Annotated in this window: 56 protein-coding genes and 1 pseudogene (1 of these 57 cut by a window edge); 37 read left to right on the top strand and 20 right to left on the bottom strand. The window is 64.9% G+C overall.

Annotation, left to right across the window (positions count from 1 at the left end; all coding sequences use genetic code 11):
• On the bottom strand, positions 1-254 hold the start of the coding sequence (locus tag AC0L3K_RS29395) for an MHYT domain-containing protein (protein ID WP_473367347.1). It extends 2041 nt beyond the left edge of the window; 254 of the gene's 2295 nt are visible here — the first part of the coding sequence; the start codon lies at positions 252-254; the stop codon falls past the left edge of the window.
• Between the two features lie 447 nt (positions 255-701).
• On the opposite strand from AC0L3K_RS29395, the gene AC0L3K_RS29390 reads away from it, so the two are divergent.
• Entirely contained in the window at positions 702-860 is a 159-nt protein-coding gene (locus AC0L3K_RS29390) for a hypothetical protein (RefSeq protein ID WP_354126950.1), read from the top strand.
• A gap of 30 nt (positions 861-890) precedes the next feature.
• Here AC0L3K_RS29390 and AC0L3K_RS29385 read toward each other — a convergent pair whose 3' ends face one another.
• Positions 891-1913 carry an LLM class flavin-dependent oxidoreductase gene (locus AC0L3K_RS29385; RefSeq protein WP_354200006.1) on the bottom strand — a complete coding sequence of 341 codons (1023 nt, stop codon included), beginning with the start codon at positions 1911-1913 and terminating at the stop codon, positions 891-893.
• Between the two features lie 275 nt (positions 1914-2188).
• On the opposite strand from AC0L3K_RS29385, the gene AC0L3K_RS29380 reads away from it, so the two are divergent.
• Complete coding sequence (locus tag AC0L3K_RS29380; protein ID WP_354200005.1) at positions 2189-2698, top strand: DUF2867 domain-containing protein; 510 nt, start codon at positions 2189-2191, stop codon at positions 2696-2698.
• A 765-nt stretch (positions 2699-3463) separates the two neighbouring features.
• On the opposite strand, the gene AC0L3K_RS29375 is transcribed toward AC0L3K_RS29380, so the two are convergent.
• Together AC0L3K_RS29375 and AC0L3K_RS29370 are read right to left on the bottom strand one after the other, a co-directional pair.
• Complete coding sequence (locus tag AC0L3K_RS29375; RefSeq protein WP_354200004.1) at positions 3464-4147, bottom strand: class I SAM-dependent methyltransferase; 684 nt, start codon at positions 4145-4147, stop codon at positions 3464-3466.
• Positions 4148-4174: 27 nt separating this feature from the next.
• Positions 4175-4633 (bottom strand): Rrf2 family transcriptional regulator, encoded by a 459-nt coding sequence (locus AC0L3K_RS29370; RefSeq protein ID WP_007597663.1) that lies wholly within the window; start codon positions 4631-4633, stop codon positions 4175-4177.
• A gap of 141 nt (positions 4634-4774) precedes the next feature.
• Between AC0L3K_RS29370 and AC0L3K_RS29365 the strand changes: the two genes are divergently transcribed.
• Entirely contained in the window at positions 4775-6025 is a 1251-nt protein-coding gene (locus AC0L3K_RS29365; protein WP_007597662.1) for an MFS transporter, read from the top strand.
• Between the two features lie 91 nt (positions 6026-6116).
• On the opposite strand, the gene AC0L3K_RS29360 is transcribed toward AC0L3K_RS29365, so the two are convergent.
• The 3 genes from AC0L3K_RS29360 to AC0L3K_RS29350 all read right to left on the bottom strand — a co-directional run bounded on the left by AC0L3K_RS29360 (position 6117) and on the right by AC0L3K_RS29350 (position 8808).
• Positions 6117-6497 carry a helix-turn-helix domain-containing protein gene (locus AC0L3K_RS29360; protein WP_007597661.1) on the bottom strand — a complete coding sequence of 127 codons (381 nt, stop codon included), beginning with the start codon at positions 6495-6497 and terminating at the stop codon, positions 6117-6119.
• On the bottom strand, positions 6484-6699 hold the full coding sequence (locus tag AC0L3K_RS29355) for a type II toxin-antitoxin system HigB family toxin (RefSeq protein ID WP_007597659.1): 216 nt from the start codon (positions 6697-6699) through the stop codon (positions 6484-6486). Before AC0L3K_RS29355 ends, AC0L3K_RS29360 begins: the two co-directional genes overlap by 14 nt.
• An 87-nt stretch (positions 6700-6786) precedes the next feature.
• Complete coding sequence (locus AC0L3K_RS29350; RefSeq protein ID WP_354200001.1) at positions 6787-8808, bottom strand: YgiQ family radical SAM protein; 2022 nt, start codon at positions 8806-8808, stop codon at positions 6787-6789.
• Positions 8809-9074: 266 nt separating this feature from the next.
• On the opposite strand from AC0L3K_RS29350, the gene AC0L3K_RS29345 reads away from it, so the two are divergent.
• Positions 9075-9239 carry a hypothetical protein gene (locus AC0L3K_RS29345; protein ID WP_473367346.1) on the top strand — a complete coding sequence of 55 codons (165 nt, stop codon included), beginning with the start codon at positions 9075-9077 and terminating at the stop codon, positions 9237-9239.
• A 6-nt stretch (positions 9240-9245) separates the two neighbouring features.
• Here the strand turns inward: AC0L3K_RS29345 and AC0L3K_RS29340 are convergent, their stop codons facing one another.
• Positions 9246-9911, bottom strand: coding sequence for a GntR family transcriptional regulator (locus tag AC0L3K_RS29340; protein WP_354200000.1), 666 nt, complete (start codon positions 9909-9911; stop codon positions 9246-9248).
• Positions 9912-9919: 8 nt separating this feature from the next.
• The gene (locus AC0L3K_RS29335; protein WP_354199999.1) at positions 9920-11332 is read right to left on the bottom strand and encodes an FAD-binding oxidoreductase; all 1413 of its coding nucleotides are present in this window, start codon (positions 11330-11332) and stop codon (positions 9920-9922) included.
• Between the two features lie 180 nt (positions 11333-11512).
• Here AC0L3K_RS29335 and AC0L3K_RS29330 point away from each other — a divergent pair, with 180 nt between their 5' ends.
• The 3 genes from AC0L3K_RS29330 to AC0L3K_RS29320 all read left to right on the top strand — a co-directional run bounded on the left by AC0L3K_RS29330 (position 11513) and on the right by AC0L3K_RS29320 (position 16185).
• A complete protein-coding gene (locus AC0L3K_RS29330; protein WP_007597644.1) occupies positions 11513-12397 on the top strand; it encodes a dihydrodipicolinate synthase family protein in 885 nt (294 codons plus the stop codon).
• Positions 12398-12603: 206 nt separating this feature from the next.
• Positions 12604-14928 (top strand): TonB-dependent siderophore receptor, encoded by a 2325-nt coding sequence (locus AC0L3K_RS29325; protein ID WP_473367345.1) that lies wholly within the window; start codon positions 12604-12606, stop codon positions 14926-14928.
• A 63-nt stretch (positions 14929-14991) separates the two neighbouring features.
• A complete protein-coding gene (locus AC0L3K_RS29320) occupies positions 14992-16185 on the top strand; it encodes a PepSY-associated TM helix domain-containing protein (protein WP_473367344.1) in 1194 nt (397 codons plus the stop codon).
• Between the two features lie 57 nt (positions 16186-16242).
• Here AC0L3K_RS29320 and AC0L3K_RS29315 read toward each other — a convergent pair whose 3' ends face one another.
• Complete coding sequence (locus tag AC0L3K_RS29315) at positions 16243-16911, bottom strand: hypothetical protein (protein ID WP_354199995.1); 669 nt, start codon at positions 16909-16911, stop codon at positions 16243-16245.
• Positions 16912-17093: 182 nt separating this feature from the next.
• On the opposite strand from AC0L3K_RS29315, the gene AC0L3K_RS29310 reads away from it, so the two are divergent.
• The 3 genes from AC0L3K_RS29310 (at position 17094) to AC0L3K_RS29300 (ending at position 21409) form a co-directional block, all read left to right on the top strand.
• Positions 17094-18326: a rhodanese-like domain-containing protein gene (locus AC0L3K_RS29310; RefSeq protein ID WP_354199994.1), complete on the top strand. Its 1233-nt coding sequence runs from the start codon at positions 17094-17096 to the stop codon at positions 18324-18326.
• Positions 18327-18425: 99 nt separating this feature from the next.
• Entirely contained in the window at positions 18426-19670 is a 1245-nt protein-coding gene (serA, locus tag AC0L3K_RS29305; protein ID WP_007597639.1) for a phosphoglycerate dehydrogenase, read from the top strand.
• 77 nt (positions 19671-19747) lie between these two features.
• Positions 19748-21409: a tannase/feruloyl esterase family alpha/beta hydrolase gene (locus tag AC0L3K_RS29300; protein ID WP_473367343.1), complete on the top strand. Its 1662-nt coding sequence runs from the start codon at positions 19748-19750 to the stop codon at positions 21407-21409.
• A gap of 25 nt (positions 21410-21434) precedes the next feature.
• Here AC0L3K_RS29300 and AC0L3K_RS29295 read toward each other — a convergent pair whose 3' ends face one another.
• The gene (locus AC0L3K_RS29295) at positions 21435-23153 is read right to left on the bottom strand and encodes an ATP-dependent Clp protease adaptor ClpS (protein ID WP_473367350.1); all 1719 of its coding nucleotides are present in this window, start codon (positions 23151-23153) and stop codon (positions 21435-21437) included.
• A 211-nt stretch (positions 23154-23364) separates the two neighbouring features.
• On the opposite strand from AC0L3K_RS29295, the gene AC0L3K_RS29290 reads away from it, so the two are divergent.
• The 6 genes from AC0L3K_RS29290 (at position 23365) to AC0L3K_RS29265 (ending at position 30276) form a co-directional block, all read left to right on the top strand.
• Positions 23365-23838 (top strand): MarR family winged helix-turn-helix transcriptional regulator, encoded by a 474-nt coding sequence (locus AC0L3K_RS29290; protein ID WP_473367342.1) that lies wholly within the window; start codon positions 23365-23367, stop codon positions 23836-23838.
• 11 nt (positions 23839-23849) lie between these two features.
• Entirely contained in the window at positions 23850-24620 is a 771-nt protein-coding gene (locus AC0L3K_RS29285) for an enoyl-CoA hydratase (protein WP_473367341.1), read from the top strand.
• 129 nt (positions 24621-24749) lie between these two features.
• Positions 24750-26831, top strand: coding sequence for a methyl-accepting chemotaxis protein (locus AC0L3K_RS29280; protein ID WP_007597630.1), 2082 nt, complete (start codon positions 24750-24752; stop codon positions 26829-26831).
• A 124-nt stretch (positions 26832-26955) separates the two neighbouring features.
• Positions 26956-27897, top strand: coding sequence for a dihydrodipicolinate synthase family protein (locus tag AC0L3K_RS29275; RefSeq protein WP_007597629.1), 942 nt, complete (start codon positions 26956-26958; stop codon positions 27895-27897).
• Between the two features lie 307 nt (positions 27898-28204).
• Positions 28205-29605 (top strand): selenium-binding protein SBP56-related protein, encoded by a 1401-nt coding sequence (locus AC0L3K_RS29270; protein WP_007597628.1) that lies wholly within the window; start codon positions 28205-28207, stop codon positions 29603-29605.
• Between the two features lie 77 nt (positions 29606-29682).
• Positions 29683-30276 carry a hypothetical protein gene (locus tag AC0L3K_RS29265; protein ID WP_473367349.1) on the top strand — a complete coding sequence of 198 codons (594 nt, stop codon included), beginning with the start codon at positions 29683-29685 and terminating at the stop codon, positions 30274-30276.
• Positions 30277-30279: 3 nt separating this feature from the next.
• Here the strand turns inward: AC0L3K_RS29265 and AC0L3K_RS29260 are convergent, their stop codons facing one another.
• Genes AC0L3K_RS29260 through AC0L3K_RS29250 form a run of 3 tightly spaced genes read right to left on the bottom strand, consistent with a single transcriptional unit; the run spans position 30280 to position 32846 of the window.
• Positions 30280-30978: a DUF1045 domain-containing protein gene (locus AC0L3K_RS29260; RefSeq protein WP_219682484.1), complete on the bottom strand. Its 699-nt coding sequence runs from the start codon at positions 30976-30978 to the stop codon at positions 30280-30282.
• Between the two features lie 18 nt (positions 30979-30996).
• Positions 30997-32190 carry an alpha-D-ribose 1-methylphosphonate 5-triphosphate diphosphatase gene (locus AC0L3K_RS29255; protein ID WP_473367340.1) on the bottom strand — a complete coding sequence of 398 codons (1194 nt, stop codon included), beginning with the start codon at positions 32188-32190 and terminating at the stop codon, positions 30997-30999.
• On the bottom strand, positions 32187-32846 hold the full coding sequence (locus AC0L3K_RS29250; RefSeq protein WP_007597624.1) for an LbetaH domain-containing protein: 660 nt from the start codon (positions 32844-32846) through the stop codon (positions 32187-32189). Before AC0L3K_RS29250 ends, AC0L3K_RS29255 begins: the two co-directional genes overlap by 4 nt.
• A 183-nt stretch (positions 32847-33029) precedes the next feature.
• Between AC0L3K_RS29250 and phnC the strand changes: the two genes are divergently transcribed.
• The 4 genes from phnC (at position 33030) to phnE (AC0L3K_RS29230) (ending at position 36644) form a co-directional block, all read left to right on the top strand.
• Positions 33030-33839, top strand: a complete 810-nt coding sequence (gene phnC / locus AC0L3K_RS29245; protein ID WP_007597623.1) for a phosphonate ABC transporter ATP-binding protein — start codon at positions 33030-33032, stop codon at positions 33837-33839.
• Positions 33840-33902: 63 nt separating this feature from the next.
• Entirely contained in the window at positions 33903-34838 is a 936-nt protein-coding gene (gene phnD / locus AC0L3K_RS29240) for a phosphonate ABC transporter substrate-binding protein (RefSeq protein ID WP_007597622.1), read from the top strand.
• A gap of 76 nt (positions 34839-34914) precedes the next feature.
• The gene (phnE, locus tag AC0L3K_RS29235) at positions 34915-35799 is read left to right on the top strand and encodes a phosphonate ABC transporter, permease protein PhnE (protein WP_473367339.1); all 885 of its coding nucleotides are present in this window, start codon (positions 34915-34917) and stop codon (positions 35797-35799) included.
• Positions 35796-36644 carry a phosphonate ABC transporter, permease protein PhnE gene (gene phnE, locus AC0L3K_RS29230; protein WP_473367338.1) on the top strand — a complete coding sequence of 283 codons (849 nt, stop codon included), beginning with the start codon at positions 35796-35798 and terminating at the stop codon, positions 36642-36644. The genes phnE (AC0L3K_RS29235) and phnE (AC0L3K_RS29230) overlap by 4 nt, the downstream gene beginning before the upstream one ends.
• A 109-nt stretch (positions 36645-36753) precedes the next feature.
• On the opposite strand, the gene phnF is transcribed toward phnE (AC0L3K_RS29230), so the two are convergent.
• Positions 36754-37437 carry a phosphonate metabolism transcriptional regulator PhnF gene (phnF, locus tag AC0L3K_RS29225; RefSeq protein ID WP_473367337.1) on the bottom strand — a complete coding sequence of 228 codons (684 nt, stop codon included), beginning with the start codon at positions 37435-37437 and terminating at the stop codon, positions 36754-36756.
• 125 nt (positions 37438-37562) lie between these two features.
• A pseudogene (locus AC0L3K_RS29220) lies at positions 37563-37661 on the bottom strand (phosphonate metabolism transcriptional regulator PhnF); the annotation flags it as partial.
• A gap of 170 nt (positions 37662-37831) precedes the next feature.
• Here AC0L3K_RS29220 and phnG point away from each other — a divergent pair.
• The 11 genes from phnG (at position 37832) to AC0L3K_RS29165 (ending at position 46438) form a co-directional block, all read left to right on the top strand.
• A complete protein-coding gene (gene phnG, locus AC0L3K_RS29215; RefSeq protein WP_007597616.1) occupies positions 37832-38245 on the top strand; it encodes a phosphonate C-P lyase system protein PhnG in 414 nt (137 codons plus the stop codon).
• A gap of 4 nt (positions 38246-38249) precedes the next feature.
• Positions 38250-38858 (top strand): phosphonate C-P lyase system protein PhnH, encoded by a 609-nt coding sequence (gene phnH / locus AC0L3K_RS29210; RefSeq protein ID WP_007597614.1) that lies wholly within the window; start codon positions 38250-38252, stop codon positions 38856-38858.
• A 2-nt stretch (positions 38859-38860) separates the two neighbouring features.
• Positions 38861-39964, top strand: a complete 1104-nt coding sequence (locus tag AC0L3K_RS29205) for a carbon-phosphorus lyase complex subunit (RefSeq protein ID WP_473367336.1) — start codon at positions 38861-38863, stop codon at positions 39962-39964.
• The gene (locus AC0L3K_RS29200) at positions 39961-40857 is read left to right on the top strand and encodes an alpha-D-ribose 1-methylphosphonate 5-phosphate C-P-lyase PhnJ (protein WP_473367335.1); all 897 of its coding nucleotides are present in this window, start codon (positions 39961-39963) and stop codon (positions 40855-40857) included. Before AC0L3K_RS29205 ends, AC0L3K_RS29200 begins: the two co-directional genes overlap by 4 nt.
• Positions 40850-41647, top strand: a complete 798-nt coding sequence (gene phnK, locus AC0L3K_RS29195) for a phosphonate C-P lyase system protein PhnK (protein WP_007597609.1) — start codon at positions 40850-40852, stop codon at positions 41645-41647. Before AC0L3K_RS29200 ends, phnK begins: the two co-directional genes overlap by 8 nt.
• A 22-nt stretch (positions 41648-41669) precedes the next feature.
• The gene (phnL, locus tag AC0L3K_RS29190; RefSeq protein ID WP_007597608.1) at positions 41670-42368 is read left to right on the top strand and encodes a phosphonate C-P lyase system protein PhnL; all 699 of its coding nucleotides are present in this window, start codon (positions 41670-41672) and stop codon (positions 42366-42368) included.
• 11 nt (positions 42369-42379) lie between these two features.
• On the top strand, positions 42380-43534 hold the full coding sequence (locus AC0L3K_RS29185; protein ID WP_007597607.1) for an alpha-D-ribose 1-methylphosphonate 5-triphosphate diphosphatase: 1155 nt from the start codon (positions 42380-42382) through the stop codon (positions 43532-43534).
• Positions 43531-44127, top strand: a complete 597-nt coding sequence (gene phnN, locus AC0L3K_RS29180; RefSeq protein ID WP_007597606.1) for a phosphonate metabolism protein/1,5-bisphosphokinase (PRPP-forming) PhnN — start codon at positions 43531-43533, stop codon at positions 44125-44127. The genes AC0L3K_RS29185 and phnN overlap by 4 nt, the downstream gene beginning before the upstream one ends.
• Before the next feature lie 22 nt (positions 44128-44149).
• Positions 44150-44761: a pyridoxamine 5'-phosphate oxidase family protein gene (locus AC0L3K_RS29175; RefSeq protein WP_473367334.1), complete on the top strand. Its 612-nt coding sequence runs from the start codon at positions 44150-44152 to the stop codon at positions 44759-44761.
• A gap of 480 nt (positions 44762-45241) precedes the next feature.
• The gene (locus tag AC0L3K_RS29170; RefSeq protein WP_007597604.1) at positions 45242-45463 is read left to right on the top strand and encodes a hypothetical protein; all 222 of its coding nucleotides are present in this window, start codon (positions 45242-45244) and stop codon (positions 45461-45463) included.
• 21 nt (positions 45464-45484) lie between these two features.
• The gene (locus AC0L3K_RS29165; RefSeq protein WP_007597603.1) at positions 45485-46438 is read left to right on the top strand and encodes an aliphatic sulfonate ABC transporter substrate-binding protein; all 954 of its coding nucleotides are present in this window, start codon (positions 45485-45487) and stop codon (positions 46436-46438) included.
• A gap of 11 nt (positions 46439-46449) precedes the next feature.
• Here AC0L3K_RS29165 and AC0L3K_RS29160 read toward each other — a convergent pair whose 3' ends face one another.
• The 4 genes from AC0L3K_RS29160 to AC0L3K_RS29145 form a co-directional block, all read right to left on the bottom strand.
• Positions 46450-46953, bottom strand: coding sequence for a DUF6496 domain-containing protein (locus AC0L3K_RS29160; protein WP_473367333.1), 504 nt, complete (start codon positions 46951-46953; stop codon positions 46450-46452).
• A 68-nt stretch (positions 46954-47021) separates the two neighbouring features.
• The gene (locus tag AC0L3K_RS29155; protein ID WP_473367332.1) at positions 47022-47804 is read right to left on the bottom strand and encodes an alpha/beta fold hydrolase; all 783 of its coding nucleotides are present in this window, start codon (positions 47802-47804) and stop codon (positions 47022-47024) included.
• A gap of 4 nt (positions 47805-47808) precedes the next feature.
• Positions 47809-49104, bottom strand: coding sequence for an O-acetylhomoserine aminocarboxypropyltransferase (locus tag AC0L3K_RS29150; RefSeq protein ID WP_473367331.1), 1296 nt, complete (start codon positions 49102-49104; stop codon positions 47809-47811).
• 82 nt (positions 49105-49186) lie between these two features.
• Positions 49187-49969, bottom strand: a complete 783-nt coding sequence (locus tag AC0L3K_RS29145; RefSeq protein WP_473367330.1) for an IclR family transcriptional regulator — start codon at positions 49967-49969, stop codon at positions 49187-49189.
• A gap of 131 nt (positions 49970-50100) precedes the next feature.
• On the opposite strand from AC0L3K_RS29145, the gene AC0L3K_RS29140 reads away from it, so the two are divergent.
• The 6 genes from AC0L3K_RS29140 to AC0L3K_RS29115 are packed head-to-tail and all read left to right on the top strand — an operon-like array spanning position 50101 to position 54703.
• On the top strand, positions 50101-51066 hold the full coding sequence (locus AC0L3K_RS29140) for a Bug family tripartite tricarboxylate transporter substrate binding protein (RefSeq protein WP_219682469.1): 966 nt from the start codon (positions 50101-50103) through the stop codon (positions 51064-51066).
• 3 nt (positions 51067-51069) lie between these two features.
• On the top strand, positions 51070-51687 hold the full coding sequence (locus AC0L3K_RS29135; protein ID WP_007597595.1) for a flavin reductase family protein: 618 nt from the start codon (positions 51070-51072) through the stop codon (positions 51685-51687).
• A 43-nt stretch (positions 51688-51730) separates the two neighbouring features.
• Positions 51731-52591, top strand: a complete 861-nt coding sequence (locus tag AC0L3K_RS29130; RefSeq protein WP_007597593.1) for a fumarylacetoacetate hydrolase family protein — start codon at positions 51731-51733, stop codon at positions 52589-52591.
• 3 nt (positions 52592-52594) lie between these two features.
• On the top strand, positions 52595-53398 hold the full coding sequence (gene hpaH / locus AC0L3K_RS29125) for a 2-oxo-hept-4-ene-1,7-dioate hydratase (RefSeq protein WP_007597591.1): 804 nt from the start codon (positions 52595-52597) through the stop codon (positions 53396-53398).
• A 24-nt stretch (positions 53399-53422) separates the two neighbouring features.
• The gene (locus tag AC0L3K_RS29120; RefSeq protein WP_473367329.1) at positions 53423-53815 is read left to right on the top strand and encodes a RidA family protein; all 393 of its coding nucleotides are present in this window, start codon (positions 53423-53425) and stop codon (positions 53813-53815) included.
• Between the two features lie 12 nt (positions 53816-53827).
• Positions 53828-54703 carry an amidohydrolase family protein gene (locus tag AC0L3K_RS29115; protein WP_473367328.1) on the top strand — a complete coding sequence of 292 codons (876 nt, stop codon included), beginning with the start codon at positions 53828-53830 and terminating at the stop codon, positions 54701-54703.
• The last annotated feature ends 93 nt before the right edge of the window (positions 54704-54796 follow it).

The following is a 54796-nucleotide window of genomic DNA, read 5'->3' as shown; positions in this document are numbered from 1 at the left end:
GAGAGGAGAGTCAGGAATGGGTCGTACGAGATCTCGATTCCAGGCAGGCTGAAGGCCAGCATACCGACGAAATGCATGGACCAGATGCCGCCGCCCATTGCGATCGCGGCGGCTACCAGCCAGGATCGGCGGGCCCTTCCCGAAGCAGCTCGCATTCGGGTCGCCAGGTCCAACGCCGTATAGGAGGCGAGTGCCGCGATCAGAATCGATAACGCAACCAGAACGGGATCGTGAAAAGCCGCATGATGATGCATTTCGGCCGACGCTAGCCGAACTTACGTTCGCGTTCGCGTTCCCGCAAATTGTCCTCCCCCGACGACGCCGAGTCATCCTCGGCACCAAGATCGTTTCCGCCTGACAGGACGGCGCCGATGACCGGCCGCGGCATCCGTACCTCGCCAGACGAGAATCAGTTGAGAATAGTACCGACGACGAGCCTGCACCGCAAAGGTGGCAGCAAGTCGGCCGGTTCCCGCAAAAGATGCATGACGAGCGGCCGCCCGCCATACGCGAGGGCAACGTCACGCGCTGCTACGCCGGCAAGGGCGTGGCGCGCTACCAATGGTAAGATCCAGGCAGGCTCGGCCGGCGGTGTGAGGTGCAGCACGCGAGATCACCTGTAATCTGCTTCACACGCAAACGCGCCCAATGACGCTAGATGGAACAGGCCGTGCCTCCGCGCGGCCTGTTCGGAGCTGGCGATGATGGCTGCACTGGCAAAGGCGATATCCCGCGCGACGAGAACCGACGTTGATGTCGAAACTCTGAAAGTCCTCGTGATCTTTTCGGGCGCGGGCTTGCTGCTCTCTCTCGTGGCCGCAATGATCTACGGACAGGCTGTCAGCGCCGCCTTGTTTTGAGAGCGCGCTTCGCCAAATCGACCATTCGCCTCACCGCCACCCGAGCGCCGGCGCCACGTGCGTGAGGATCGCCTCGATGGCGTGCGCGCAATAGTCGACGCCGAGCTGGTTCGGGATTGTCAGCAGCAACGTGTCGGCCTCGGCGATCGCCTCGTCCGCTCGGAGCTGCTCGATCAGCACATCCGGCTCCGCCGCATAGGAGCGGCCGAAGATCGCGCGGGTGCGCGGGTCGATGAAGCCGACCTGGTCCTCGCTCCCGCGCTCGCCGCCGAAATAGGCGCGGTCGCGATCGTCGATCAGCGCGAAGATGCTGCGGCTGACGGAGACGCGGGGCTCGCGGGCGTGGCCGGCTTCCTTCCACGCAGCGCGATAGTTACGAATCTGAGCGGCCTGCTGCACATGGAAGGCTTCGCCGGTCTCGTCGTTCTTCAGCGTCGAGCTCTGCAGATTCATGCCGTGCCTGGCGGCCCAGACCGCCGTGGCGTTCGAGCCGGCCCCCCACCAGATCCGTTCGCGCAGGCCTTCCGCATGCGGCTCGAGCCGCAACAGGCCCGGCGGATTTGGGAACATCGGCTGCGGGTTGGGTTTTGCAAAACCTTCGCCCCGCAAGATGTCGAGAAAGACCTCGGCATGACGCCGGCCCATGTCGGCGTCGCTCTCGCCCTCGGCCGGCTGGTAGCCGAAATAGCGCCAGCCATCGATCACCTGCTCGGGCGAGCCGCGGCTGATGCCGAGCTGGAGGCGCCCGCCGGCGATGAGATCGGCAGAGCCGGCGTCCTCCGCCATGTAGAGCGGATTCTCGTAGCGCATGTCGATCACGGCCGTGCCGATCTCGATCTTGCTGGTCTTGGCGCCGACCGCGGCGAGCAGCGGAAAGGGCGAGGCGAGCTGCCGCGCGAAATGGTGCACGCGAAAATAGGCGCCGTCGGCGCCGAGCTCTTCCGCCGCAACCGCAAGCTCGATCGATTGCAGCAGCGTGTCCGCGGCCGAGCGGGTCTGCGATTGCGGCGAGGGCGTCCAGTGCCCGAAGGAGAGGAATCCGATCTTTTTCATGGAGGCAACATATGGATGATGAGAACAGTTTGCGACACCTCGGATCGAGGAAAAAAATGGCAACATGGGCAGGCGTGTACGCGTAAGTGCCGTTCCTCGAGGGGGAAGCGGACCGAAGCAGGCAACGCTGCAAGCGCCCCTTTTCACCCAACTGAGACAGGTGCGCCGCAGGATTGTTGCGATGCAGAGCGCGGGGATGTAAAAGGACTGCGGCGGCAAGATCGTCTGAAACGCCAGCTGCGCTAAGCCCTCTCCAGCATGCGGTACCTGATCCCATGACAAAAGCGCGCGCCGTACCCATGCCCAGCAGCAGCGTGCTTGCGCCGCTTTACGCGGGCGCGGACCTTTTGGACGCCTTTGCAATTCAACTGCCGGCGGGCGCCAGCGATGACGTAGAGGTGCTGGCACGCGCCGCGCTTGAGCGACAGGCGTGGTGGATCCGTGCGCTCACGCGTGTCCGCGATGTGGTGATGGCGGCAGTCGCCGTCAAATCGTCGCGCGCCGTCGGTCTCGCCGCGGCGGCACGTGGGCCGGTTATCGGCTTCTTCCCGGTGCTGTCAAAGACTGCGACGGAGTTGGTCGTGGGCGCGGATGACCGGCATCTCGACTTCCGCGTCACCATTCAACTTCGCGCCGATGCAGCAAATGGGCGCGAGCTGGTCGCGGGGACCGTGGTGCATTGCCATAACCGACTGGGGCGCATCTATCTTGCGACGATAGCACCGTTTCATCGCGTGATTGTCCCGGCCAGTTTGGAGCAGGCGGCAAGAGCAACGAAGAATTGAGCATGCTTTGGTGGTCGTGACTGGCTGCGGTCGACGAACGAGCCGGCTTCTGGCCCATCAGCAAAATAGCGGCGCATCGCGTTGAGGTCCGCTTGGTGAGGCAAGGCGGACTGGATCTGCTCAGGTTCAATTCTTCGCATTTTGACCCAAGGCAGACATTCAGGATTCTTTAGTCGTCGTGCGCTCTCGGTGGCTGACCTATTCCTCGCAAATCGGGTGGTTGTCCGTAATTGCCCGATGAGCGTTGGTGCAAAGTAAAGCTGGGCCTAGTTCGATCTCGGCGGATTGAACTTTATCGCGGGGCCGATCTGAACGTTCTCTTCACGAACGAGAGCACCTCCAACATTCACCACGCACCCGGCCTGCCAGTCCCAATAAGCCTTCTGTTTCATCGGCTCCCATCGTTTTCTACATTGATCATCTGACACATAAGGAATGACGACAAATGTGAGAGCGGCGATAAGTCCGCATCCAATCCAAAACATGCGCATCTTCCTTTTCTCAGCGACAGTGAGGAAGGACCCCTGACTGGCCGCTTCTTTCCATATAGTGTTGTGGCCGTCAAAGGTTGCATAAAAATGTCGCGCAACCAGTTCGATCCCGCCAACGTCGCTTTTGCCCCCGTGCTGACTCGCAAAGGCGAACTGCCATGTCCGGTTTCGCGAGAGAACGGATACCGCCGACTTCGCGAGCTATCGGGTTTATGACTACGCTCCCTGGCGCATCCGGCGTCGTATTGACGCCGGCCCGTGTTGCCGTGACGCCTCAGGCGTAGGCGACCCAGCCGCGGAAAGTGAAGCCGGTATAGAACAGCGTCGGGTCGGAGAATCCGGCCCGCCGCAAAATCGCTTCATCCTGCGCAGGCGCGAGGATTTCCAGATGGTTAGTGACGGCGTTCCGCGCGGCGGCCGCCTGGTCCGGCTCGACGCCGGACGCGGCGAGGTACGCGGAGTATCGCGAGAGCCACAGCGGGCGTTCCTCCTCGCCATTGGGCGCGCTCAAATGCGCGACCACGAAGGGCGCGCGCGGCTTGAGCCGGCGGCGGATCTCCGAGGCGATACGGCGTCGCTCCTCGACATCGACGAAGTGCAGGGTCAACAGGCAGGTGGCGCCGTCGAACGGGCCTTCCGGAGCATCGTCGATGTAGCCTTGATGAAGACGCGCGCGTGGCGCGAACGATCCGAGGGTTTGCCTCGCTAGCCCCAGCATGGCCGCGGACGGATCGACGCCATCGAAGCTCCAGCCTCCATGCGCTTGCGCAAAAGCCTTCAGCTCCAGGCCGCCGCCGGCTCCGAGAACGAGAATCCGTGCATCGTCACGCGCGCGCTCGGCCAGTAGGATCGCCGCCATGGACAGCATGGCATTGTAGCCGGGGACGAACCGTGGCGGTCCTTCGGTGTATCTCGCCACCGCTTGCGGATCGGAAAACACGTTCTGAACGTCGGTCATGATGTCGTCCTTGCTGAAATGGGCCAATCACGCGCCATGCGCGCTCATGCCCTGAAGCTTTCGCGAGCCGAGGCGCTTGCGCAGATCGTCGCCCAGCATCGCCAGCGTTACCTCGCCAAAGCGCGACAGCAGCAGCGCCTGCGCATCGCCAAACGCCTGATCGAGGGCGGCATTGACGGACTGTTCGACGAGGCAGCCCGGCGCCTCCGTCCGGTTACCAATCGCCAGAAGCGAGGGACTGCCGAGCGCGATGTAGACGTCGCGCAGCGTCACCTTCGCGAGGTCGCAAGCCAACGTCCAGCCGCCGCCGTGGCCTTTTTCGGAGCGGACGTAACCAAGGTCCCGAAGCCCGGCCATGATCCGCCGGATCACCACCGGGTTGGTATCCATTGCTTTTGCCAGGGTCTCGGACGTGAAGGGACCAGGCTGCTGTGCCATGTGCAGCAGGACGTGCAGCACGCCCGATAATCGACTGTCTCGTTTCATGTAACTTTATATGTTACATGATTTCATTCAAGTCAAGCGATTTCGGCGCGAGCCTTCCGATCTCACGCTTCGACCGGAAGCGAACTGCGCGCCGCCAGGTCTGTGCAGAATCTCGTCGCAAAGCTCAGGCGGCTGACGACGATGCGAAGCGGAACGTTCTATGGATGGCGCGTTGTCGCCGCGGCGTTCGGTCTCGCCGTTCTCGGCCTGGGGTTCGGCTTCTATGGGCCGCCGATCTTCCTGAGTGCCATTCGCGAAGCCCACGGATGGCCGCTGGCCCTGGTCTCGACGGCCGTCACCGTGCACTTCCTGGCGGGATCGATCGTGACGGCCAATCTGCCGACGCTCTATCGGCGCTTCGGCATTCCGGCTGTGACGAAGGCCGGGGCGCTGTCGCTGGCCGTCGGCGTCTTTGGATGGGCGATAGCAGCGACGCCGTGGCAATTGTTCGGCGCGACGGTGTTGAGTGGTGCAGGGTGGGTGACGATGGGCGTGGCCGCGGTCAACGCCATCGTGTCGCCCTGGTTCGTCCGTCGTCGTCCCGCGGCACTCGCGGTCGCCTATAACGGCGCAAATGTCGGCGGGATCATCTTTTCGCCGCTCTGGGCTGCGGCCATTGCCAAGCTTGGGTTTGCCGTTGCAGCAGCAGCCATCGGCCTGATCTTGGTCGTGGTAGTGTGGCTGCTTGCGAGCACTGTGCTGTCGCGCGCGCCGGAGCAGACCGGATCGATGCCGGACGGCGCGGCCCCGGCCGAAGAGACTGTCTCGGCGAAGTGCGCACGGCCGCTGCCGGGATCGCCGCTCTGGCGGGACCGCAAATTCCTGACGCTCGCGGCTGGCATGAGCCTGGGGCTGTTCGCACAGATCGGCCTGACCGCACATCTCTTCTCGCTGCTGCTGCCTGCGCTCGGTGCGCAATGGACTGGGCCGGTGGTGGGACTGATCGGCGTCATGGCGATCGCCGGCCGGACGCTGCTGGGCTGGCTCATGCCTGAAAGCATCGACCGGCGGCTGGTTGCCTGCGCCAGCTACGCCGTTCAAATCGCCGGCACGATCACATTCATTGCCGCGGCCGGAACGAACATTCCGCTGTTGATCCTCGGTGTTGTCTTGTTCGGCCTCGGGTTCGGCAACGGGACGTTCCTTCCGCCGCTGATTGCGCAGCTCGAATTCGCTCCGGACGACGTGCCGCGTGTGGTCGCGCTGATCGTTGCGATGTCGCAAGGCGCCTATTCATTTGCGCCGGCGGTCTTTGGTTTGATCCGGGAATGGCTTCCGGCCGGTACGGGCGCCACGCCCGGCTTTTATGTTGCCGCGGCGCTGGTGCAGGGATTGGCGATCTGCGCATTTTGGGCGGGGCGCCAGTCGCGCCTCCGAGCCGATGCGGCTTGAAACGCCGCGCAATGGCCAATGCGTTCGATGATGCCGTTCTGCGCCTGTTTTGCCCGACGGGCCAAGAACGCGTCTTAAAATCCGCAAGTCGTCACGCCGCCTTTTTACGGCTCGGTCGGATCAGAACGTCTGCGGAAATTCCAAGACGTTCATGGAGGCGGCGGATCATCGTGATCGACAGCCCGCGCTTTCGGTTCAGAACCTCGGCGATGCGGGTGCGTGTCCCGATGATCTCTTCCAGGTCCCGCCGGGTCAGCCCTTGCTGCTCCATGCGAAACTTGATGGCCTCGATAGGATCGGGCGGATCCATCGGATCATGCTCGGCCTCGTATGCATCGATCAGCGTCGCGAGCACATCCAGACGGTCGCCTTCGGGTGTGCCGGACTTCGCGCCCCAGAGGCGCTCCACCTCCTTGAGTGCGCCATCATAGTCTTGCTTCGTCCGAATTGGCCTAATCTCAGTCGCCGCCATGCCGAACCTCCCTTACATCGACCTTGTCGTAGTCCCGGTGCGTGCCGATCCACTTGATCCACACGATGCTCTTCTCGAAATCGACTGCAACGATGGGTGCAATCCGGACGTTCGCGACGAATTCCCCGTAGCTGTGGTGTCGTCGTTGTTCTGGTCGCCGGATCAATGCTTCGTAACCGTCTAAGTCATTGATCCCGCTCATGCCGGTTACTGTGCATGGGGTTGTTTTTCGACTTTTTTGGTTTGAGGGCACGACGGTGCGAGGATGAACCGGACATCATCCGGTCCGCTACTTCATCACCCGCAGATTCTTGGTCGTGAACCGCTGCGTCTTGTCGCCGGGACGAACCGGCCGCCGTGTGCCGGCGGCCTTGCCGGTGCCGGGTGGCTGGTGCGCGGGGACCAGCTGGTCGGGGCGGGAGCCGATCAGATCGGCGCGGCCCATCTCTTTCAGAGCCTCGCGCAGCACCGGCCAATTGTCGGGGTCGTGATAGCGCAGGAACGCCTTGTGCAGGCGGCGCTGGCGCAGGCCCTTGATGGCCTCGACCTTGTCGCTGCCGCCGCGCCGCACGCCGCGCAGCGGGTTGACGCCGGTGTGGTACATCGCAGTTGCGGTCGCCATCGGCGAGGGCAGGAAGGTCTGCACTTGATCCGCGCGATAGCGGTTCTTCTTCAGCCACAGCGCGAGGTTCATCATGTCCTCGTTGGTCGTGCCCGGATGCGCCGCGATGAAATACGGGATCAGATAGTATTTCTTGCCGGCCTGTTCGGCCGCCGCATCGAACATCCGCTTGAACTGGTTGTAGGCGCCGATGCCGGGCTTCATCATCTTGTCGAGCGGCCCGCGCTCGGTATGTTCGGGCGCGATCTTGAGATAACCACCGACGTGATGGGTGACGAGCTCCTTGATGTATTCGGGGCTCTCGACCGCGAGGTCGTAGCGCACGCCGGAGGCCACCATCACCTTCTTGATGCCCTTGGTCTCGCGCACCTTGCGATAAAGCCGGATCAGATCGTCGTGCGAGGTGTTGAGGTTCGGGCAGATCTCGGGGAAGACGCAGGACGGCCGCCGGCACGCGGCCTCGACCTTCGGGTCCTTGCACGCCATCCGGTACATGTTGGCGGTGGGACCGCCGATGTCCGAGATGACGCCGGTGAAGCCGGGCGTCTTGTCGCGGATCTTTTCGATCTCGCGCAGGATCGAGCCCTCGGAGCGGTTCTGGATGATGCGGCCCTCGTGCTCGGTGATCGAGCAGAAGGTGCAGCCGCCAAAACAGCCGCGCATGATCGTTACCGAGAATTTGATCATGTCCCACGCCGGGATCTTTGCGTCACCGTAGGACGGATGCGGAGCGCGCGCGTAGGGAAGATCGTAGACCGCGTCCATCTCGTCGCTGGTCAGCGGGATCGGCGGCGGGTTGAGCCAGAGGTCGCGATCGCCGTGGCGCTGCACCAGCGGTCGCGCATTGCCGGGATTGCTCTCCCGGTGCAGCACGCGTGACGCGCGCGCATAGGCTTCCTTGTCCTGCTCGACTTGCTCCAGCGCCGGCAGCCGGATCACGGTCAAGCCTTTCGTCCGCGAAGCGCCCTCGTCGGCGGAATCGAGATCGTCGGCGTGCAGTTCGACATAGTCCTCAGGCACGCGGCGGAACAGCGCGACGCCCCTGATGTCGTCGAGCTCGCGCGGCGCCTCGCCGGCGGCAAGACGGTTGGCCACTTCGACCACGGCGCGCTCGGCATTGCCGTAGAGAAGCAGGTCCGCCTTGGCGTCGGCCAGCACCGAGCGGCGCACCTTGTCGGACCAGTAATCGTAATGCGCGATCCGGCGCAGCGAGGCCTCGATGCCGCCGAGCACGACCGGGACGCCCTTGAACGCCTCGCGGCAACGCTGCGCATAGACGACGGTGCAGCGGTCCGGCCGCTTGCCGCCTTCGCCGCCCGCGGTATAGGCGTCGTCGCTGCGTATGCGGCGGTCCGCGGTGTAGCGGTTCACCATGGAGTCCATGTTGCCGCCGGTGACGCCGAAGAACACCTTTGGCTTGCCCAGTGCCTTGAACGGCTCGGCCGAATGCCAGTCCGGCTGCGAGATGATGCCGACCCGAAAGCCCTGCGCCTCCAGCAGGCGGCCGATGATGGCCATGCCGAAGCTGGGATGGTCGACATAGGCATCGCCCGTCACCAGCACGATGTCGCAGGCATCCCAGCCGAGCGCATCCATCTCGGCGCGGCTCATGGGGAGGAACGGCGCCGGCTTGCGCGGGCGTGCCTGCGCCATCAGGGGTTTTTCGGCGGCGATGATCTGGATGTCCATGGCGCATACGCATAGGACTCCGGGACGGCGAATACAACCGACGGGCACGTGAAAGATCCGGTTCCGTGGCCGGCAGCCCAGGCGTGCGACCGCGTTAACCGTTCGCGAACGCAGCCATCAGCTGTGTGCACCTTCTCGGGTCACACGCAGGAACCAACTGCCCTCGCGAACATTCTGATGCAGGGTTTGCGCCGGCCCGGCTGGCGCGCGCTCGCGCCCGGGATCTAGTATCGCCTCGATGTTCGCCTCGGGCGGATGGGGGAGCCGTGAGTACAGTCATAGAGAACTTGCTGCTCCGAAAGCAGAAGCTCGTTGAGCAGCTCGAGAGGGCGCCCACGGTCGAGGACCGCGACAAAATCGAGCACCAGCTCGAACAGATCAACACCGCGCTGGATTTTCTGGACAGGCCCGGCACGAAAGGTGCGCGGTAGCAGCGCTCAATCCACCTGCAGTGCTCTTGCGTAGACCACGCCCGAATTGGTGACGTGCGTGGTCATCAGCGTCGCGAAGGCGGCAAACTCGCCGCGCGCGAACAGATCGAGCAGCTTGCGATGCTCGTCGAAGGACGTGCGGGTGCGCACGTCGATCGGCGAAGTCAAATTGGTGCGGAGTGCAGCGACGCGGCTGGATGCGAGCTGATAGGATTCGGCGAGATAGCGGTTGCCGCAATGGGCGAACAGCGCCTCGTGGAAAGCGGCATCGGCGCGCCCGTAGGCGATATTGTCCCGGGCTGCAATCGCCGGCTCCATCGCCGTGATCGCCTCGCTCATCGTCGCGGTCGCACCCTCGCGATCATGGTGGAAGGCGAGCTCGGCGGCCTTGGGCTCCAGCGCGATCCTGAAAGTGCAGAGCGCGGTGATGTCTTCGGCGCTTGGCGTGAAGACAAAACTGCCGACCTGCGGCCGGATCACGACGAGGCCCTGCGCCTGCAGCTGGCCCATCGCCTCGCGCACCGGGGTGCGGCTGACGCCGAAGGAGTTGGCCACCATCTCCTCGGAGATGGCGGCGCCGAGCGCGAACTCGCCGTCGATGATGGCTTGGCGCAGCCGCTGCATCACCCGCTGCGACAGCGATTTCGGTGCATCGAGCTTCAGCGATCGCATCGGCTCTCTCAGATCACCTTGCCGGGGTTGAGCAGATGATCGGGATCGAGCGCGGCCTTCAGCGTCCGCATCAGCGCGATCTCGGCCTCGCTCCTGGCATGACCCAGCCACTTCTTCTTCAAGGTGCCGATACCGTGCTCGGCGGAGACGCTGCCGCCCATCTCGCGCACGAGACCGTAGATGATCGCGTCCATCGCTTCCTTCGGCTGCTGCTCGACGGCAAGGCCGGTCACCCAGGAGACGAGATGCAGATTGCCGTCGCCGATATGGCCGTAATAGACGCTCTCGCATCCGTCGATGCCGTCCGCCAGCGCGGCCTTGCAGCGCGTGACGAACTCGTCCATCCGCGCCACGGCGAGCCCGATATCGTAGGAGATGTGCGGCCCCAGCACTTGGCCGAACTCGGCGCAGATGTCGCGCACGCGCCAGAAGCTCTGCGTCTGCCCCAGCGATTGCGCCACGGCAGCGTCGGCGAGCAGGCCGCGCTCCATCAGCTCTTCGAGCCAGCTTTGGAACCGCGGTGCGTCGAGGCTCTCGTCGGTGCCTTGCGCTTCGACTAGCACGTAGAGGCCGTGGCCTGTGGCGACCGGCGGCTTGATGCCGGCGCGAGTCGTAATGACGTCCCAATAGTCCGGCCACATCACCTCGAATGCCGACAGCAGCGGGCCGAGCCCGCTTCGCGCGGCGCCGAGCAGCGCGATCACCGCGGCATAGTCCTCGAGCGCGCAGAGCGCGGCCATGGTCGAGCGCGGTTTTGGAAACAGCCGCAGCACCACGCGGGTGATGATGCCGAGCGTGCCTTCCGAGCCGATGAACAGATGCTTCAGGTCATAGCCGGCATTGTTCTTCATCAGCTTGTTGAGGCTGGTGATGATGGTGCCGTCGGGCAGCACGACTTGGAGCCCGAGCACCAGCTCGCGCGTCATGCCGTAGCGGATCACGCGGTTGCCGCCGGCATTGGTCGAGAGGTTGCCGCCGATCGCGCAGGAGCCGCGCGAGCCGAGATCGAGCGGAAAGAAGAAGCCGGCTTCGTCGGCCGCCTGCTGGATCGTCTGAAGCGGCGTGCCTGCTTTCACCGTCATCGTCATCGAGGCGTGATCGATCTCCTCGATGCCGCTCATGCGCTCCAGCGAGATCGCGACCCAGCCTGCCTCAGGCGATGCGCCGCGGCACAGCCCGGTCAATCCGCCCTGCGGCACGAACGGCAGATGTGCCTGCCGGCAAGTCGCGATCGCATCCGCAACGCCTTGCGCGTCGACCGGGCGGATTACCGCGAGCGGCGTTTGCGGCAGGCTCGCGCTCCAGTCGTTGCAATTGCGCGCGGGCACGTCGGTGCCGACAAGCACAGCAGCCGCGCCGAGCCTGTCGCGCAAGGCGCCGAGCAACTGGGCGGGCCGCTCGACGGGGGTCACCATGTCCATGCGAGACCTCCTCGGAATCTGGCTGCGTGTCATGCGCGCCATGACGATGGAAAGGATTTGCGCCTTTGTTGTATGTAAGGTACAAGACGGAAAGTAAAGCAAAAACAAGGCTTGCCAAGCCCCTGGTTCGATCGTCCGAGATCAGAGGCGTGGTCCGAAGCCACAGCAACGGATGGTGTGATGACGGAGGCAATTCGCGGGTTCTGGGTGGCGTCGGCGACGCCGCTTGCCGCCGACGGCAGCGTGGACTCCGCCAAGCTCGCGGCCCACGCCAAGCAACTCTTCGGCAAGGGCGTCGACGGTGTCGTGCTGTTCGGCACCACCGGCGAGGGTACCTCGTTCAATGTCGCCGAGCGGGTCGCGACCATCGAGGCCGTGCTCAAGGCCGGCGTCGCGCCGGACCGAATTGGAATCGGCGGCGGCTTCCCCGCGATCAGCGACAGCATCGCACTGACGCGCGCCGTGCTCGGCCTCGGTCTGCGTCACGCGCTGTATCTGCCGCCTTACTTCGACCGCAGCGTCACCCCTGAAGGCATCGAGGATGCCTTTGCGGCGATCCTCGACGGCGTCGCCGACGATCGCCTGCGCGCCTATCTCTATCATATCCCGCAGATCTCGGGTGTCGCGATCCCGACGAGCGTCGCCGCGAATTTGCGCAAGCGCCACGGCAAGGTCGTTGCAGGCCTGAAAGACTCCAGCGGCGACTTCAAGCAGTTCCAGGCGTTCCGCGCCGCCGCTCCTGAGCTCGCCATCACCGTCGGCAACGAGGTTGACATCACCCGCGCGATCGCCGCCGGCGGCGCCGGCACCATCTGCGGCATGGCCAACATCGCGCCGGAGCTGGTCAAGGCCATGATCGACGGCAAGGATGTCGAAGCACGCATGCAGGCTGCCGTGGACATCGTGGTGAAATCGCCATCCTTCCTCACGACGCTGAAAGCCATCCTCGCGGCACAGACGGGCGATGCGAGCTGGCTGCGTGTGCGGCCGCCGCTCCGGGCCTTATCCGACGGCACCGTGCTCAAGCGGAAGCTCGACGAGCTGACGGCTCCCGCCATCGCGTGAGATCGCGCAAAACCGCGACACGTTGCCGCAAATTCGCGCGCTGCGTGTCGCGCTCGCTGCGCAATCAATCGAAGATTGCCGAACAGCGGGATCGGAATCTAGAACCCTTCAACACTAGAGCGATTCAAGTTCGCTTGCGGTTCTCTTCACGAACAGCGGCTGTTAGACGCGCCAGCTTCTGCGTCTGACTTGGAAGTGAATCGAAAGTGCGTGTCTATCTGGACGGCCAGCGCGTCAGCGGCCGTCGAACGCTTGCCGGCGAGAGCCGCGCGGGTCTTCTCATTGGAGCGGCCGTGCTGCTCGCCGAATTTCTCTCCAGCTCGGCGACCGCGCAGGCCCAATCCGCACTTCCGCCGGTGACGGTGGAAGCGCCGGCTCCGCGGCCGAAAGCGGCGCGTGCATCGGACCAGTCTCCGCGCCGCACGCAAACCGCCGCGCGCCAGCGCAATCACAATCCAGCACCCGCAGCGCCGACGCTCTCGGAGCGCGCCGCCGCGGAAGCCGCCGCGCAACAGGCCGCCAAGCTCGGCTACCGCGCGATGCCGAGCGCAACCACGTTGCGCAGCGGCGCCTCGCCGCTCGACACCTCGCAGGCCGTCAACGTCGTACCCGCGCAGGTGTTGAAGGACCAGCTTCCGCGCAACATCGACGATGCGCTCGTCAATATCTCCGGCATCACCCAGACCAACACGCTCGCCGGCACCCAGGACGCCGTGATCCGTCGCGGATTCGGCGACAACCGCGACGGCTCGATCATGCGCAACGGCATGCCCCTGGTGCAGGGGCGCAGCCTGAATGCAGCCGTCGACAGCGTCGAGGTGCTGAAGGGGCCGGCCTCGCTGCTTTACGGCATCATGGATCCCGGCGGCATCGTCAACACCATCAGCAAGCGTCCGGAGCTCTATCAGCACGGCTCGGTCACGCTGCTCGGCTCGACCTTCGCGAACAACCGCAGCGGCGCTGACGGCACGCTCGACATCACCGGTCCGATCGGCGACGGCGGTCTCGCCTATCGTTTCATCGGCTACGGCGTCAGCGAGGACTATTGGCGCAATTTCGGCCGCCACAGGGAAATGCTGGTCAACCCGTCGCTCGCCTGGTACGGCGACACCAGGACGGTCCAGCTCACCTATGAGCACCGCGAATTCATCACTCCGTTCGACCGCGGCACCGCGTTCGTCAACGGCGCTCCGCTGGCGATCCCGAAGACGCGCCGGCTCGACGAGCCCTTCAACAACATGTGGGGCACCTCCGACCTGGTGCAGGCCTCGGTCGAGCAGAAGCTCGACGACAATTGGAAGGTCACGGCGGCCTATAGCTACAACACCGAAACATATAGCGCCAATCAGCTTCGCATCACCGGCGTCAACGCCAAGAGCGGTGTGGAGACCCGCAGCAATGACGGCACCCAGAACTCGCTGAGCAACGCCAGTTACGGCACCTCCTATTTACAGGGTGACGTGTGGGTGGGCGGCTTCCGCAACGAGATCCTGTTCGGTGGCGAGGCGCTGTATCGCACGATCGATCGCCACGACTTGATCCGTCAGGCGACCCCGAGCTTCAATTTCTACAACCCGGTCTACGGACTGATCTCGCCGGGCACGGCTGTTTCGCCAACGGACAGCGAACAGACTGACAAGCTCGGCACCCGCGGCTTCTTCGCTCAGGACACCTTCCATCTGACCAACTGGCTGTCCGTGGTCGGAGGCGTGCGCTGGATGGAATACGAGCAGCTCGCCGGAAAAGGCCGGCCGAACTTCATCACAAACACTAATTTGGCGGGTGACAAGGTGCTGCCGCTCGGCGGCGTCATCTTCAAGCTGAACGATCAGCTCTCCTACTACGTGAGCTATACGCAGTCGTTGAAGCCGACATCGGTCATCGCAGCGTTCACCTCCGGCTTTGTCGTCGACTCCACCATCGCGCCCGAAGAAGGAACGCAATGGGAAACCGGTCTGAAGTTCGATGTCAACAAGCGGCTGTCGGGCACCCTGGCCGTCTACGACATCCAGAAGAAGAATGTCCTGGTGCTGGATGACATCGGCGGAGGCAAGTCGGCGGCGCGCGCCTCTGGCGCGGCCAAGTCGCGCGGCGTCGAATTGGACGTGACCGGCAAACTGACTGATCAATGGAGCCTGATCGGCAGTTATGGGTATACCGATGCCCGGCTGATCAATGATCCCGCTGTCGGTAACGCCAAGCTCCTGAACGCCGCCATGAACACGGCTTCGCTCTATCTCGTCTATGATTTCGGCGATGCGCTGCCCGGACGTCTGCGGCTCGGCGGCGGCGCGCACTATGTCGGTGACCGACCGGGCGACTCCCTCAACACGTTCTTCCTGCCGGCCTATACCGTCGCGGACATCTTTGCGACTTACGACACCAAGATCGACAATCTGCCGGTGACCTATCAATTCAACGTCAAGAACCTGTTCGACAAGGTCTACTATACGTCCACCACCGGAAACGCTCTGAACGTCGCGATCGGCGACGCGCGCAGGATATCCCTGTCGGCGACGGTGAAGTTCTAGCGATGACGGTGTGGCGCGAGGAAGCCGATTTCCCGGTCGTGCAGACCAGAAGGGCCGGCGCCGATGCATGAGTGCTGGCGCGCGATCAAGGCCGTTCTGCTTCAGGTCCATTCCATCGCGGGCCTCGCGCTCGCGCTGCTACTCGCTGTGATCGCGCTGACCGGTGCGATCATGAGTTTCGAGGACGAGATCGGCGACTATCTGAACCGCGGCATCATGCAGGTCGCGCCGCGCCAGGCAGCGGCGCTGATGCCGGACGAACTGGTTGCGCGCCTGACTGCGGCGCAGGATGTCGGCAAGGTCTCCGCCGTGACGCTAGCAAGTGATCCGTCCGCCGCGGTGCATGTGCGCTTCGCCCGCGACGAACGAGGCGCGCGGCCGTCCTCGCTCTATGTCGATCCCTATGACGCGCGCGTGTTGGGCGCACCGCGCGGCGAAGAGTTTTTCGCGACCGTGCGCAAGCTGCATCGCTGGCTGTTGATTCCCGGCGACGCCAAGGGCTGGGGGCGTCAGATCACGGGCGTGGCCGCGCTCGGCTTGATCGTGATGCTCATCTCGGGCCTCGTGCTGCGCTGGCCGCGGCGTGCAGGCAGCGTGAAGATGTGGCTGAAGCCCAATGTCCGGCTCAGCGGGCGCGGGCTGCATCGGTCGCTGCATGCGGTGATCGGCACCTGGGTCCTGCCGGTCTATCTGGTGATGACGCTCACCGGGCTCTGGTACTCGTTCGACTGGTACAAGGATGGCGTCGTCTGGTTGCTGTCGCGGCCGCAAGTCGCCGCCGCTAAGATGCAGCCCAAGATGCCCACAAAGGCGTCGCGTGCCACCGGCGCCGGCGAGACGGCGCAGCCGATCGGCTTTGATCGCGCGTGGGCCGCCTTCCTGCACGAAGAGGGCAGCCGCTTCTCCAAGGCGTTACTGACGCTGCCCGCCGGTCCGGGCACGGTGATACGGATCCGCTCCTGGGGGAAAGACTCCACCCTCGATACTACCCGCGACGAACTCCGCATCGACGCCGTGACCGGTCAGTTGGTCTCTGCGGAACGCTACGCCGACAAGACGTTCGGCGAGAAGATCATCGCGAATGTGCTCGACATCCACCGCGGTGCGATTCTGGGTTGGCCCGGCAAGCTCGCGTTCATGGTCGCGGCTGCGCTGATGCCGCTGTTCGCGGTCACCGGCGTCCTGCTCTATTTGTCGCGCCGCAGGATGCGGCGCCCTGTGCAGCCGCGGCTCGGCCGGCTCGTGCCGGGCGAGTGAACGGACGAACTGCTTCGACACGGCTTGGGGTCGCCCGGCTGACCTGCCGCCCTCATGTCACTTCGCCTGCATGCGCCGTTCGTCAATGACGATGTCGTTGTTGATGGCGTAGACGAAGCAGCCGCCATCTCGGCCGTTCCGCGCGGGATCGCTGTTGCATTTCGCCAACGCGGAGGTCTGGGCGTCTTTCAGGCTGGGATCCCCTGCCGAGATGAATAGTTTGCCCCAGGGATGGATCGCGATCGCCTTGGTCTCCATGGCCTTGTCGTAGTTCTGCACGTCAGGGCGCTGTCGCGTGATCCGCCGGATGATCGGAATCTGCGACAAGTCGTACTTGCCTGCATAGTGCAGCCGCGGCATGTCTCTCGACGCGAGCTCGCCTTCGGCGACGATTTCCTCGTTGACGGCCAGCAGGGCGCATGGCTTGCCGTAGCGGAGCTGACACGCTTCGAGCGAGCGGTCGCCGGTGACAGACGGGTCTTCATGCTCGCAGGAGCGAAAATAGCTTGCGCGGATGAGCTCCACGGCCTGTCCCTTGTTGGGTTTGCAGGCGAGATAGTCCTTGATCAGCGTGTCGCGAAGCGTTGGGTGTACGGCCGGCGTCGCTGCGGCCATGATCGAGGCCATTGCCCGCTCGAATTGCGATTTGCGTTCGGCATTGGTGAGCGCGGCCATGGCGACGCCCGGAAGCGCCAGAAATATCACCAGGAATTTCAACATTTTCATATTGCGCCCCCCAGACGATTTGGAAACTCTAGCCCCCAAGCGCGGCATACGAAACGATTTTTCAGCGAGGGGCCAGGGCGGGCGCGCCGCCGGGCGGGGCCATGCCCCGGATCGGGCTGGCCAACCGGCCGGCAATCATTCAAGAACCAGTCCCGTTCAAGTCTCCCAAGGTTGCCTACCCCATGAAGCTCACCACCGTCACCCCCGCCGACATTCGCCGCGCGCTGCTGCTTCGCGAGGAGATCGCGCTGCTCGATCTCAGGCACGAGGCTGGTTTCGCGACGGGACATCCATTGTTCGCCGCCAATTTGGCCGCCGATCGGATCGAGATCGAAGCCGAGGTCAGGCTGCCGCGCAAAAATGTGCCGATCGTGCTCTATGACGACGGCGAGGGATTGGTCACTGCCGGCGCCGAGCGGCTGGCCGCGCTCGGCTATACCAACGTCCGCGCGCTCGATGGCGGGCTGAAGGCCTGGCGCGACGCGGGCTATCAGGTGTTCGAGGACGTCAACTCCTACTCAAAAGCCTTTGGCGAGCTGGTCGAATCGCGCAGGCACACGCCGTCGTTCAGTGCCGACGAGGTGGCAAAACTCATCGCGGACAAGGCCAACATCGCCATCATCGACGTTCGCCGCTTCGACGAATATGCCACCATGAACATCCCGGGCTCGGTCAGCGTGCCCGGCGCGGAGCTGGTGCTGCGGGCAGGGCAGGCGGCACCCGATGCCGAGACCACCATCATCGTCAATTGCGCCGGCCGCACCCGCTCGATCATCGGCACCCAATCGCTGATCAATGCCGGCGTGCCGAACAAAGTCCGGGCACTGCGCAACGGCACCATCGGCTGGACGTTGGCGCGGCATACGCTCGACCATGGTGCCGACCGGCGTGGCGCAATCGGACCGTTCGAGGGCGGCCCGGCCAATGCGCGCGACGTCGCCTATCGCGCCGGTGTCCGCCATATCGGCGCGAGCGAGATGACTTCGCTTGTCGCGCAGGCCGATCGCACGCTCTATCGCTTCGACGTGCGTGACGCGGAGGAATATGCCGCAGGTCATCTCCCGGGGTTTCGCCACTATCCTGGCGGCCAGCTCGTCCAGGAGACCGATATGGCAGCACCAGTGCGCGGCGCGCGCATCGTGCTGACCGACGACAGGGGCGTCCGCGCCGACATGACGGCGTCCTGGCTCGCGCAGATGGGCTGGGAGGTCTATGTGCGGGAAGGCGGCTATGACGGCGCACTCGAAATCGGTCCGCCGCACGTCCTGCCCAAGCCCGACCCAGCCCACCGCTACCGCCGCCCCTATGAGGGCACCGGCGTCGACGAGCGCGCGATGCAGGCCTATCTCGACTGGGAGTATGGTCTGGTCGATCAGTTGCGGCTTGACGGAACGCACGGGTTTTATGTGATCTGACGACCGCTCCGCCATCTTCTCCCCGTATCCGAACCCTATTGTGCTGCGCATCCCCCGCGGTCTATGAGCTGCGGCGAAGCTGTGACCCACGGAGATTTCATGCCAGTCCCAGGCCAAAGCCCTGAGCGGAGCGCGAAGGCGCTGCTGCTCGAAGGCGTCAACGACAGCGCCGTGGACCTGTTCAGAACGGCGGGTTTCACCAATGTCGAGCGCCTGACCAAGGCGCTGGACGGCGAGGATTTGCGGCGGGCGCTCAAGGGCGTGTCGCTGCTCGGCATTCGCTCGCGCACCCAGATCACCGATGAGGTGCTGGAAGCAGCCGACCAGCTTCTCGCCGTCGGCTGCTTCAGCGTCGGTACCAACCAGGTCGATCTGCTGGCGGCGCGCAAGCGCGGCATTCCGGTGTTCAACGCGCCGTTCTCGAACACGCGGAGCGTCGCCGAGCTCGTGATCGGCGAGATCGTGATGCTGCTGCGGCGCATCTTCCCGCGCTCGGTGTCGGCCCATGAGGGCGGCTGGGACAAGTCGGCGACCGGTAGCCGCGAAGTGCGCGGCCGCACCCTTGGCATCATCGGCTACGGCAATATCGGCTCGCAGCTCTCGACGCTGGCCGAAGCGATCGGCATGCGCGTGATCTATTTCGACCGCACCGACAAGCTCCGCCACGGCAACACCGAGCCGGTCGAGAAGCTGGAAGAGCTGCTGGCGCAGAGCGACGTCGTCAGCCTGCACGTGCCGGAGACGCCGGAGACCGCCGGGATGATCGGTGAGAAGGAGCTGCGGGCGATGAAGCCCGGCTCCCTCCTGATCAACAACAGCCGCGGCACCGTCGTCGATCTCGATGCGCTGGCGGGGGCTCTGCGCGACGGTCATCTCGCGGGTGCCGCCATCGACGTGTTTCCGGTCGAGCCGTCCTCGAATTCGGACCGCTTCAAGAGCCCGGTGCAGGGCCTCGGCAATGTCATCCTCACGCCGCATATCGGCGGCTCGACCGAGGAGGCGCAGGAGCGCATCGGCGGCGAGGTGGCGCGCAAGCTGGTTGACTTTTTCATCACCGGCTCGACCACGGGGGCGGTGAATTTTCCGGAGGTGCAGTTGCATCTGCGTCCCTCCGGCGCGCGCTTCAGCCACGTCCATCGCAACGTGCCCGGCATGCTGCGCCGGCTCAACGAGGTCTTCCTCCAGCGCGACATCAACATCGCCGCGCAGTATCTGGAGACCTCGGGCGACCTCGGTTACGTCGTGCTCGATGCCGACCTCGGCGGCCAGGATTCAGGCGCGCTGCTGCAGCAGATCCGCAGCCTCGAGGGGACCGTCGGCGCGCGGCTGGTGTTTGAGCACTAGCACTGCATTGACGACCGGCCGCAGGGCGCCTTGAATGCGGCCTTCTGGCGGAACGAACAGAAACTCAGGGGGAAACGATGGCGCAAATCCATGTGACACTGTGCGCATTGCTGGTGGGCGCAGCGGGCGTGCTCGGCGCGAATTCGGCTTCAGCGGCGACGCTGGCCGAGGATGCGGACACCGTCTGCAAGGGCCTCGTCGGCGGCATCGACGCCGTGAAGATCGATTCGGCGACGTTGCTGGCGCCGTCGCAGCTTGCCGTCGCCGAACGCGGCCCGACGCCGTCGCAGCGCGTCACGCCCGCCAATCCCGGCTTCTGCAAGCTGCTCGGCCATATCGATCCCAGCGATCCCAAGGCGCCGCCGATCAAATTTCAGGTCAATCTGCCCGTCGAATGGAACGGCCGCTCGCTGCAATATGGCGGCGGCGGATTCAACGGCGTGCTGATCACGGGCCTGACGCTGCCGCCGGCCTATCCCTTCGACAAGCCGTCGCCGCTCGCGCGCGGCTTCGTCACCTACGGCACCGATTCCGGTCATGAGTCCAAGCCGGGCGAACCGCCGCAGCTGTTCGCGCTCAACGACGAAGCCTTCGAGAATTTCGCCCATCGCGCCTACAAGAAGGTGCGCGATGCCGCCGTCACGCTGATGCAGCGCGCCTACGGCAAGAGACCTGAGAAGATGTACTTCATGGGTTCGTCCGAAGGCGGCCGCGAAGGCCTCACCATGGCACAGCGCTATCCTGACGATTTCGACGGCATCTTTGCTCGCGTGCCTGTCATCAACTGGGTCGGCCTTCAGCATGCCGGCACGCGTTCCGGGCTCGTGACCATGGGTGACGGCTGGATCAACCCGGCGCAGGTGAAGCTTGTGGGCGATGCCGTGCGCGCGGCTTGCGACAAGGCCGATGGCTCCGATGACGCGCTGGTGCAGGATCCCGTTTCATGCAAGGCGGCATTCAAGGCGGAGACGCTGCGTTGCGCGAGCGGCAAGACCGGCGATCAGTGCCTCACCGACGCACAGATCAAGGCAATCGAGACCCTGCATGCGACCTACAAATTCCCGTTCGCGCTTGCCAATGGCCTCGACGACTATCCGGGCTGGGGCGTGTCGGGCGAGGACACGCCGGCGGTTGGCCCGACCGGCGGCTGGGTCGCGTGGTGGCTCGGCACGGCGCCCCCGGCGCAGCCACCCACGCCCAATAACGGCATCGCCTGGATCTACGGTGCCGGCGGCATCCAATATGTGTTCGCGCGCGATCCCAAGCTCGACGTGACGACGTACAAGCCCGAACAGCACAAGGCGCGGCTGCTCGAGGTCTCCAGCCTGATGGATTCCACCGACCCCGATCTCAGCCGCTTCCGCGCTCGCGGCGGCCGGCTGATCATGCTCGAGCACATGGCGGACTACGCGCAGAGCCCCTATGCCGGCATCCGTTATTTCGAGAACGTCGAACGTAAGCTCGGCAAGGCCGAGACGGCTGAATTCGCGCGGCTCTACACCGCGCCCGGCGTCGACCATGTCGGATCCGGCGCGCCGGCCGATGTCGACATGCTGAGCGCGCTGGTCGACTGGGTCGAAAAGGGCAAGGCGCCCGGCGATTTGGAAGTCGCCGAGCAGAAGGTCGAGGCGCCGTCGTTTGCGACGCTTCGCGCGCTGCCGCTGTGCCGCTGGCCGGCCTGGCCGCACTACAAGAGCGGCCCGCTGACGGAGGCGTCGAGCTTCATGTGCGCTCCGTAGCAGGCGCACCACGTCGGAGGAAGCGTCACCCGGTGGCCATTGCCTGCGCGCCGCCGAGCAGCTGCGCGTTAAGCCGGCCGCCGGAGAACAGCATGTCGTCGAGGGCTTCGTCGATATCGGCGGAGACCACGGTGTTGCCGCCGTCCCGCGCAATGCTTCCTTGCGCCAGCCGCCGCATCAGCTCCTTGATGAAGGCGCAACTCGTGCCGTCGCTACGCCGGGCAGCCTCTGCGATGACCGCCTCGTCGAGCGGCAGTCCCTTGCCGTAGAGCCGGACCAGCTTGCCGCGGCCGGTCTCGTTGGGTAGCGGCACTTCGATGGCTTGGTCGATGCGGCCGGGGCGACCCGCGAGAGCACCTTCGAGGTCCTCCGGCCGGTTGGTGGTCAGGACGAACAGGATGTCGGCATCTTCCTTCAGCCCGTCCATCTCGTTGAGCAGCTTGTTCAGCATGGATTCCTCACACGGCCCCATGTCATCGCGGTCACGGGCGATGAGATCGACATCCTCGATCACCACCATCGACGGCTGGAGCAGCCGTGCCAGGCTCATAGAGGCGCCGAGCAGACCGATCTGTTCGGCCGTGATGATCAGCGTCGTATGCCCGGGCAAATGCGTTGCGAGATAGCGGATCGTGTGGGTCTTGCCGGTGCCCGGCGGGCCGTACAGCAAGATGCCTTTGCGGGTCGATTGGCCCAACCGGCGCAATTGGTCTCGGGTGTTGACGAAGGTCAGAACGTTGCGATCGAGCAGCCGCAGGGTCTGCTCCGGCAGGATCACCTCGTCGCGCGACACCTGCGGCAAGCGATGCACCGTGATGCCGCGCGAGCGACCGCGATAGTCGGAGTCCGCATCGAGCGACAGGATCTTGCCGCGATAGGTCCGCGCAGCCTGTACGGCTTCTTCCAATTCACTGAAGCATTGCTGGACCAGAGCCGCGCCTGCGGAACCTGAAGGCACCAGGATCTCGATTCGAATTCCGGGCTCGCGACTGTATTCGCGGTGTGCGCAGAGCAAAACCGCATAGCGGAGATGATCCTGCTCACACAGCCATAGTCCGTTATCCAGACACTTGACCGGGCTCTTCTCGCCTACGTCGACGTCGGAATATTGCAGCGGGGCAATCGCGATCGCATAGCGGCCCTCCTTGAGCAGCCGTGGAATCGACAGCGTTTCGTAGCGCTGCTCCTCGTTCAATCCCACCAGCCGGATGGCCTTGCCGAAGAGCCGGTCGACCGCGGCTTGAAGATCGACCCGCATATGGCCGGGAAATTGGCGGATCGTGGTCACGAGTTTGCTGCGCGCGGTGCTGGCAAGGTGCCAATCGAGAACGTCGCAAGCAAAGTCGAAATCTTCCTCTTGTTCGTTCGAGGGCTCATCCGCCGCACGCATGCAGTCGCTGCACAGCCAGACCGTGCGGTCGCCGATACGCACGTCCATCTGTCCCTCAGGCTTCCCGCAGAGTTCGCAAGGAGTCTTGACGGCCTCAAGCGTGACCTGCAGTCGATGGCCGGCCAGGCCGATCGATTGTTGCGCAGATTTGAAAAGGGCTTCGGCAACCGATTGAGGGTAAGGTCCGCAAACCGCCTTTTCCTTCTGCTCGATCTGAGTGATCAGCGCGGTCGCTTCACGATCTGATTTGCCGAAGACCTGCCGAAGCAGATCCATCACGAATTGGTCCGGCGTATCATCGTCATTATGAATTACGAGCTGGGTCGGCTGGTTCTCGCCACGCATACTGTTCATCACGAAAGGTCTCCGGGACAATCTATGATTGAATAGAACGAATAGGGAACACAAAAAGAAGCGACCGTCAAGCGGGGCGGCGGCGACTAATTGCGATTGGTGGCTGAGGTCCTGGTGCGCTGGTGCGGCCCTGTTCCTCGACGACTGCCGCGGCACATCGACCTAGCCGCCGCTCTTTGACAATCTGAACCGCTTCGACTATCTATTTCGCATGCGAAATAAAGAAGCCGGCGCGGGGCATCATCGGCTGATCTACCTGTTGAGCGTTGCGCAGCGGCGCTTGCAGCGCTGGATGGCCGCGCAGCCTTCGAGCGAGGTCACGCCGGCGCAGGCAGGACTCCTGTTCATCCTCGGCAAGCGGGACGGTGTGCTGATGGGCGAGGCGGGCACGGCGCTCGATCTGGGGCCGGCCGGCATCTCCGGCCTCGTCGATCGCACGGCGGCTGCAAGATTGATCGAGCGACGGGCCGATCGCGAGGACGGGCGCGCCTGGCGTATCTGGCTGACGCCGAAGGGCCGTGCAGCGCTCGCACAGGCAAAGGCCAACGCGGCACAGGTCAACGCTGCCTTGACGGACGGATTCACCGGTGCGGAGATCGATATCGTCGCGCGCTGGCTGACGAGCATTCAGGACAAGTTTCCAAGAGAACTTCCAACAGAGCCTTTGAGAGATCCAGAGGAATAGAGGAGAGACCGATGACCGAGCACGTCCGGATCGAGAACGACGGCGGAATTCTTACGCTCACGCTGGCGCGCCCCGACAAGAAGAACGCACTGACGGATGCGATGTACGGCAAGCTTGCCGATGCCATCGAATCCGCCGAGTCCGATGCGTTGGCCCGCGTGATCCTGATCCGCGGCGAAGGCGACATGTTCACTGCCGGCAACGACGTCGGCGAATTCGCCGCAGTCGCAGCGGGCAAGTCGGAAGGAAGCCGCAACGTGGTGGGCTTCATCCAGTCGCTGGCGCGCTGCACCCGGCCCTTGGTTGCCGCGGTGCAGGGCCGCGCCGTCGGCGTCGGCGCCACGATGCTGCTGCATTGCGACCTCGTCGTACTGGCCGACAACGCGCAATTGTCGACTCCCTTCGTCAGCCTGGCGCTGGTGCCGGAAGCCGCCTCCAGTCTGCTGATGCCGGCCCGCATCGGCTATGCGCGGGCTTACGAGATGTTCGCGCTGGGCGAGACGGTGCCGGCCAAATCCGCGCTGGAATGGGGGCTCGCCAACCGCGTGGTGCCGCTCGACAAGCTCGATGCCGAGGCGCTCGCGCTGGCGCAGCGTCTTGCCCGTCAGCCGGCCGGCGCGCTCACCGCCACCAAGAAGCTGATGCGCAATGGCGAGGCGCTGGTCGCGCAGATGAATGCCGAAGGCGAGCAGTTCGGACTGCGCCTGCGCACCGCCGAGGCGCGCGAGGCCTTCACGGCGTTCGCGGAACGCCGCCCGCCGGATTTCACCAAGGTTGCGTGATGGCCGGGGCCGGGGCTCCTTGGGCCGGAAACTCACGCCCATTCGATTAAAACCTTAACGGAACATTGGCATGTCGCGGGGCAAGGTGGTGCCCGAAGAATAGGCCCCCGACCTCAGGCCCCCGACACCATGGCAATGTTTAAGAAATCGGTAAGTTCGCTTCTCCTGACCTTGATGGCCCTGCTGGCCGCGGGTGCGCTGGCCTCTACGGCGATCCAGATGGTTGGGGCGTTCGGCCGCTATAGCGACAGCCTGGAGACCGCGCGGCTCGCCGCCGCCGACAAGGCGATCTTCCAGGGCGTGCTGGCGCTGCGCCACAATCGCGGCGATGCGCAGAGCGCAATCCTCGGCGAGGACGACCCGCGGGCAAAACTCGGCGAGGTGGAAAAGGCTGAGCAGGGAGGTTACGACGCGATTGGCGCTGCGCTCGCCACCGTCGATTTCGCCCGCCGCGACGAACTCGCTGGCACATTGAAGCAGGGCTGGAGCGCCGCCTCGCCGCAATTCCAGCTGTTCTACGATGAAGCCAAGCGCCCGCGCGCGGAGCGCAAGATCGAGCGCACCAACTCCTGGTATGATGCCGTCACCAAGGTGATCGACACGGCCAATCTCGCCTCCACCGCGGTCTCGAACCGTGCCTGGATGAACGACCCCTTCATCGCCCGCATGATCCAGGTTCGGCGCTTCGCCTGGCAGGTGCGCGATCGTTATGGAATCCATTGTTCGTCCCTTCGTTCCAACGTCAACGCCAGCAAGCCGCTCGATGACGCTCAGAAGCGGTCAGTGGCGCAATGGGATGGCACGATCGCCTCCGGCTGGGCGGGCATGGCCGAGTTGCTGGCTGCGCCGGACGTGGCGGCAGAGCTGGTGACGGCAGCGACGGACGCAAAGGCCACGACCGACGGTGCCCTCAAGCAGATCGGCGACCTCACGAAAAATTTTGACGGCAGCGGCAAGCCCGCGATGCCCGCCGCGGAATGGAATACGCTGTGTCAGTCACCCTTCGCGTCCATCGTCGCGGTGGCGAACAAGGCGCTCGACCAGTCGATCGTCCGGGCGGAAACGGTGCAGGCCAAGGCGCTCACCAATCTCGTCGTACAGTCGCTCGCGTTCCTGCTCGCGCTGGCCGTGACCCTGGCCGGCGTGTACGTGGTCCGCAACCGCCTCATGCGCCCGGTGCGCGCCATTGTGGACGCCATCGCCAAGATCAGCGCCCGCGACTACGCAACGCCCGTCCCGCAATCCAGGTATCCCGACGAGTTCGGCACCATGGCGGCCGCACTCGAAAGCCTGCGCGAGAGCGCGGCGACCGCGGAACGCCTGGGCCGGGAGCGCGAAGCGCAGCAGGCGCTCCAGCTCGCCCGCTCCGGCACCGTCGATGCGGCTTGCCGCAGTTTCGACGACACCGTGCAAGCCGTCATTCACAGCGTTGCGGCCTCGACGAAGGAACTCGATGCCACCGCGACCGACGTGCGCTCGCTGGTTACGGAATCGAGCAGCCAGACCGCGGCGGTCTCGTCCTCCGCCGAACAGGCCACCAACAATCTCGAGACCATCGCGGCCGCGACCGAAGAACTCTCGGCGTCCGTCGGCGAGATCTCCGCGCAGGTGCAGGCCAGCGCCCGCGAGGCCCGCGAGGCCGTGTCGCAGGCAGCGCAGACCAATGCGACGGTCGAGATCCTCGATCAGACCGCTGGCCGCATCGGCGAGGTCGTGAAGATGATCAACGCCATCGCAGGGCAGACCAATCTCCTGGCGTTGAACGCCACCATCGAAGCCGCGCGCGCGGGCGAGGCCGGCCGCGGCTTCGCCGTGGTTGCCGGCGAGGTCAAGAGCCTCGCCTCGCAGACGGCGACGGCGACGGAAGAGATCTCCCGCCAGGTCGCGGAGATCCAGGGCGCGACGGGCCAGGCGGTCACTGCCATCCGCGCGATCGGCGGCGCGATCAGCGGCATCGACGAGAAGATGACGGCGATCGCCGCCGCCGTCGAACAGCAGCGCGCGGCCACCACCGAGATCTCCCGCAACTTCCAGCAGGCCGCGCAGGGAACCCGCGAGGTCACCGACACCATCGGCAGCGTCGCCAGGCTCAACCAGGAGACAGGCAATGCCGGTTCGGTCCTGTCGGTGTCCGTGACGAAAATGTCCGCCGATGCCGATCGTCTCCGCGTCGCGGTCGAGGGCTTTTTGGGCGCGGTGAGGACCGCATAGCTTCGACAATCTTCCGTCCCTACGTCGCGCGATCGGCATTGCCGCCGATGCGCGCGGCGGGTACATCTGTGACGCTGCGCGAGCGTCGCGGCAGATGTAAGAGATATCAGGGATGGAGAGTTCGATGCCGGTCACGCCTCAACACAAGGCCCAGCGCCCCTATCGCGGCGTGTTCCCGGTCGCGCCCACCATCTTCGACGAGCGCGGCGAGCTCGACCTCGAGGGACAGCGCCGCTGCATCGATTTCATGATCGACGCAGGCTCGAACGGTCTGTGCATTCTCGCGAATTTTTCCGAACAGTTCGTGCTCACGGACGCCGAGCGCGAGACCGTGATGCATGCAGTGCTGGAGCATGTCGCGGGCCGGGTTCCCGTGATCGTCACCACCACGCATTTCAGCTCGGCCGTCTGCGCCGCGCGGAGCCAGCAGGCCGAGGCGGCCGGTGCCGCCATGGTGATGGTCATGCCGCCCTATCACGGCGCGACCTTCCGCGTGCCCGAGAAAGGCGTGGTCGAATTCTTCAAGGTGCTGTCGGGCGCAATCAAGATTCCGATCATGATCCAGGATGCGCCCGTCGCCGGCACGCCGCTGTCGGTCGAGCTGCTCGCGCGGCTGGCGCGCGATTTCTCCAACATCCGCTATTTCAAGATCGAGGTGCCGGGCGCGGCTGCAAAGCTGCGTAGCCTGATCGAGGCGGGCGGCAGCGATATCGAAGGTCCCTGGGACGGCGAGGAAGCGATCACGCTGCTCGCCGATCTCGATGCAGGCGCCACCGGCGCGATGACCGGCGGCGGCTATCCCGACGGCATCCGCCAGATTGTCGATCCCTACTTCGCCGGCAAGCGTGAAGAGGCGAAGGCCTCCTACGAACGCTGGCTGCCGCTGATCAATTACGAAAACCGCCAATGCGGCCTGATCGCCTGCAAGGCGATGATGCAGGCCGGCGGCGTGATCAAGTCGGACACGGTGCGGCATCCGCTCCAGCCGCTGCACCCGGCGACGCGGGCCGGGCTGCTGGAGTTGGCCAAGGAGCGCGATGCGCTGGCGCTGCGGTGGGGGAAGTAGCCTCTGCCGGCGTCCTGGACAAGCGCGCCCGAAGGTTATGTGTTCCGCCTCCCGTGCGCGATTGCGCACTAGGCCGGGACGACACTGAGTGTGAGGCGCGCTGTGAGGTGCGCGCCCTGGCCTGATCCCGCCGGCTGAAAGCGTCGAATTAACGCGGTTCGGGCGGTTTCGCGCAGCCCGGCGATGACATATTGTTCGCTCGCCAACCAGGCCCGCGGAGCATATCAAGACATCGCGCAACAACTCTTCATTATGCCGCTATTCCGAACCAGGTTGGTGCGAACCAACGAGACAGGGAGGCAGTGCCATGACGATGAGGCCGGATCCCACCTTTCACGCATCGCCCAAGCTTGCGATGGAAGCTCCTGCGGAGAACTTTGCCTACACGTTGCTGCTCAGTCCGGATTTCTCAAAACCGGATGCTCTCGCGGTCATCGACGTCAAGCCGGGATCGCCGACCTACAGCCAGATCGTCCACACCGTGACGATGCCCAACAAGGGCGATGAGTTTCATCACTTCGGCTGGAATGCCTGCTCCTCCGCCTTGTCGCCGCTCACTGGGCATGCCTTCATCGAGCGGCGCTATCTCATCATCCCCGGGCTGCGCTCGTCGCGGATCTACATCATCGATACCAAGCCCGATCCGACCAAAGCCAAAATCCATAAAATCATCGAGCCCGAGGAAGTTTTCAAAAAGACCGGCTATTCGCGGCCGCATACCATCCATTGCGGGCCGGACGGCGTCTATGTGAGCACGCTCGGCGGCGGCGGCAAGGACGGCACCAACGGGCCTCCAGGCGTCTTCATCATGGATTGCGAGACGTTCGAGGTCCTTGGACGATGGGAGATCGACCGCGGTCCGCAGACGCTGCACTATGATTTCTGGTGGAACCTGCCGCGCGACTACATGGTGACGAGTGAATGGGCGTTGCCGCCGCAGTTCGAGAACGGAATCGTCGCGGAAGATCTGCTGGCGAACAAATATGGCCATCGTCTCCACTTTTGGGATCTTCGCGCCCGTCGCAACGTGCAGACCATCGACCTCGGCGCCAATCATCAGATGGCGCTGGAGGTACGGCCGGCGCACGATCCGGTTCGCGAATACGGCTTCGTAGGCGTTGTGGTCGACACCACGAATCTCGAAGCCTCGATCTGGACTTGGTGGCGCGAAGGCGGAAAATTCCATGCGGAGAAGACGGCGACGATCCCGTCCGAGCCTGCGCCAAAGGAGAAGCTCCCGCCGCTGCTTCAGGGCTTTGGCGCCGTGCCGCCGCTGGTGACCGACATCGACCTGTCGATGGATGATCGTTTTCTCTACGTCTCGTGCTGGGGCACGGGTGAGATGCGCCAGTACGACGTGAGTAATCCGCGAAAGCCGAAGCTTGCGGGCTCGGTTCACATCGGCGGCATCGCGCGCCGCACCCGTCATCCGAACGGCAAGGCATTTGCGGCCGGCCCGCAGATGGTCGAGATCAGCCGCGACGGCAGGCGGGTGTACTGGACCAATTCGCTCTATTCCACCTGGGATGACCAGTTCTATCCCGATGGCGTTCCGGGTGTGGAAGTCATGGCCAATGTCGGTCGCAATGGCGGCCTTGAGCTCGACAAGAACTACTTCGTGAGCTTCCCCGACGGATATCGTGCGCACCAGATCAGGCTGGAGGGCGGTGATTGTTCGACGGACTCCTTTTGCTACCCGTCGGCCTAGATTGGGCACACGCGAGCCTCGGCTGGCTGTGGCTCGCTCTTGTTGCGAGCGGTCTCTATCACGGGGTCAATCCGGGAATGGGCTGGCCGCTCGCCGTTTCGGCCGGGCTCATGGACAAGAGCCCGCGCGCGCTCTTTCGTGCTTTGTGGGCTCTGGCGGCCGGGCATCTCCTGGCAACGCTTCTCGTGCTGCTGCCATTCGCGTTCCTTCTCGTGCTGGCCGAGTGGCAGCGTTCGATCCAGCTCGGCGCGAGCCTTCTCGTCATCGGCTTCGGCGTCTATCGGCTGGTCGAGCGGCGCCATCCGCGCGCGCTGGCACGAATTCCGCCGACGCAATTGGCGCTCTGGTCATTTGCCGTTGCCATTGCTCATGGCGCCGCCTTGATGCTCGTGCCGATCTATCTCGGGCTCTGCCAGGCCTTCGAACTCGATGCCGGCCATGAGGCCGCCGGCGCGCTGATGAAGGCGAGTCTCGGGATGGCGGTGCTGGTGTCTTTGGTGCACGTTGTCGCCATGGTCAGCGCCGGCGGATGCCTGGCATGGCTGGTCTACCGCCATCTGGGATTGAGATTCGTCTCGCGAAGCTGGTTCAATCTGGATGTAATCTGGGCGACCAGCCTCATTCTGGTTGGCGTTGTGGCGCTCGGCTTCAATCTCGCGAGCTGGCACTGACGCTTACTGCGTCAAGGCCCACTCGCCGATGATGCGGAAGCGAGCTTTGGCGTCATCCTGCTTGAACAGCGCGACGCGATCGATCGCAAGCGTCTTGAGACCGAGCGCAGCAAACCTTCCCCGCAGCATGTCCAGAATCGGCCCGCGCCGCTCCGCGTCGAGCCGGCCCGTCAGCGTCATGTGAAAGCGGAATTCCTCCATCACGTAAGGATAGCCCCAGCGGTCGAGATAGTCGCGTTGCCGTTCGCTCAGCTTCTCCGGCTTGCGCCGCGCGCGGTCTTCCGCGCTCAGCGGCGCGCGGAAGGAATCGAAGTCGCGCGCGCAATCGGCGGCGAGCTGCTGGAGTTCGCCGACCGGCTCCGCCGGAATGACGGCGATGAAGCCGCTGATGGAATCGACGACCGGGCGGATCACCGGAATTGCGCGTGCCCTGCCGGCGAATGTCGCGCAGGCCGCAACAAGCTCGACCTCGCGCCTGTCGGACGCCAGCGCCATCGGCGCCTTCAGCGTGGCGTGAAAGCCGTATTTGCGGGGATCGGCGGTGACATCACGCCAGTCCGGAGCCGTGCGCAGCGCCTCGTTCGGGAACGGCAGCTCTCGGCCGGTATGCGCATCATAGCCGAGCAGTTCGGCGCCGAAGCGCGAGACGGCGCTGTCGGCGCTGGCGGCATGGTAGATCGCGTAGCGGGGAAAATCTGTCATGGACCGAACATAACCGGTTTATGCCGCGGCGACAGCTTCGCGCGGGGCAGCTGCCATGCCAAGCAACCGCGTCGCGTCGGTGAGATGTACGAGCTTGCCGCCTGATATCACGGCGATCAGCCGCGGCCGCAGCGGCATGCGGTCGTCGACCAGCAGAATGTCCGCGCGCCGTCCTTCCGCCAGTACGCCGCGATCGGCAAGGCCGGTTGCGCGCGCGGGCGCGGCGGAGACCAGGTTCCAGGCCTCGGTCAGCGGCAGCACGCCATCGGCAGCGAGGCGGAACGCAGCGAGCAGCTGCGCGGGATAGTAGTAGTCCGAGGCCAGCACCGAGCAGAGCCCTTTGGCGATCATGTCGGATGCCTTGGTCCAGCCGGTGTGGCTGCCGCCGCGCACGACGTTCGGCGCGCCGTAGACGATGGCATCACCGTGGCTTGCTGCCGCCCGCGCCGTCTCCTCGTTGATCGGAAACTCCGCGATCGCCACGCCCATCGCGCGAAAGCTCTGGCGCATCGCCGGCGTCGCATCGTCATGCGAGAGCATCCGCACGTCGGCGGCGCGGGCGGTTGCAGCAAGCCGCGACACGGAAGCCGGGACTTCGCTGGCGCGCGAAAGCACACGCCCGACCAGCCGGTCGAAATCTTCGCCCGAGAGGCCGGTGCGCTCCACCATGCGGTTGCGCTTGCGGGGCTTGGCCATGTCCCCAACCGTGCCGTCCATGTGGTCGTTGAAGGCGAACAGATCGACGCGGCCCTCACTGAGCCACTGACTGATCTCGGTTTCGGCGTCGAGATTGTAGGTCTCGTGGCGCAGGTGAAAGCGGGTGTCGGCGGCAAACTGCGGGCGCTGCCGTTCGATCGCCTCCATCAGGCCGCGCGCATTGTCGGCGCTGCGCAGGCCCGGCTCCCACGAACAGGTCGTGGCGTGAAACACCGTGGTGATGCCGTTGCTGATCGCCTGGCGATCGCTGTCGGCGAGCGCCACATCGATCGGGAAGTCGACCCCGGCACGCGGCATCATCTGTCGCTCGAAGGCATCGCCGTGCAGATCGACGATGCCAGGCAGCACCAGCAGGTCGCGCGCGTCGATCGCCAGCCGTGCCCGGCTGCGAGAGCCATCGACCTGCGCGATGTCCGTTCCGGATACGAGAAGCGACGTTTCGACGAATTCGGAGCCGATCAGGGCCCGCCCGCCCTCGAGGAATATGTCTGTCACGCGACCGCGCTTCGTTTGCTGGCAGAGGAAGGTGCCCCTGCTTCGTATGTCGTGAGGAAATCCTCAATCCCGAGCTTGCGGAAATCGGGCAGGGCTTCACGCAACTTGTCGTGATCCCAGTCCCACCAGGCGAGCCTCGCAAGCCGCCCCGCAACCTCTTCCGAGAACCGCCGGCGCACGATGCGCGCCGGATTGCCGGCGACGATGGTGTAGGTCGGCACGTCCTTGGTGACGATGGCGCCGGCCGCGATCACCGCGCCGGTGCCGATGTTGCGACCCGGCAGCACGATCGCGCCGTGACCGATCCAGACATCGTGGCCGATATGGACGTGGTGCTGGCGCCGCCAGTCGAAGAATTCCGTGTCGTCGCTCTCGCCTTCGAAATAGGCGCTCGACCGATAGGTGAAATGCGCCTGCGTGGCCCGGTGCATCGGGTGATTGCCCGGATTGATCCGTGTCATCGCCGCGATCGAGCAGAATTTTCCGATGGTGGTGTAGGTGATCTGGGCGTCATTCACGACATAGGAGTAATCGCCCATCGTCACTTCGTGCAGCATCGTGCGCGCGCCGACCTCGGTGTAGGCCCCAAGCCTGGTGTCGTGCAGCTTCGCCGAGGGATCGATGGTCGGCTGGACCGAAAGAGCTTTGGCGGCCATGTTGCATCCGAACGAGAGGGCGGGCGTTTCTCTTCGAGCGGCTTGATGACAATGTCATGACGACGCGGTGACAAGGGATGAACAGGGGATGAGGTGTGTAGGATCGCCGCACCGCAACGTCCGTGTCACACAAGTGTCAAGCGCCGGCGTTAGCGGTGGGTCCCAGCTACTCTGGAGCCCTGCATGCTGGTGGTTGAAGGTCTGACGTGTCGCTTCGGCGTGAAAGCCGCGGTGGACGACGCTTCGTTTCAAGTCTCTCCCGGCGGTTTCGTCGGCGTGATCGGACGGTCCGGCGCCGGCAAGTCGACCCTGCTGCGGACCATCAACCGTCTCGCGACGCCTTCGCAGGGTCGCATCCTGTTCGACGGCCTCGACGTCACCGCGTTGCGCGGCAAGGAGCTGCGGCAGTGGCGAGCGCGCTCGGCGATGATCTTTCAGCAGTTCAACCTGGTCGGCCGGCTCGATGTTCTCACCAACGTCCTGATGGGACGGCTCGCGACGATGCCAGCCTGGCGCTCGCTGTCGCAGACCTGGCCCGAGCAGGACAAGGCGCTGGCGATGTCCGCGCTCGAACAGTTCGATATCGCCCCGCTCGCAGCCCAGCGCGCCGATCAGCTCTCCGGCGGCCAGCAGCAGCGCGTGGCGATCGCCCGCGCGCTGGTGCAGCAGCCCGACATCATTCTCGCCGACGAGCCTATCGCCTCGCTCGACCCGCGCAACACCAAGATCGTGATGGATGCGCTGCTGCGCATCAACAAGCATTTCGGCATCACCGTGCTCTGCAACCTGCATTCGCTCGATCTGGCGCGCAGCTATTGCGACCGGCTGATCGGCATGGCGCAGGGTCGCGTGGTGTTCGACGGCGCGCCGGCCGAGTTGACCGAGCACGTTGCGCGCGAGCTCTACGATCTCGAAGCCGCCGATGTCATGGGCGGCACGCCTGCACCGGTGCGACAAGGCATTCCGGCGCTTGGAACGGCGGCCGCCGCCTGAGCTGCGCCGCTTCAGGACTCACCAGTTTTGCGTCAACCGACCTCAACCAATGAAGAGGCTATCATGATTACTCGCAGATTGATTCTTGCCGGCGCCGCCGCGCTCGCGTTCACGGCTTCCGCGTCCGCCGAAGACTGGAAGGCCAAATATCCCGAGCTGACCTTCGCGGTCATTCCGGCGGAAAACGCCTCGGGCGTCACCGAGCGCTGGGCGCCGTTCATGAGCTATCTCTCCAAGGAACTGGGCGTGAAAGTCACGCTGCGCATCGCCAACGACTACGCTGCCGTGATCGAAGGCCAGCGCGCCGGCAACATCCACATCGCGAGCTACGGCTCTGCCTCGTTCGCCCGCGCCCGCCTGACCGGCGTCAAGACCGACGCCTTCGCCAACGACATCAATTCCGACGGCTCGACCGGCTACTACTCGGTGTTCTTCGTCAAGACGAGCAGCCCCTACAAGAGCATCGACCAGCTCAAAGGCAAGAACCTCGGCCTGGTCGACCCGAACTCGACCTCCGGCAACAACGTGCCGCGCTTCGAGCTCGACAAGATGGGCATCGCGGATGCCGACACCTATTTCAGCAAGGTCGTCTTCACCGGCAGCCATGAGAACGCGATCCTGGCGCTGGCGCAGGGCACTGTCGACGTTGCCGCCAACCAGTGGACCAGCGATGACGATTCGACGCTGGCGCAGATGCTGACCAAGGGCATGCTGAAGAATGCCGACGGCTCGGCGATGAAGAAGGACGATTTCCGCATCATCCACAAATCGGCGCCGATCATCAACGGTCCCTATGCCTACAATTCCGACCTGCCGGAAGAGGCCAAGGCCGCCATCGCCAAGGCGTTCTTCGACGCGCCGGCCAAGGACAAGGCGGCCTTCGATCGCCTCCAGGACGGCCAGAAGAAGGGTTTTCATCCCGCGACCACCAAGGATTGGGATGGCACGATCGAGCTGATCAAGTTCGTCGATGCGCTGCGTAAGAAGAAGGCGTCCTGAATTTCGGGACGATGCCACTGGAGCCGGGTCGATGGACCCGGCTCTTTCTCTTTGATCGACCACCTTTCCTGATCAGATGACCGTCGCGGTTTCGATCCTTCCCGAGCAGCAGCTCGCCGTGCTCAACGCCGCCTATCGCCAGGCGGTCGCGCGCAGGCGGCTCCGACTCCTGTTTGGAGCCGTGATCTTCGCCGCTGCACTGTGTCTGGCCGCGTTCGGCGCCGAAGTGAATCTGCGCACGCTGTTCACCCATTACGGCAACTTCATCAGCTATTTCGACAGCATCCTTACACTCGACAACGGACAGCGGGTCTGGACCGATGTCGGCGAGTGGCTGTGGGGCTGGCGCAAATGGCTGAAGATGCTGGGCGAGACCGTGCTGATCTCCTATGTCGGCACGTTGATCGGCGCGACTTTTGCATTCTGCCTGAACTTCCTCGCGGCTGAAAACACCTCGCCCGCGCCCTGGCTGCGCTTCGTGGTGCGGCGCCTGCTCGAATTCGCCCGTACGGTACCCGGCATCGTGTTTGCGCTGATCTTCGTGATCGCCTTCGGGCTCGGGCCGATGGCGGGCGTGCTGGCGATCGCAATCCACTCCACCGGCGCGCTCGGCAAGCTGTTCTCGGAGATCGTCGAGAACGCCGACATGAAGCCGGTCGAAGGCGTTCGCTCGACCGGCGCAAGCTGGCTCTCCTGTATGCGCTTCGCCATCCTGCCGCAGGTCACGGCAGGCTATGCCAGCTACGCGCTGCTGCGTTTCGAGATCAACGTCCGCGAGGCCTCCGTGATGGGCTTTGTCGGTGCCGGTGGCATCGGCCAGGAGCTCGTCGTCGCCATCCGCAAGTTCTACTACTCCGACGTCAGCGCGATCCTGCTCACCATCATCGTCACGGTCTTCATCATCGACATCAGCACCGGCTGGCTGCGCGGCCGCCTGTTCGGCAAGGAGGGGCGGACGTGACGGGACCGCAGGAGACCGATACCGCGGCGCTTCGCGCGCGCTATCCTGACGTGTTCGACCGGCCGGCCTCGGCGCGGCTCGCCATGCCGGCGATGATCGTCGCGGCGCTCGCGATCCTGATTTACGGCCTCGTCGATCTCGACTTCTCGCCGTCGCGGTTCGTCGCGGGCCTCAACCAGCTCGGCTGGATCAGCCTGATGATGATCCCGCCGGATCCCGGCTCGTCGCTGCCGGTCTATCTGAAGGCGCTGGGCGAGACGCTGTCGATCGCGCTGCTCGGCACGACGCTCGCCGCGCTGTTCGCACTGCCGGTCAGTCTTCTTGCCGCCCGTAATGTCGTGCCGTCGAGCATTTTGCGCTTCCCGATTCGACGTTTCCTGGATTCGATCCGCGGCGTCGACACGCTGATCTGGGCGCTGGTATGGATCAACGTAGTCGGGCTCGGCCCGTTTGCCGGCGTGCTCGCCATTGCCGTGTCGGATTTCGGCGCGTTTGGAAAACTGTTCTCGGAGGCGATCGAGGGCGCCGACCAGAAGCAGGTCGAGGGCATCCGCGCCTCCGGCGGCAGTGCGCTGCACGAGATCCGCTTCGGTCTGCTGCCGCAGGTTTTGCCCGTGATCGCCGGCCAAGTGCTCTATTTCATCGAGTCGAACACGCGTTCGGCTACCATCATCGGAATCGTCGGTGCCGGCGGCATCGGCCTCCAGCTCGCCGAGCAGATCCGCGTGCTGGAATGGCAGAAAGTGTCGTTCCTGATCCTGATGATCCTGGTCGCGGTCGCCGCGATCGATTTCGTTTCGGGCAAATTGCGGTTTGCGATTATTGGGCGAAGGGCGGTGGCCTGATCACCGATTTCGTAGGGTGGGCAAAGCGAAGCGTGCGCACCACTTCAATCGCGACGTTGGATAGATGGTGGGCACGGCGCAAGCGCGCCTTTGCCCACCCTACGATTCTTCACCCGTTCTCCACCAGAAATTCCACCCGCTCCGCGGCAAAGCGCGAATGCTTGGTCACCAGCGGCTTGCCGTCGAGATCGTGGTCGGTGGCATCGACCACCAGGATCGGTCGTCCCAGCGCCAGATCGAGCCGCGCGGCGTCGGTGGCGTCGACAATGCCGGCGGTGATCCGGGTCGCGCCGCGGCGATAGTCGCGGACGCCGTAATGCTCGAGCAATTTCGTCATCGAGCGGGTGGCAGCAAAGACGTCGCCCGCACCCGGGAACAGCTGCGCCGACAGCCACGTCGTGGAGACGCAGATCGGCGTGCGGTCGGCGAGGCGCATCGCCTCGATCCGCACCAACGGTGCGCCGGCCTTCAATCCAAGTTCCCGCGCGAGTTCGCGGGTCGCGACATCATCGGACGCCTCGATCAGCCGGCCATGCGGTTCGCGGCCGTCGGCGCCGACGATCTCGGAGAAGCGGGTCCGCGAGCGCAGTGGATAAGCGAGCTTCTGCGCCTCGACATAGGTTCCGCTGCCGCGTTCGGCCCGCACGATGCCGCGCTCGGCAAGCGCGGCCAGCGCGCGTCGCACGGTGTGGCGGTTCACGCGATAGGTTTCGGCGATCTCCACCTCGCCCGGCAGCTTGTCGCGGGCCCCCAAACCGCCCGCGGCGCAGCCCCCCCCGCAGGCCGCGGGCACCCCGCGCCCCCACCCCCCCCCCGCGGCGGGGGGGGGGGGCGCCCCCCCCCCCCCCGGGGGGGGGGGGGGGGGGGGCGCGCCCCGCTAGTGGGTGGGCCGCCCCCCCCCGCCCCCGGCGGGGGGCCGCCGGCCCCACCGCGCCCCTCGGCGATGCCGCGCTCGATGCCGTCGGCAACGAGGCGCCACAACGCCACGCCGGAGGAGGCTGTGTCCTGCATGCTCATGTGGCTCGGAAGCTACTCCAGAAATCACGCCTTTGTCACGAAACAGTCATGGCGCTCCCGTATGAAGTTGTCTAGTATCATAGACAACTTGGATTCGGCAAGTTCTGCAGAAAGTTTCGGTGGATCTGGTGACCCAGCACAACAATCAGCAAGCCCAGCGCAAGGCCGCAATGGCCGTGCTGGCGCACGCGGAGGCGGGCGAGATCGCCGCTCGCCTCCGCGCTCTCGCTTTGCCGGCGCATCAGGATCTGCGCGCGCCGGAAAACGGCCTCGTCATGCTGCGCGGCCGGGTCGGCGGCGACGGTGCGCCATTCAATCTCGGCGAAGCGACGGTGTCGCGGGCTGCGGTGCGGCTTGCGAGCGGCGAGGTCGGTTTCGGTTACACGCTCGGTCGCGACGGTGAGAAGGCGCGGCTGATTGCGCTGTGCGATGCGCTGGTGCAGTCCAGCGATTTCAGTGGCGCGGTGGAGCGGGACATCATCGCGCCGTTGCGTGAGCAGCTTATGGTCAGGCGCAAGCAAGCGGCGGCCGAGACCGCTGCGACGAAGGTTGATTTCTACACCATGGTGCGCGGTGAGGGGTGAGATCATGACCACGATTGCGGAACTGCCGCCGGGGTTCGCCGATAAGGTGCTGTCGGCGCAATCGACCTTTCGCTCGGTCATGGACGCGATGGCGCGGCCGGGGTCGGTCCAGCGCATCGTGCCGACATCAGGCGCGCCTCATGTGATGATGCGCGGCACGGCCGCGATCGCGCTGACGCTGTTCGATCACGACACGCCGCTCTGGCTCGATGCGCGCATGTCGGAAAGCACCGACGTGACAAAATGGCTGAAGTTCCACACGGGCGCGCCGGTGGTGCAGGATTCCTCGATCGTCAGCTTCGCGCTGATCAGCGAAGGCGGGGCGCTGCCTTCGCTCGAGCGCTTCGCGCTCGGCACCAGCGAATATCCGGACCGGTCGACCACGCTGATCCTTCAGGTCGAGAGCCTGCATTCGGGGCGCAGCTTCGAGCTGCGCGGTCCCGGAATCGACGGCGTCGCGACGCTCAAGGCCTCGATCAAGCCGTTCGACCTGTTCGAGCGACTTCGTATTAACGAAGCGCTGTTTCCGCGCGGCATCGATGTGGTCCTGGTCGCGGATGATGCCGTGGTTGCGGTCCCGCGCACCACGCGCGTCGTGAGCAAGGGAAGCTAAGCATGTATGTCGCAGTCAAAGGCGGCGAACGCGCCATCGAGAACGCCCATCGCCTGCTCGCCAGTGCGCGGCGCGGCGATCAAAGCGTGCCGGAAATTTCCCTCGACCAGATTTCGGAGCAGCTTGGCCTCGCCGTGGACCGCGTCATGAGCGAAGGCTCGCTCTATGACCGCGAGCTCGCGGCGCTCGCGATCAAGCAGGCGCGCGGCGATTTGATCGAGGCGATCTTCCTGGTCCGCGCCTTCCGCGCCACGCTGCCGCGCTTCGGCGCGAGCGAGCCGGTCGAGACCGGCGCGATGCGGGTGCAGCGGCGGGTGTCCTCGACCTTCAAGGACATTCCCGGCGGCCAGATTCTCGGCCCGACCTTCGACTATACCCACCGCCTGCTCGATCCCTCGCTCGCCGAAGGTTTTGTGCCGGAGGCGCCGGCGACGGCCGAAGCCTCCACGGTGCCCACGCCGCGGGTGACGGATATTCTCGGCCGCGACGGCCTGATCGAGCCCTCGCCGCAGGCCGAAGAGGGCGTCAACGTCGGCGACCTCACCCGCGAGCCGCTGAATTTCCCGGCGGACCGCGACCTGCGCCTGCAAAATCTCGCGCGTGGCGACGAAGGGTTTCTGCTGGCGATGGGCTATTCCACCCAGCGCGGCTACGGCCGCAACCATCCCTTCGCCGGCGAAATCCGCTTCGGCGAGGTCGATGTCGAATTTTCGGCGGAAGACGTCGGCTTCGCCGTGCCGCTCGGCTCGATCGAGCTCACCGAGTGTCAGATGGTCAACCAGTTCAAGGGCTCCGCGACGGAGGCGCCGTGCTTCACCCGCGGCTATGGCCTCGCCTTTGGCCAGAGCGAGCGCAAGACCATGTCGATGGCGCTGGTCGACCGCGCGTTGCGCGCGCGCGAGCTCGGCGAAGAGGCACTCGCACCCGCGCAAGACGAAGAATTCGTGATGTCGCATTCGGACAACGTCCAGGCGACCGGCTTCGTCGAGCACCTGAAGCTGCCGCATTACGTCGACTTCCAGTCCGAGCTCGGCCTGTTGCGCAAGCTGCGCAAGGAATTCGCTGATGCCAATGCGCCCGACGCCATGAAGGAGGCCGCGGAATGAACGCGCCGGCCTACAATTTCGCCTATCTCGACGAACAGACCAAGCGGATGATCCGCCGGGCGATCCTCAAGGCGATCGCGATCCCCGGCTATCAGGTGCCGTTCGCCAGCCGTGAAATGCCGATGCCCTATGGCTGGGGCACCGGCGGCGTCCAGGTCACCGCTGCGATCCTCGGGCCACAGGACGTGCTGAAGGTGATCGACCAGGGGTCTGACGACACCACCAACGCGATCTCGATCCGCAAATTCTTCGCCAAGACCGCCGGCGTCGCCACGACAACCGCGACTGAAGATGCGACCGTGATCCAGACCCGTCACCGCATCCCGGAGACGTCGCTGCACGCAAATCAGGTGCTGGTCTATCAGGTGCCGATCCCGGAGCCGCTGCGTTTCCTCGAGCCGCGCGAGACGGAGACGCGGCGCATGCATGCGCTCGCCGAATACGGCCTGATGCATGTCAAGCTCTACGAGGACATTGCCCGCTTCGGCCACATCGCGACGGCTTACGCCTATCCGGTGAAGGTCAATGCGCGCTACGTGATGGACCCCTCGCCGACGCCGAAATTCGATAATCCCAAGATGGACAATTGCCCGGCGCTGCAATTGTTCGGCGCCGGCCGCGAAAAGCGCATCTACGCGATCCCGCCCTATACGCAAGTCGTGTCGCTCGACTTCGAAGACCATCCCTTCGAGCCGTATCGCTTTAATGCGCCTTGCGCGCTATGCGCCGCAGAAGATTCCTATCTCGACGAGATCGTCACCGACGACAAGGGCGGCCGCATGTTCGTCTGCTCCGACACCGATTATTGCGAGGGCCGCCAGGCCGCCGGCCACCACGGCAGCATGAGCGCTGCGCCGTACAAGGAGAAGGCGCAGGGAGGCTCACATGGTTGATCAAGATATGCTCGAACACGATCAGCCGCTGCTGGTTGCGGAGTCTCTCAGCAAATCCTACGGCCGTATCGCCGCGTGCCGCGACGTGTCCTTTGCGCTCTATCCCGGCGAGGTGCTGGCGATCGTCGGCGAATCCGGCTCGGGCAAATCGACGCTGCTTCAGCTCCTGTCAGGTCAGCTCGCGGCCAGCGGCGGCCAGGTGTCCTACCGGATGCGCGACGGCGTCGCCCGCGATCTTGCCACGCTGGGCGAAGCCGAGCGGCGGTTTCTGTTTCGCACCGATTGGGGTTTCGTCCACCAGGATCCCGCGCAGGGTCTGCGCATGGCGGTCTCGGCCGGCGCCAATGTCGGCGAGCGGCTGATGGCAGTGGGCTGGAATCATTACGGCCGCATCCGTGATACCGCGTCGGACTGGCTGACCCGCGTCGAGATCGACATCGCACGCATCGACGATGCACCGCGCACCTATTCCGGCGGCATGCGCCAGCGCCTCCAGATTGCCCGCAACCTCGTCACCGAGCCGCGGCTGGTGTTCATGGACGAGCCGACTGGCGGCCTCGACGTTTCCGTGCAGGCCCGCCTGCTCGACCTCGTGCGCAGTCTCGTCGCCGAGCTGCACCTCGCGGTCATCATCGTCACCCATGATCTCGCGGTCGCGCGCCTGCTGTCGCATCGCGTGATGGTGATGAAGGGCGGCCGCGTCATCGAGACCGGCCTCACCGACCAGGTGCTCGACGATCCCCGCGAGCCCTACACCCAGCTCCTCGTCTCCTCGATTCTGCCGCCATGAGCCTTCCCGGAAGAGTTTTTCAATGATCGCCATGATTGACGTCGCCAACACCAACAAGACCTTTACGATGCACCTGCAGGGCGGCATCGAATTGCCAGTCGTCAGCGGCGTGACCTTCCACGTCAATCCTGGCGAATGCGTCGTGCTGTCGGGGCCATCAGGCGCCGGAAAATCGTCGATCCTGAAGATGATCTTCGGTAACTACCGCTGCGACTCCGGCCGCATCGGCATCCGCCATCGCGGCGCGCTGGTCGATCTTGCCACTGCCGAGCCGCGGCAGGTCCTCAACATCCGACGCGCGACCATCGGCTATGTCAGCCAGTTCCTGCGCGCGGTGCCACGCGTCGCCACTGTCGACGTGGTCGCCGAGCCGCTGATCGTCAACGGCCTGGCTCGTGTCGACGCACAGACGCGCGCGGGCGAGTTGTTGCATCGGCTCAATATCCCCGAGCGGCTCTGGCAGCTTCCGCCCGCGACCTTCTCCGGCGGCGAGCAGCAGCGCGTCAACATCGCGCGCGGCTTCATCTCGGATCTGCCGATCCTGCTGCTGGACGAGCCTACCGCCTCGCTGGATGCCGCCAACCGCGCCGTCGTGGTCGAGCTGGTCGCCGAAAAGAAACGCCAGGGCGTCGCCATGGTCGCCATTGTCCATGACGACGAAATCCGTCATCAGATTGCCGACCGCATCGTCGACGTCACCAGCTTCGCCGCCGCGGCCTGAAGGAAATGGATATGAACGCCAAGAAGGACATCGTGATCGCCAACGCCAGGATCGTGCTGGCGGAGCGGGTGATCGAGCAGGGCTGGCTTGCTCTCGCCGATGGACGCATTGCCGAAATCGGTGAGGGCAGGGCGCCCGCCGGGGCCGAGGATGCCGCCGGCGATCTGATCATGCCCGGCCTGATCGAGCTCCACACCGATCACCTCGAGGCGCATTACGTGCCGCGGCCAAAAGTGTTCTGGAATCCGGTCGCCGCCGTCGTCTCCTATGACGGCCAGCTCGCGACATCGGGCATCACCACGGTGTTCGACTCGCTCCGGGTCTGGCGCGAGGATGGCGCCGAGGAAGTCGACGGACGCGCCGGCACGCTCGCCGCCGCGATCACCACCGCACGCGATGCCAATTTGCTGCGTGCCGATCACTTCCTGCATCTGCGCTGCGAAATCCCGATGCCGAGCGTGGTCGAGGAGGCCATGGAGCTGATCGACCGTCCCGACGTGCGGCTGATGTCGCTGATGGACCACACCCCCGGCCAGCGCCAGTTCCGCGACGAAGGCAAGCTGCGCGACTATTATCGCGGCAAGGGCGGCGGCAAGACCGATGCCGAGCTCGACCAGCTGTTCGCGAAGCGCTTCGAATATCAGAAGGCCTATGCGGCGACCAACATGCGCGAGATCGTGGCGCTGGCACACAAGTACAAGATCCCGCTGGCGAGCCATGACGATACCACCGAGGAGAACGTCGTGGACGCCGTGCGCGATGGCGTTTCGGTCGCGGAATTTCCGACCACGCTGGAGGCCGCGCGCGGCCTGCACGAGGCCGGCATCGACATCCTGATGGGCGCGCCGAACGTCGTGCGCGGCGGCTCGCATTCCGGCAACATCGCCGCGGTCGATCTCGCTCGCGAAGGCCTGCTCGACATCCTGTCGTCGGACTACATTCCCTCGAGCCTTCTGATGGCCGCGCTACATTTGCCGGAGCATGTGCCTGCCATCAGTCTTGCGGCGGCGATCCGCACGGTGACGAAGGCGCCCGCCGAGGCAGTCGGCCTGTCCGACCGCGGCGAGATCGCGGTCGGCAAGCGTGCCGATTTGATCCGCGTGCATGTTGCGGGCAGCGTCCCCGCGGTCCGCAGCGTCTGGCGCGAGGGGAGCCGCGTCGCATGAGCGAGGCCGCGACCGTGGCGGAGGACGAGACGGATGCGATCGGCCCTGGCCGGCTCGTGCTCGTGGTCGGCCCCAGCGGTGCCGGCAAGGACACGCTGCTGCGACTGGCGCGGGCAGCATGCATCGAGGATCACGACATCGTCTTTCCGCGCCGTGTCGTGACGCGCGAATCCTCAGCCGACGAAGACAATGTCGCGGTGAGCCCTGACGAATTCCGGCGCGCGCGCGAGCGTGGGGATTTCGCCGTGCATTGGGAAGCGCATGGGCATTGCTACGCGCTGCCGCTCGACCTCAACGATGATATTCGTGCCGGACGCGCCGTCGTGGCCAATGTTTCGCGCACGGTGATCGGCGCGCTACGCCAGACCTATGCAAACGTCGTGGTGGTCGCGATCACGGCGCCACCGGATGTGCTGGCGCAGCGGCTTGCCGCCCGCGCCCGGGACAGCGACGGCAATATCGCGGACCGGCTGACGCGCAGCGTCGGCGACGCATCGGCGCAGGCCGACGTCACCATTCTCAACGCGGGCAGCGCGGAGTATCATGGCCGCCAGCTTCTGCGCGTGATCAGAAATCAAGGCTGGCACGAATAGCCGGCACAACAAGGAGACTGGAATGTCGGTGATCGAAACGGTCGAGCAGCTAGAGGCCATCTACGGCGTCACCAACGACGCCTCGACCGTGAAAGTCGCCGACCACGTCACCCCGCTCTATCGGGCCTTCATCGAAAAGGCGCCGTTCGCCGCGCTCGCCACCATCGGACCCGAGGGGATCGATTGCTCGCCGCGCGGCGATCTCTCCGGTTTCGTCCGCATTCACGACCCGAAGACGCTGATGCTGCCGGATCGCCGCGGAAACAATCGGGTCGATTCCTTGCGCAACATCGTGCGCGATCCCAGGGTGTCGCTGATGTTCCTGATCCCCGGCTCCGGCAATGCGGTCCGCGCCAATGGCCGGGCCTATGTTTCCATCGATCCCGAACTGCTCGCTTCCTTCAAGGTCGACGGCAAGGCGCCGCGCAGCGTCATGGTGATGACGGTCCACGAAATCTACTTCCAGTGCGCCCGCGCCATCGTCCGCTCCGATCTCTGGAATCCCGACAAGCGCATCGACCCCAAGACACTGCCGACGCCCGGCCAGATCCTCGCCGAGATGAGCGAGAACAAGGTCGGCGGCGCGGAATATGATCGCGCCTGGCCCGAGCGGGCCGCGGCGACGATGTGGTGAGCTCTCTTCCCTCTCCCCCTGCGGGAGAGGGTGGCTCGCCGCGACAGCGGCGCGACGGGTGAGGGGTTCTCTCCGCGCGCGCCTCTCTTCAGGATTCGCTGAGGCAACCCCTCATCCGGCGCTTCGCGCCACCTTCTGCCGCAAGGGGAGAAGGAAAGAACTCATCGCGAGATAAATTCGATTGCCTGCGCTCGCGCCCGGAGAAGTGCCGATGCGCGCCGGTGGTAATTATGGATAGCCATTTCATTGACCGATCGCGCCAAACACTCGATAGTCGAGGCATCGAAACTGCTCCTCGAGCCGAAGCCGCGATATGAGAACCGATCAGCAGCGCAATAGGGACGACATGCATGTGTGCATGACGCGGCGCTGTTTCTCGGCGGCCACCGGCGCCTGTTGTTGCTGACCGCCGTCTTCTAGCAGCACCTCACCCAGCAAATCCCGAGACAGGAACGCCGAGATCCCGGCGAACGAGCAGTCATGTCCCGAACTCAATCGAACGCTTACATCATCGAGATCCACGACCGCGCCGCCGGCATCGTCACGAAGGATACGCGCGGCTTCCGCTTCTTCTCCTCCGAGCGTCTGTTCGACAGCCTCGAAGGCAGGCAGTTCCGCTCGGCGCGCGAGGCCGAGCGTGCCGCCCGTGCCGTGTTCTCCGAACGGAGCCGGCGCGCGAATTCTCGCTTCTTTGCCAGCTGAAACCACCGAAAGGACCACATGATGATGACCCGACGATACATCCTCGCAACCAGCCTGCTGCTCGCGACGGCCTTGGCCCCACCTGCGCGCGCGGAGGACAAGCCGGCGGAAATCCGCATCGGTACGCAGAAGGGCGGCTTCTTCCCCGCGGTTCGCCAGCGCCAGACGCTCGAAAGCGCCTTCAAGCCGCTCGGCATCGAGGTCAAATGGATCGACTTCCAGTTTGGTCCGCCGCTGCTGGAGGCCATCAATGTCGGCAGCGTCGATTTCGGGTTCGTCGGCGATACCCCACCGATCTTCGCGCAAGCCGGCGGCGCCAGGATCCGCTACGTTGCGGCGGTGAAGTCGGACGGCGACACTCAGGCGATCATCGTGCCGAAGAATTCACCGATCAAATCGCTCGCAGACCTCAAGGGCAAGCGCGTTGCCTTCGCCAAGGGATCGAGTGCGCACAACCTCCTGGTCGCGTCGCTCGAGAAGGCCGGTCTCGCCTGGTCCGACATCACGCCGGCACCGCTCGCCCCGGCTGATGCGACAGCCGCCTTCATGAAGGGCTCGGTCGATGCCTGGTCGATCTGGGATCCATATCTGGCGCTTGCTGAATTGAAGGAAAGCGCCCGAGTCATCGCCTTCGACAGGGATGTCCACAAGCCGAACGCTTTCTACATCGCCGGGACGGACTTCGTGGAGAAGTATCCTTCGCTGGTGGCAAAGCTCAACGCGAGCTTCGCCTCCGAAGGCGTATGGGCGGAATCTCACCATGAGGAGGTAGCAAAGGCTCAGTCCGAGGCGACCGGCGTCGACATCGAAGCTGTCAGCCGCTTCGTCAACCGCTCCACCTATCGCGTGGTGCCGCTGGATGCAGAGGTGACCAAGAGCCAGCAGGCCGTCGCCGACCGTTTTGCAAAACTGGGCCTGATCCCGAAGCCAGTCAACGTGTCCGACATCGTCTGGAAGTGGACGCCGGGCTCCTGAGGGGACCAGACTTAACTCCGGCGGCGCGCCCTGGTGCGTGCCGCGTTCTTTGCGGCGGCGGAGCGGGCCTTGGCGCCTTTGGTCCGGCTCGCCTTGCGGGCAGTCGCCGAACGCGAAGCAGCGGATCGCTGGCTCGCGGCACGCTTGCCCTGTTTCGACAGTGCACTGCGCGATGCGGTCGAGCGCGGCTCCTTCTTCAAAACCTTTTCGACGGCCCGCGACACGCGCGGCCGGCGCTTCGCGGTGCGCTTGCCCTGACCGACCTCATAGGCATATTTGGCGCTGCGTCGCGTCGCCTTCTTGACGCGTCCCTTGCGCGGCGGCGGAAGATCGACGCCGGCGCGGCGCGCCTCGGACAGACCGATGGCGATGGCCTGTTTCGTCGAGCGCGCACCATGCTTGCCCTTGCGGATCTTGTCGATCTGGTCCTTGACGAATTCGCCGGCCTGCGTGCTTGCCGATTTACCGGCACGCTTGTCTTGCCTGGCTTTGCGAACGACTTGCTGTCTTGGCATGGGTCCGGTTCCCTCTGGAATTCACAGGGATGTCTGACCGCAACGCGCAAGATGGACGATTGATCCTGTCAGTTCCGTAGCGCCGCCAGCAATTCATCCGGGCGTTCGGCCATGATCATGTGGCCGGCGCCGGGCACGATGACGGTCTTCGCATGCGGGATCGCCGCGGCGAGCGCCCTGCCGGCCTTCACCGGCGTCATCATGTCCCGTTCGCCAAGGATGAGCGTCGTGGGCACCTTCACGCTCGCGGCTGCCTGAAGCGCATTCGCGTAAGCATTGCAGGCCGACAAATCCCGGAACAGCACGCCCGGCTCGCAGTGTTTCAACACGGCCTGCGCGCCGCCATGCATCCACAGGCCCGGTGCGAGGCTGCCGCCGAGCTCGGCGTTGAAGCCGAGCCCCCAGATCGAGACCATGTCGTTTGCATCCTGCGAATTGGCTTCGGCCGCCTTCAGCAGATCCGGGCCGACGGTCATGGTCGCGGCCGTGCCGATCAGGCTGAGCGCGGACACCTTGTCGGGGTGACGTGCGGCCGTCTCCAGCGAGATCAGCGATCCCATGGAATGGCCGATCAGATGCGCTTTCGTCACTCCGGCCGCATCGAGCAGGGCCGCCGTCCAGTCGGCCATCTCGGCGATGCTGCCAAGCGAAGGTCCGGGCGAGCGGCCGTGGCCGGGCAGATCAGGCGCCAGCACGCCAAAGCCGTGATGGGCGAACCAGCGCGTATGCAGCGCCCAGGTCGAATGATCGAAGCCGGCGCCATGGAGGAAGACGACCGCGGGCAGGGATCTGTCGAAGTCGCGGCCGCCGGTTGCGACCAGCACCTCGGCGCCGTTGACGGAGAGCTTCATGGTGTCAGACCTTTTGCGAAATGCGCAGCGCTTGGGTGAGATCGTCGATGATGTCGCTGGCGGTCTCGATGCCGACCGAGAGCCGCACCAGCTCCTCGCCGATGCCGGAGGACTTAAGTTGTTCGGCGTCCATCTGCTGATGCGTGGTCGAGGCAGGGTGGATCACCAGCGTCTTGGCATCGCCGACATTGGCGAGATGGCTGATCATGCGCAGCTGCTCGATGAACTTGCGGCCCGCGGGCCGCCCGCCCTTGATGCCGAAGGAGACAATCGAGCCGGCGCCGCGCGGCAGCAACTGTTTTGCCAGCTGGTAGTCCGCGTGATCTTCCAGCGAGGGATGCAGCACCCAATCCACGGCCTTGTTGGACTTCAGTGCTTCCAGCACGAGGTGCGTGTTTTGCATATGGCGGTCCATGCGAACCCCGAGTGTCTCCACGCCCTGCAACAGCTGGAACGCGTTGGTCGGGGATAGACAAGCGCCGAAATCGCGCAGGCCTTCGGTGCGCGCACGCATGATGAAGGCCGCGGTGCCGAACTGCTCGTCGAAGACGATGCCGTGATAACCGCCATAGGGTTCGGTCAGCACGCCGAATCTTCCGGATGAGCGCCAATCAAACCGGCCGCCGTCGACGATGGCGCCGCCGATCGCGATGCCGTGGCCGCCGATCCATTTGGTCGCCGAATGCATGACGATGTCGGCCCCGAGTTCGATCGGACGGCTGAGATAGGGCGTGGCAAAGGTGTTGTCGATCAGCAGCGGAATCTTCGCGTCATGCGCGATCTGCGCGACCTTCGGAATGTCCAGCACCTCGAGCCCGGGATTGCCGATGGTCTCACCGATCACCAGCTTCGTGTTCGGCTTGATCGCCGCGCGGAACGCATCGAGATCGCGCGGTTTCACGAACGTTGTGGTGATGCCGAAGCGCGGCAGCGTGTGCGCGAGCAGGTTGATGGTGCCGCCATAGAGCGAGCTCGATGCGACGATATGGTCGCCGGCGTTCAGAAGCGTCGCGATCGCCAGATGCAGCGCCGCCATGCCGCTCGCTGTGCAGATCGCGCCGACGCCGCCCTCCAGCGCCGCAAGCCGTTCCTCGAGCACGCCGGTGGTCGGATTGGAGATGCGCGTATAGATGTGGCCGGCGCGCTCGAGGTTGAACAGCGCGGCGGCGTGATCGGAGTCCTGGAACACGTACGACGTGGTCTGGTAGATCGGCACCGCGCGGGCGCCGGTCGCGGGATCCGGATGCTGGCCCGCATGCAGGCTCAGGGTTTCGAAGGCGGGCGGTTTTGGCGCGGGCATGCGTGGCCTCGTTGCTCAGTCGGCGGGAGGCGGCCCTTGTGCCACAAAAATGCGCGCTGCGTCAGCCCATTGACTGCGTTGTCTAACCCCGGATCGCCTGCTCGATGATCCGCGCCTCCCGCAGCAGGATCTCCGCGGCCTCCTGCTCGCGGCGCGGGCCGAGCCTCGTCCGAACGGCGGAGACGGTCATCGCGGCGGCGGGGCGGCCGTCCGGGGTCTTGATCCAGGTGGAGATCGATTTCGTGCCCTGCACGAGACCAATCTCTCTCATGCCATATCCCAGCCGTCTTGCGGCGGTGACCTGGCCCAGCACCGTCGCAACATCGGTCCGGTAAGCCTCCAGTCTCTTCTCATTGGCAGCGACGATTTTCCGCGCGTCCTGGGCCGGCATCGCGGCGAGGATGGCAACGCCCGCGCTGGAGACGCCGACCTCGATCGACAGCACCTGGATCGGATAGACACCGATCCTGCGGTCGACGCACAGCGTGTCGTTGCCGGTCCGCACCGTCAGGAACAGCGTGTCGCCGATCTCGGTCGACGCACGTTGCAGCGACGGATTGGCGGCGATCAGCAGCCGCGACGGCCGAGCCCGTGCGAGCGCAAGCTCCGGCACCTGGTTGCCGATCGCGTAGCGGCCGGTTTTGTCATGCCGTTCGACGATACCTTCCTCGATCAGCACGTGGACGATGCGGTGCACGGTCGGGCGGGTGAGGCCGGTCGCCCGCACCACCTCTGCCAGCGGCACGCCGTCCTCGCGGCCGGCGGCAAGAATGCGCAGCACCGCGAGCGCGCGGCGGATCGCCTGCGCACCCTGTCGCGGTTCGGTGATGCGGCGGGTGGATTTCGCGGAAGCGGTCTTGTCCATAATATGGACAAGAACGCCACAATTCACTCGACAGGTAAAGCGCGCATCTGGAGATTGCGCTCCCAATCGAGATGCCGTGTACGACGTCAGGCAAATCGACGTAAAATTGGAAGCGCCGCCGGGAGGTTAACATGAGATTAATCTGGATTGCCATAGCTGCCGCAGCGGCGATGCTGGCGGGACCGGCGTCCGGCCAGCAATGGCCGTCGCGCAACGTCAAGCTGATCGTGCCCTATCCGGCCGGCGGCAATGTCGACAGCGCCGCGCGCATCATCGCCGACAAGCTCCAGGAAAAGCTTGGCCAGCCCTTCATCATCGAGAACAAGGCGGGCGCCGGCGGCATGATCGCGGGCGAGGCTTTCGCGAAATCCGCGCCCGACGGCTACACGCTGTTCGTCGGCGCCAACGGCCCGGTGCTGTTCGCGACCGAAATCAACAAGCGCGACGTCTACAGCTGGAAGAAGGACTTCCTGCCGATTACGACGATCTCGATGACGCCGCTGGTGCTCGAGGTGCATCCGTCGGTGCAGGCGACGAATTTCAAGGAATTCATCGACCTTGCCAAGCGCGAGCCGGGCAAGTTGACGATGGCCTCGCCCGGTCCCGGCACCACCAACCATCTGCTCAGTGAGCTGATGCAGTCCAGCCTCGACCTGCAATGGGTCACCGCGCACTATCGCGGCAATGCGCCTGCGGTCAACGATCTCTTGGGCGGCCAGGTACAGTTCGCGTTCGACCAGCTCACGGTCAGCCTGCAGCACATCAAGGCCGGCCTGTTCCGGGCGCTGGCCGTCACCAGCCCGCACCGCCTGAAGTCGCTGCCCGATGTCCCGACGTTTGCCGAGCTCGGCTACAAGGATTTTGACGGCCAGACCTTCACCGGCCTGTTCGCACCGGCAGGCACGCCGGCGCCCGTGATCGACAAGCTGCACGACGCGTTGACCGCGATCCTGAAGGACCCCGCCGTGGTCGACAAGTTCGAGAAGCTCGGCGGAGAAGCCGTCGCGATGACGCCCGATGAATTCAGGGCCTATCTCGAGCGCGAGGACGCCAAATGGATTCCGATCGTGCGCAAGGCCAACATCAAGGCGGATTGATCGATGCGGATCGACCCCACCGAGCTCGGCGCCGAGCGCATCTACCGGCTGATGACCGGCATCGTGGTGCCGCGTCCGATCGCCTGGGTGACGAGCCTGTCCCGCGCAGGCGTGCTCAACCTCGCGCCGTTCAGCGCCTTCACCTTCGTCTCGCAGAAGCCGCCGATGCTGGCCATCAGCGTCGGCCGCAAGGGCGCCGACTACAAGGACACCGCGCACAACATTCTCGACACCGAGGAATATGTGATCCACATCGCCGATACCCCGCTGATGCAGGCCGTGCACGACTCATCGGTAGAGCATCCGCCTGAGATCAGCGAGGTCGCGGAGCTTGGCCTCGAGACGCTCCCGAGCGAGCGCATCAAGGTGCCGCGGCTCAGCATTGCACCGGTTGCGATGGAATGCCGCTTCCGGCAGTGCCTGGAATTCGGCGACGCCCGCAGCCGCCTGATCGTCGGCGAAGTCGTGATGTTCCACCTCCGCGACGGCCTCGTGAACGACGGCAAGGTCGAAACCGCGGCGCTCGATCCGATCGCGCGCATCGGCGGACCGCGCTACGCCCGGCTCGGCGAGATCGTGACGCTGCGCGGCGTGTTCCAGACTCCCAAATCGAAAGACTGAGCGCGCTGCCCCGCGCGCGCCTCAAGACCATTGGAGAACGACCATGCGACTCGTGAGTTATCTCGTGGACGGAGAGCCGCACTATGGTGCCGCCATCGAAGGCGGTGTCGTCGATCTGACCCGGCGGGTCGGCCGCGACTTCTCCGATTTGAGGGCGCTGATCGCAGCCAATGCGCTGGCCGACGCGCAGGAAGCCGTCGCTGGGCAGAAGCCGGATTATGCGCTCGACGAGCTCGTGCTGCTTCCGCCGGTGTTGGCGCCGGAAAAGCTCTGGTGCATCGGCGTCAATTATGCCGAGCGCAATGCCGAGTATAAAGACAGCTCCGACCTGCCCAAATATCCCAGCCTGTTCGTGCGCAGCATGTCCTCGATGACGGGCTCCGGTCAGCCGCTGGAGAAGCCCACGGTATCCGATCAGCTCGATTATGAAGGCGAACTCGTCATCGTGATCGGGCAGGGCGGCCGCCACATTCCGCGCGAGAAGGCCTGGTCGCACATCTTCGGCATGACGCTGTGCAACGAGGGCACGATCCGCGACTGGCTGCGCCACGGCAAGTTCAACGTCACGCAGGGCAAGAATTTCGATCGCTCCGGCAGCATCGGTCCGTGGATCGTCACGTCGGACGAGCTCGACCCGCGCGGGCCGCACGATATCGTCACGCGCGTCAACGGCGAGGTGCGGCAGCAGGACACCACCGAGCGGCTGATGTTTCCGTTCGATTTTCTGATCTCCTATCTCTCCACCTTCGCCACCCTGAAGCCCGGCGACATGATCGTGACGGGCACGCCGACCGGCGCCGGCGCCCGCTTCGACCCGCCGCGCTGGCTGAAAGTCGGCGATGTCGTCGAGGTCGAATCCAGCCGCATTGGCGTGCTGCGCAACACCGTCGCGGCGGAGAGTTAAACCATGCTGGATACCGCCACGATCGAACGCCTTGCCGCGCGCCTTGACGAGGCCGAGCGCACCAAGACGCTGATCACGATGTTCACCAAAGACTATCCCGATTTCAGCATCGAGGATGCCTATGCCGTTCAGCGCGCCTGGACAAAACTCCAGCTCGGACGCGGCCGGGTTATCAAGGGCCACAAGATCGGCCTGACCTCGAAGGCGATGCAGAACGCGGTCGGCATTTCCGAGCCGGATTACGGCGTGCTGTTCGCCGACATGTTCTATGCCGATGCCACGCCGATTCCGTTCGACCGTTTTCACGCGCCGCGCATCGAGGTCGAGCTCGCCTTCGTGCTGAAGGCGCCGCTGCGCGGGCCGGATTGCACCATCTTCGACGTGCTCAACGCCACCGACTATGTCACGCCCGCGCTGGAGATCCTGGAGACGCGCATGCACCGCGTCGATCCCGACACCGGCAAGGCGCGAAAGGTGATGGACACGATCTCGGACAACGCGGCGAATGCCGCGCTGGTGCTCGGCGGCCGGCCGTTCCGCCCGATGGACGCGGACATGCGCTGGATCGGCGCGCTGTTGTTCCGCAACGGCGAGGTCGAGGAGACCGGGCTTGCGGCCGGCGTGCTCAATCATCCCGCCAACGGCATCGCCTGGCTCGCGAACCGCCTCGCGCCGCATGACGAGCATCTCGCCGCCGGCGAGGTGGTGCTGGCGGGGTCGTTCACGCGTCCGGTCGATATCCGCCGTGGCGACACGTTTCATGCCGACTACGGCGCGTTCGGCTCGGTGTCGTGCCAGTTCGTCTGAACCAACAATAAACGGGAGCGCATCATGACAGGCCAAACGCGGCGCAAGAGCATCCACATCGGCGGCTTCAAGCACGCCAACCCGATTCCGAACGCCTGCCGCATCGGCAATCTCGTGATGTCAGGCGTCATCCTCGGCCGCGATGCCGCCGGCGCGATGCCCGAGAGCCTCGATTCCCAATGCGCCAACATGTTCGCCCATATGAAGGCGACCGTTGAGGCCGCCGGCGGCACCACCGACGACATCATCAAGATGACGGTGTGGCTGAAGGACCGTACGCAGCGCGGCCCGGTCAACGTCGAGTGGCTGAAGATGTTTCCGGACGAGCATTCGCGCCCGGCGCGCCACGCGCTGCCGATGGACAACATGGACGGCGGCGCACTGGTGCAGTGCGACTTCACCGCCATGATCGACTAAAGGAGTTTGCGCATGCCGACCTATCTGCCGTTCGACCCGAACCCGCGCCGCCCGGTCAAGGCGCCGCCGCCCAAAACCGTCGACAGCCAGTTTCACGTGCTCGGCCCCATCGACAAATATCCGGAACGTCCCGGCGCGGCCTATCGGATGCCGACCGCGACCTGGGAAGCGGCGCTGCGCGTGCACAAGACGCTCGGCATCGAGCGCGGCATCATCGTGCAGACCACGACCTACGGCGCCGATCATGCCGTCGTGCTCGACGGTCTCGCCGCGATGGGCCCGAACTATCGCGGCTGCGCCAACGCGCTGGTGTTCGCGGAGGCGAACGACGCTTATCTCGCCAAGCTGCATGATGCAGGTGTCCGCGGCGCGCGCTTCAGCTTCCGCCAGGAGCTCGGCGCCGTGCTGTCGGATGCCGATTTCGCCCGCGCGATTGCGCGCATCCGCGAGCTCGGCTGGTACGTCAAGATCCAGCCCGAGAAGGACGGCATCGTTTCCAGCGTCGCCAAATACGAGAATCTCGACGTGCCCGTGCTGATCGACCACATGGCGCGTCCCGATCCGGAAGCCGGCAGGAACGATCCGAATTTGCGCAAGATGCTCGAGCTGCTCGCCAGGGGCAATTTCTGGGTGATGCTGTCACTCGGCGAGAAGACCTCGAAGCGCGGTGCTCCTTACGACGACGTCATCCCGATCGCGCGCGCCTATATCGAGGCCGCAGTCGACCGCTGCGTCTGGGCCAGCGACTGGCCGCATCCGGTCTCGGTCAAGCAGCCGCCCAACGACGCCGATCTGCTCGAGCTGATGTACCGCTACGCAGCCGATCAGACGGAGCTGGAGAAGATATTGGTGCACAATCCGGCAAGGCTGTTCGGCTTTCCGGATTAGGGCGAGATGAGCTGAAGCCGAGTCGAGTTTAACCGCGAATACCGCTCTCTCCGTTCCCTCCCCCCGTGTGGGGGAGGGTCAGGGAGGGGGGTG

It is taken from the genome of Bradyrhizobium sp. MI1.10, assembly GCF_055811035.1.
The sequence above is the reverse complement of the archived record's forward strand: the minus strand, read 5'-3'. Positions and strand labels throughout refer to the sequence as shown.

Excerpts from the sequence above, each read along its gene's own strand:
- phnC (WP_007597623.1), top strand. The coding sequence starts at position 33,030 with ATGCTGGTGGTTGAAGGTCTGACGTGTCGCTTCGGCGTGAAAGCCGCG.
- AC0L3K_RS29115 (WP_473367328.1), top strand. The coding sequence starts at position 53,828 with ATGCCGACCTATCTGCCGTTCGACCCGAACCCGCGCCGCCCGGTCAAG.
- phnG (WP_007597616.1), top strand. The coding sequence starts at position 37,832 with ATGGCCGTGCTGGCGCACGCGGAGGCGGGCGAGATCGCCGCTCGCCTC.
- AC0L3K_RS29380 (WP_354200005.1), top strand. The coding sequence starts at position 2,189 with ATGACAAAAGCGCGCGCCGTACCCATGCCCAGCAGCAGCGTGCTTGCG.
- AC0L3K_RS29200 (WP_473367335.1), top strand. The coding sequence starts at position 39,961 with ATGAACGCGCCGGCCTACAATTTCGCCTATCTCGACGAACAGACCAAG.
- AC0L3K_RS29360 (WP_007597661.1), bottom strand. The coding sequence starts at position 6,497 with ATGGCGGCGACTGAGATTAGGCCAATTCGGACGAAGCAAGACTATGAT.
- AC0L3K_RS29260 (WP_219682484.1), bottom strand. The coding sequence starts at position 30,978 with ATGACAGATTTTCCCCGCTACGCGATCTACCATGCCGCCAGCGCCGAC.
- AC0L3K_RS29285 (WP_473367341.1), top strand. The coding sequence starts at position 23,850 with ATGACCGAGCACGTCCGGATCGAGAACGACGGCGGAATTCTTACGCTC.
- AC0L3K_RS29155 (WP_473367332.1), bottom strand. The coding sequence starts at position 47,804 with ATGAAGCTCTCCGTCAACGGCGCCGAGGTGCTGGTCGCAACCGGCGGC.
- AC0L3K_RS29330 (WP_007597644.1), top strand. The coding sequence starts at position 11,513 with ATGACGGAGGCAATTCGCGGGTTCTGGGTGGCGTCGGCGACGCCGCTT.
- AC0L3K_RS29295 (WP_473367350.1), bottom strand. The coding sequence starts at position 23,153 with ATGAACAGTATGCGTGGCGAGAACCAGCCGACCCAGCTCGTAATTCAT.
- AC0L3K_RS29310 (WP_354199994.1), top strand. The coding sequence starts at position 17,094 with ATGAAGCTCACCACCGTCACCCCCGCCGACATTCGCCGCGCGCTGCTG.
- AC0L3K_RS29250 (WP_007597624.1), bottom strand. The coding sequence starts at position 32,846 with ATGGCCGCCAAAGCTCTTTCGGTCCAGCCGACCATCGATCCCTCGGCG.
- AC0L3K_RS29355 (WP_007597659.1), bottom strand. The coding sequence starts at position 6,699 with ATGAGCGGGATCAATGACTTAGACGGTTACGAAGCATTGATCCGGCGA.
- AC0L3K_RS29270 (WP_007597628.1), top strand. The coding sequence starts at position 28,205 with ATGACGATGAGGCCGGATCCCACCTTTCACGCATCGCCCAAGCTTGCG.
- AC0L3K_RS29280 (WP_007597630.1), top strand. The coding sequence starts at position 24,750 with ATGGCAATGTTTAAGAAATCGGTAAGTTCGCTTCTCCTGACCTTGATG.
- hpaH (WP_007597591.1), top strand. The coding sequence starts at position 52,595 with ATGCTGGATACCGCCACGATCGAACGCCTTGCCGCGCGCCTTGACGAG.
- AC0L3K_RS29370 (WP_007597663.1), bottom strand. The coding sequence starts at position 4,633 with ATGAAACGAGACAGTCGATTATCGGGCGTGCTGCACGTCCTGCTGCAC.
- AC0L3K_RS29145 (WP_473367330.1), bottom strand. The coding sequence starts at position 49,969 with ATGGACAAGACCGCTTCCGCGAAATCCACCCGCCGCATCACCGAACCG.
- phnK (WP_007597609.1), top strand. The coding sequence starts at position 40,850 with ATGGTTGATCAAGATATGCTCGAACACGATCAGCCGCTGCTGGTTGCG.
- AC0L3K_RS29290 (WP_473367342.1), top strand. The coding sequence starts at position 23,365 with ATGCGAAATAAAGAAGCCGGCGCGGGGCATCATCGGCTGATCTACCTG.
- AC0L3K_RS29365 (WP_007597662.1), top strand. The coding sequence starts at position 4,775 with ATGCGAAGCGGAACGTTCTATGGATGGCGCGTTGTCGCCGCGGCGTTC.
- AC0L3K_RS29135 (WP_007597595.1), top strand. The coding sequence starts at position 51,070 with ATGCGGATCGACCCCACCGAGCTCGGCGCCGAGCGCATCTACCGGCTG.
- AC0L3K_RS29390 (WP_354126950.1), top strand. The coding sequence starts at position 702 with ATGATGGCTGCACTGGCAAAGGCGATATCCCGCGCGACGAGAACCGAC.
- phnL (WP_007597608.1), top strand. The coding sequence starts at position 41,670 with ATGATCGCCATGATTGACGTCGCCAACACCAACAAGACCTTTACGATG.
- AC0L3K_RS29385 (WP_354200006.1), bottom strand. The coding sequence starts at position 1,913 with ATGAAAAAGATCGGATTCCTCTCCTTCGGGCACTGGACGCCCTCGCCG.
- AC0L3K_RS29130 (WP_007597593.1), top strand. The coding sequence starts at position 51,731 with ATGCGACTCGTGAGTTATCTCGTGGACGGAGAGCCGCACTATGGTGCC.
- serA (WP_007597639.1), top strand. The coding sequence starts at position 18,426 with ATGCCAGTCCCAGGCCAAAGCCCTGAGCGGAGCGCGAAGGCGCTGCTG.
- AC0L3K_RS29175 (WP_473367334.1), top strand. The coding sequence starts at position 44,150 with ATGTCGGTGATCGAAACGGTCGAGCAGCTAGAGGCCATCTACGGCGTC.
- phnH (WP_007597614.1), top strand. The coding sequence starts at position 38,250 with ATGACCACGATTGCGGAACTGCCGCCGGGGTTCGCCGATAAGGTGCTG.
- AC0L3K_RS29160 (WP_473367333.1), bottom strand. The coding sequence starts at position 46,953 with ATGCCAAGACAGCAAGTCGTTCGCAAAGCCAGGCAAGACAAGCGTGCC.
- phnN (WP_007597606.1), top strand. The coding sequence starts at position 43,531 with ATGAGCGAGGCCGCGACCGTGGCGGAGGACGAGACGGATGCGATCGGC.
- AC0L3K_RS29120 (WP_473367329.1), top strand. The coding sequence starts at position 53,423 with ATGACAGGCCAAACGCGGCGCAAGAGCATCCACATCGGCGGCTTCAAG.
- AC0L3K_RS29140 (WP_219682469.1), top strand. The coding sequence starts at position 50,101 with ATGAGATTAATCTGGATTGCCATAGCTGCCGCAGCGGCGATGCTGGCG.
- AC0L3K_RS29375 (WP_354200004.1), bottom strand. The coding sequence starts at position 4,147 with ATGACCGACGTTCAGAACGTGTTTTCCGATCCGCAAGCGGTGGCGAGA.
- AC0L3K_RS29300 (WP_473367343.1), top strand. The coding sequence starts at position 19,748 with ATGGCGCAAATCCATGTGACACTGTGCGCATTGCTGGTGGGCGCAGCG.
- AC0L3K_RS29170 (WP_007597604.1), top strand. The coding sequence starts at position 45,242 with ATGTCCCGAACTCAATCGAACGCTTACATCATCGAGATCCACGACCGC.
- AC0L3K_RS29150 (WP_473367331.1), bottom strand. The coding sequence starts at position 49,104 with ATGCCCGCGCCAAAACCGCCCGCCTTCGAAACCCTGAGCCTGCATGCG.
- phnE (WP_473367339.1), top strand. The coding sequence starts at position 34,915 with ATGACCGTCGCGGTTTCGATCCTTCCCGAGCAGCAGCTCGCCGTGCTC.
- AC0L3K_RS29275 (WP_007597629.1), top strand. The coding sequence starts at position 26,956 with ATGCCGGTCACGCCTCAACACAAGGCCCAGCGCCCCTATCGCGGCGTG.
- AC0L3K_RS29165 (WP_007597603.1), top strand. The coding sequence starts at position 45,485 with ATGATGACCCGACGATACATCCTCGCAACCAGCCTGCTGCTCGCGACG.
- AC0L3K_RS29265 (WP_473367349.1), top strand. The coding sequence starts at position 29,683 with ATGGGCTGGCCGCTCGCCGTTTCGGCCGGGCTCATGGACAAGAGCCCG.
- AC0L3K_RS29350 (WP_354200001.1), bottom strand. The coding sequence starts at position 8,808 with ATGGACATCCAGATCATCGCCGCCGAAAAACCCCTGATGGCGCAGGCA.
- phnD (WP_007597622.1), top strand. The coding sequence starts at position 33,903 with ATGATTACTCGCAGATTGATTCTTGCCGGCGCCGCCGCGCTCGCGTTC.
- AC0L3K_RS29315 (WP_354199995.1), bottom strand. The coding sequence starts at position 16,911 with ATGAAAATGTTGAAATTCCTGGTGATATTTCTGGCGCTTCCGGGCGTC.
- AC0L3K_RS29205 (WP_473367336.1), top strand. The coding sequence starts at position 38,861 with ATGTATGTCGCAGTCAAAGGCGGCGAACGCGCCATCGAGAACGCCCAT.
- AC0L3K_RS29185 (WP_007597607.1), top strand. The coding sequence starts at position 42,380 with ATGAACGCCAAGAAGGACATCGTGATCGCCAACGCCAGGATCGTGCTG.
- AC0L3K_RS29320 (WP_473367344.1), top strand. The coding sequence starts at position 14,992 with ATGCATGAGTGCTGGCGCGCGATCAAGGCCGTTCTGCTTCAGGTCCAT.
- AC0L3K_RS29340 (WP_354200000.1), bottom strand. The coding sequence starts at position 9,911 with ATGCGATCGCTGAAGCTCGATGCACCGAAATCGCTGTCGCAGCGGGTG.
- AC0L3K_RS29335 (WP_354199999.1), bottom strand. The coding sequence starts at position 11,332 with ATGGACATGGTGACCCCCGTCGAGCGGCCCGCCCAGTTGCTCGGCGCC.